52 protein-coding genes and 4 pseudogenes (2 of these 56 running past the window's edge) are annotated in these 55,729 nt (G+C 70.1%); 28 read left to right on the top strand and 28 right to left on the bottom strand.

Annotated features, from left to right (window positions below):
- From dnaN to ACN28I_RS28000, 3 genes are all read left to right on the top strand, one after another.
- Positions 1-1,060, top strand: the 3' portion of a protein-coding gene (gene dnaN, locus ACN28I_RS28010) for a DNA polymerase III subunit beta (protein WP_420944990.1). 47 nt of this gene lie to the left of the window's left edge; only the last 1,060 of its 1,107 coding nucleotides appear in the window; its start codon lies beyond the left edge, outside the window; it ends in the stop codon at positions 1,058-1,060.
- A 35-nt stretch (positions 1,061-1,095) separates the two neighbouring features.
- Positions 1,096-2,226, top strand: a complete 1,131-nt coding sequence (locus tag ACN28I_RS28005; RefSeq protein ID WP_420944989.1) for an acyltransferase family protein — start codon at positions 1,096-1,098, stop codon at positions 2,224-2,226.
- A 99-nt stretch (positions 2,227-2,325) separates the two neighbouring features.
- Entirely contained in the window at positions 2,326-5,466 is a 3,141-nt protein-coding gene (locus ACN28I_RS28000) for an ATP-binding protein (RefSeq protein ID WP_420944988.1), read from the top strand.
- Between the two features lie 19 nt (positions 5,467-5,485).
- Here ACN28I_RS28000 and ACN28I_RS27995 read toward each other — a convergent pair whose 3' ends face one another.
- The 4 genes and pseudogenes from ACN28I_RS27995 to ACN28I_RS27980 form a co-directional block, all read right to left on the bottom strand.
- Positions 5,486-6,472 carry an ADYC domain-containing protein gene (locus ACN28I_RS27995; protein ID WP_420944987.1) on the bottom strand — a complete coding sequence of 329 codons (987 nt, stop codon included), beginning with the start codon at positions 6,470-6,472 and terminating at the stop codon, positions 5,486-5,488.
- 143 nt (positions 6,473-6,615) lie between these two features.
- Positions 6,616-9,798, bottom strand: a complete 3,183-nt coding sequence (locus tag ACN28I_RS27990; RefSeq protein ID WP_420944986.1) for an SUMF1/EgtB/PvdO family nonheme iron enzyme — start codon at positions 9,796-9,798, stop codon at positions 6,616-6,618.
- 187 nt (positions 9,799-9,985) lie between these two features.
- Positions 9,986-10,435: pseudogene (locus tag ACN28I_RS27985) on the bottom strand (serine/threonine-protein kinase); the annotation flags it as partial.
- On the bottom strand, positions 10,432-10,812 hold the full coding sequence (locus tag ACN28I_RS27980) for a response regulator (RefSeq protein WP_420944985.1): 381 nt from the start codon (positions 10,810-10,812) through the stop codon (positions 10,432-10,434). The gene ACN28I_RS27980 and the pseudogene ACN28I_RS27985, both read right to left, overlap by 4 nt.
- A 292-nt stretch (positions 10,813-11,104) precedes the next feature.
- Between ACN28I_RS27980 and ACN28I_RS27975 the strand changes: the two genes are divergently transcribed.
- Positions 11,105-11,989, top strand: coding sequence for a hypothetical protein (locus ACN28I_RS27975; RefSeq protein WP_420944984.1), 885 nt, complete (start codon positions 11,105-11,107; stop codon positions 11,987-11,989).
- Here ACN28I_RS27975 and ACN28I_RS27970 read toward each other — a convergent pair.
- From ACN28I_RS27970 to ACN28I_RS27920, 11 genes and pseudogenes are all read right to left on the bottom strand, one after another.
- Positions 11,977-12,696, bottom strand: a complete 720-nt coding sequence (locus tag ACN28I_RS27970) for a TetR/AcrR family transcriptional regulator (protein WP_420944983.1) — start codon at positions 12,694-12,696, stop codon at positions 11,977-11,979. The genes ACN28I_RS27975 and ACN28I_RS27970 overlap by 13 nt on opposite strands.
- Before the next feature lie 181 nt (positions 12,697-12,877).
- Positions 12,878-13,561: a pyridoxal-phosphate dependent enzyme gene (locus ACN28I_RS27965; protein WP_420944982.1), complete on the bottom strand. Its 684-nt coding sequence runs from the start codon at positions 13,559-13,561 to the stop codon at positions 12,878-12,880.
- Positions 13,562-13,664: 103 nt separating this feature from the next.
- Positions 13,665-13,991, bottom strand: a pseudogene (locus tag ACN28I_RS27960) (pyridoxal-phosphate dependent enzyme); the annotation flags it as partial.
- A gap of 21 nt (positions 13,992-14,012) precedes the next feature.
- Positions 14,013-16,010 (bottom strand): hypothetical protein, encoded by a 1,998-nt coding sequence (locus ACN28I_RS27955; RefSeq protein WP_420944981.1) that lies wholly within the window; start codon positions 16,008-16,010, stop codon positions 14,013-14,015.
- A gap of 5 nt (positions 16,011-16,015) precedes the next feature.
- Positions 16,016-17,410, bottom strand: coding sequence for a hypothetical protein (locus ACN28I_RS27950; protein ID WP_420944980.1), 1,395 nt, complete (start codon positions 17,408-17,410; stop codon positions 16,016-16,018).
- Between the two features lie 113 nt (positions 17,411-17,523).
- Positions 17,524-18,834, bottom strand: a complete 1,311-nt coding sequence (yjjJ, locus tag ACN28I_RS27945) for a type II toxin-antitoxin system HipA family toxin YjjJ (protein WP_420944979.1) — start codon at positions 18,832-18,834, stop codon at positions 17,524-17,526.
- A gap of 168 nt (positions 18,835-19,002) precedes the next feature.
- On the bottom strand, positions 19,003-20,577 hold the full coding sequence (locus ACN28I_RS27940) for an aromatic amino acid hydroxylase (RefSeq protein WP_420944978.1): 1,575 nt from the start codon (positions 20,575-20,577) through the stop codon (positions 19,003-19,005).
- 124 nt (positions 20,578-20,701) lie between these two features.
- Complete coding sequence (locus ACN28I_RS27935; protein ID WP_420944977.1) at positions 20,702-21,142, bottom strand: hypothetical protein; 441 nt, start codon at positions 21,140-21,142, stop codon at positions 20,702-20,704.
- Positions 21,143-21,175: 33 nt separating this feature from the next.
- Complete coding sequence (locus ACN28I_RS27930) at positions 21,176-22,123, bottom strand: LysR substrate-binding domain-containing protein (RefSeq protein WP_420944976.1); 948 nt, start codon at positions 22,121-22,123, stop codon at positions 21,176-21,178.
- 32 nt (positions 22,124-22,155) lie between these two features.
- Complete coding sequence (locus tag ACN28I_RS27925) at positions 22,156-22,281, bottom strand: hypothetical protein (RefSeq protein WP_420948899.1); 126 nt, start codon at positions 22,279-22,281, stop codon at positions 22,156-22,158.
- 46 nt (positions 22,282-22,327) lie between these two features.
- Positions 22,328-22,606, bottom strand: a pseudogene (locus ACN28I_RS27920) (Uma2 family endonuclease); the annotation flags it as partial.
- 286 nt (positions 22,607-22,892) lie between these two features.
- Here ACN28I_RS27920 and ACN28I_RS27915 point away from each other — a divergent pair.
- Positions 22,893-24,110 (top strand): hypothetical protein, encoded by a 1,218-nt coding sequence (locus ACN28I_RS27915; protein WP_420944975.1) that lies wholly within the window; start codon positions 22,893-22,895, stop codon positions 24,108-24,110.
- A 47-nt stretch (positions 24,111-24,157) separates the two neighbouring features.
- Entirely contained in the window at positions 24,158-25,324 is a 1,167-nt protein-coding gene (gene recF / locus ACN28I_RS27910) for a DNA replication/repair protein RecF (protein WP_420944974.1), read from the top strand.
- 11 nt (positions 25,325-25,335) lie between these two features.
- Here the strand turns inward: recF and ACN28I_RS27905 are convergent, their stop codons facing one another.
- The 3 genes from ACN28I_RS27905 to ACN28I_RS27895 all read right to left on the bottom strand — a co-directional run bounded on the left by ACN28I_RS27905 (position 25,336) and on the right by ACN28I_RS27895 (position 28,039).
- Positions 25,336-26,064, bottom strand: coding sequence for a hypothetical protein (locus ACN28I_RS27905; protein ID WP_420944973.1), 729 nt, complete (start codon positions 26,062-26,064; stop codon positions 25,336-25,338).
- Between the two features lie 3 nt (positions 26,065-26,067).
- Positions 26,068-27,507, bottom strand: a complete 1,440-nt coding sequence (locus ACN28I_RS27900) for an AAA family ATPase (RefSeq protein ID WP_420944972.1) — start codon at positions 27,505-27,507, stop codon at positions 26,068-26,070.
- Positions 27,508-27,739: 232 nt separating this feature from the next.
- Positions 27,740-28,039, bottom strand: a complete 300-nt coding sequence (locus tag ACN28I_RS27895; protein ID WP_420944971.1) for a YiaA/YiaB family inner membrane protein — start codon at positions 28,037-28,039, stop codon at positions 27,740-27,742.
- Between the two features lie 117 nt (positions 28,040-28,156).
- Here ACN28I_RS27895 and ACN28I_RS27890 point away from each other — a divergent pair, with 117 nt between their 5' ends.
- Positions 28,157-29,035 carry a LysR family transcriptional regulator gene (locus tag ACN28I_RS27890; protein ID WP_420944970.1) on the top strand — a complete coding sequence of 293 codons (879 nt, stop codon included), beginning with the start codon at positions 28,157-28,159 and terminating at the stop codon, positions 29,033-29,035.
- Here ACN28I_RS27890 and ACN28I_RS27885 read toward each other — a convergent pair.
- Complete coding sequence (locus tag ACN28I_RS27885) at positions 28,998-29,225, bottom strand: hypothetical protein (protein WP_420944969.1); 228 nt, start codon at positions 29,223-29,225, stop codon at positions 28,998-29,000. The two genes, ACN28I_RS27890 and ACN28I_RS27885, sit on opposite strands and share 38 nt — an antisense overlap.
- A gap of 271 nt (positions 29,226-29,496) precedes the next feature.
- Between ACN28I_RS27885 and ACN28I_RS27880 the strand changes: the two genes are divergently transcribed.
- Positions 29,497-29,982: a hypothetical protein gene (locus ACN28I_RS27880; protein ID WP_420944968.1), complete on the top strand. Its 486-nt coding sequence runs from the start codon at positions 29,497-29,499 to the stop codon at positions 29,980-29,982.
- Here the strand turns inward: ACN28I_RS27880 and ACN28I_RS27875 are convergent.
- On the bottom strand, positions 29,901-30,275 hold the full coding sequence (locus tag ACN28I_RS27875; RefSeq protein WP_420944967.1) for a hypothetical protein: 375 nt from the start codon (positions 30,273-30,275) through the stop codon (positions 29,901-29,903). The genes ACN28I_RS27880 and ACN28I_RS27875 overlap by 82 nt on opposite strands.
- 191 nt (positions 30,276-30,466) lie before the next feature.
- Here ACN28I_RS27875 and ACN28I_RS27870 point away from each other — a divergent pair, with 191 nt between their 5' ends.
- The 5 genes from ACN28I_RS27870 to ACN28I_RS27850 all read left to right on the top strand — a co-directional run bounded on the left by ACN28I_RS27870 (position 30,467) and on the right by ACN28I_RS27850 (position 34,287).
- A complete protein-coding gene (locus tag ACN28I_RS27870) occupies positions 30,467-30,985 on the top strand; it encodes a hypothetical protein (protein ID WP_420944966.1) in 519 nt (172 codons plus the stop codon).
- Positions 30,986-31,116: 131 nt separating this feature from the next.
- Complete coding sequence (locus ACN28I_RS27865; protein ID WP_420948728.1) at positions 31,117-31,827, top strand: MlaE family ABC transporter permease; 711 nt, start codon at positions 31,117-31,119, stop codon at positions 31,825-31,827.
- Between the two features lies 1 nt (position 31,828).
- Positions 31,829-32,650: an ABC transporter ATP-binding protein gene (locus ACN28I_RS27860; RefSeq protein WP_420944965.1), complete on the top strand. Its 822-nt coding sequence runs from the start codon at positions 31,829-31,831 to the stop codon at positions 32,648-32,650.
- On the top strand, positions 32,647-33,873 hold the full coding sequence (locus ACN28I_RS27855) for an MlaD family protein (protein WP_420944964.1): 1,227 nt from the start codon (positions 32,647-32,649) through the stop codon (positions 33,871-33,873). The genes ACN28I_RS27860 and ACN28I_RS27855 overlap by 4 nt, the downstream gene beginning before the upstream one ends.
- An 81-nt stretch (positions 33,874-33,954) precedes the next feature.
- Entirely contained in the window at positions 33,955-34,287 is a 333-nt protein-coding gene (locus ACN28I_RS27850) for a MazG nucleotide pyrophosphohydrolase domain-containing protein (RefSeq protein ID WP_420944963.1), read from the top strand.
- A gap of 5 nt (positions 34,288-34,292) precedes the next feature.
- On the opposite strand, the gene ACN28I_RS27845 is transcribed toward ACN28I_RS27850, so the two are convergent.
- Complete coding sequence (locus ACN28I_RS27845) at positions 34,293-35,063, bottom strand: hypothetical protein (RefSeq protein ID WP_420944962.1); 771 nt, start codon at positions 35,061-35,063, stop codon at positions 34,293-34,295.
- A 543-nt stretch (positions 35,064-35,606) separates the two neighbouring features.
- Between ACN28I_RS27845 and ACN28I_RS27840 the strand changes: the two genes are divergently transcribed.
- Positions 35,607-35,780: a short-chain dehydrogenase gene (locus ACN28I_RS27840; RefSeq protein ID WP_420944961.1), complete on the top strand. Its 174-nt coding sequence runs from the start codon at positions 35,607-35,609 to the stop codon at positions 35,778-35,780.
- Between the two features lie 21 nt (positions 35,781-35,801).
- Here ACN28I_RS27840 and ACN28I_RS27835 read toward each other — a convergent pair whose 3' ends face one another.
- The 3 genes from ACN28I_RS27835 to ACN28I_RS27825 all read right to left on the bottom strand — a co-directional run bounded on the left by ACN28I_RS27835 (position 35,802) and on the right by ACN28I_RS27825 (position 38,107).
- Complete coding sequence (locus ACN28I_RS27835; protein ID WP_420944960.1) at positions 35,802-36,056, bottom strand: hypothetical protein; 255 nt, start codon at positions 36,054-36,056, stop codon at positions 35,802-35,804.
- 82 nt (positions 36,057-36,138) lie between these two features.
- On the bottom strand, positions 36,139-36,462 hold the full coding sequence (locus ACN28I_RS27830; RefSeq protein ID WP_420944959.1) for a hypothetical protein: 324 nt from the start codon (positions 36,460-36,462) through the stop codon (positions 36,139-36,141).
- 172 nt (positions 36,463-36,634) lie between these two features.
- A complete protein-coding gene (locus ACN28I_RS27825; RefSeq protein WP_420944958.1) occupies positions 36,635-38,107 on the bottom strand; it encodes an ELWxxDGT repeat protein in 1,473 nt (490 codons plus the stop codon).
- A 264-nt stretch (positions 38,108-38,371) separates the two neighbouring features.
- Between ACN28I_RS27825 and ACN28I_RS27820 the strand changes: the two genes are divergently transcribed.
- Complete coding sequence (locus tag ACN28I_RS27820; RefSeq protein ID WP_420944957.1) at positions 38,372-39,025, top strand: hypothetical protein; 654 nt, start codon at positions 38,372-38,374, stop codon at positions 39,023-39,025.
- Positions 39,026-39,232: 207 nt separating this feature from the next.
- A complete protein-coding gene (locus tag ACN28I_RS27815; RefSeq protein WP_420944956.1) occupies positions 39,233-39,868 on the top strand; it encodes a hypothetical protein in 636 nt (211 codons plus the stop codon).
- A 100-nt stretch (positions 39,869-39,968) separates the two neighbouring features.
- On the opposite strand, the gene ACN28I_RS27810 is transcribed toward ACN28I_RS27815, so the two are convergent.
- Positions 39,969-40,742, bottom strand: a complete 774-nt coding sequence (locus ACN28I_RS27810) for a Kelch repeat-containing protein (protein WP_420944955.1) — start codon at positions 40,740-40,742, stop codon at positions 39,969-39,971.
- Between the two features lie 486 nt (positions 40,743-41,228).
- Between ACN28I_RS27810 and ACN28I_RS27805 the strand changes: the two genes are divergently transcribed.
- From ACN28I_RS27805 to ACN28I_RS27775, 7 genes and pseudogenes are all read left to right on the top strand, one after another.
- Positions 41,229-41,999 carry an SDR family NAD(P)-dependent oxidoreductase gene (locus ACN28I_RS27805; RefSeq protein ID WP_420944954.1) on the top strand — a complete coding sequence of 257 codons (771 nt, stop codon included), beginning with the start codon at positions 41,229-41,231 and terminating at the stop codon, positions 41,997-41,999.
- Positions 42,000-42,035: 36 nt separating this feature from the next.
- A complete protein-coding gene (locus ACN28I_RS27800; protein ID WP_420944953.1) occupies positions 42,036-42,566 on the top strand; it encodes a hypothetical protein in 531 nt (176 codons plus the stop codon).
- Positions 42,567-42,621: 55 nt separating this feature from the next.
- The gene (locus ACN28I_RS27795) at positions 42,622-43,305 is read left to right on the top strand and encodes a hypothetical protein (protein WP_420944952.1); all 684 of its coding nucleotides are present in this window, start codon (positions 42,622-42,624) and stop codon (positions 43,303-43,305) included.
- Positions 43,302-44,042, top strand: a complete 741-nt coding sequence (locus ACN28I_RS27790) for a hypothetical protein (RefSeq protein ID WP_420944951.1) — start codon at positions 43,302-43,304, stop codon at positions 44,040-44,042. Before ACN28I_RS27795 ends, ACN28I_RS27790 begins: the two co-directional genes overlap by 4 nt.
- 61 nt (positions 44,043-44,103) lie before the next feature.
- Complete coding sequence (locus ACN28I_RS27785; protein ID WP_420944950.1) at positions 44,104-44,298, top strand: hypothetical protein; 195 nt, start codon at positions 44,104-44,106, stop codon at positions 44,296-44,298.
- Positions 44,299-44,313: 15 nt separating this feature from the next.
- Positions 44,314-45,075 (top strand): class I SAM-dependent methyltransferase, encoded by a 762-nt coding sequence (locus ACN28I_RS27780; protein ID WP_420944949.1) that lies wholly within the window; start codon positions 44,314-44,316, stop codon positions 45,073-45,075.
- Between the two features lie 271 nt (positions 45,076-45,346).
- Positions 45,347-45,997: pseudogene (locus ACN28I_RS27775) on the top strand (adenylate/guanylate cyclase domain-containing protein); the annotation flags it as partial.
- Here ACN28I_RS27775 and ACN28I_RS27770 read toward each other — a convergent pair.
- Complete coding sequence (locus ACN28I_RS27770; protein ID WP_420944948.1) at positions 45,898-46,284, bottom strand: hypothetical protein; 387 nt, start codon at positions 46,282-46,284, stop codon at positions 45,898-45,900. The pseudogene ACN28I_RS27775 and the gene ACN28I_RS27770 overlap by 100 nt on opposite strands.
- Before the next feature lie 80 nt (positions 46,285-46,364).
- On the opposite strand from ACN28I_RS27770, the gene ACN28I_RS27765 reads away from it, so the two are divergent.
- Positions 46,365-48,569, top strand: coding sequence for an ATP-binding protein (locus ACN28I_RS27765; protein WP_420944947.1), 2,205 nt, complete (start codon positions 46,365-46,367; stop codon positions 48,567-48,569).
- A gap of 70 nt (positions 48,570-48,639) precedes the next feature.
- Here the strand turns inward: ACN28I_RS27765 and ACN28I_RS27760 are convergent, their stop codons facing one another.
- Together ACN28I_RS27760 and ACN28I_RS27755 are read right to left on the bottom strand one after the other, a co-directional pair.
- The gene (locus ACN28I_RS27760; RefSeq protein WP_420944946.1) at positions 48,640-51,369 is read right to left on the bottom strand and encodes an ERAP1-like C-terminal domain-containing protein; all 2,730 of its coding nucleotides are present in this window, start codon (positions 51,367-51,369) and stop codon (positions 48,640-48,642) included.
- A 451-nt stretch (positions 51,370-51,820) separates the two neighbouring features.
- Positions 51,821-52,696 carry a ChaN family lipoprotein gene (locus ACN28I_RS27755; RefSeq protein WP_420944945.1) on the bottom strand — a complete coding sequence of 292 codons (876 nt, stop codon included), beginning with the start codon at positions 52,694-52,696 and terminating at the stop codon, positions 51,821-51,823.
- 238 nt (positions 52,697-52,934) lie between these two features.
- Here ACN28I_RS27755 and ACN28I_RS27750 point away from each other — a divergent pair, with 238 nt between their 5' ends.
- The 4 genes from ACN28I_RS27750 to ACN28I_RS27735 form a co-directional block, all read left to right on the top strand.
- Positions 52,935-53,372: a GNAT family N-acetyltransferase gene (locus ACN28I_RS27750; RefSeq protein ID WP_420944944.1), complete on the top strand. Its 438-nt coding sequence runs from the start codon at positions 52,935-52,937 to the stop codon at positions 53,370-53,372.
- Positions 53,373-53,489: 117 nt separating this feature from the next.
- Entirely contained in the window at positions 53,490-54,638 is a 1,149-nt protein-coding gene (locus ACN28I_RS27745) for a pyridoxal-phosphate-dependent aminotransferase family protein (RefSeq protein ID WP_420948727.1), read from the top strand.
- 36 nt (positions 54,639-54,674) lie between these two features.
- Entirely contained in the window at positions 54,675-55,358 is a 684-nt protein-coding gene (locus tag ACN28I_RS27740) for a TIGR02269 family lipoprotein (RefSeq protein ID WP_420944943.1), read from the top strand.
- Positions 55,359-55,379: 21 nt separating this feature from the next.
- A protein-coding gene (locus ACN28I_RS27735; RefSeq protein WP_420944942.1) for a double-CXXCG motif protein crosses the window boundary here: on the top strand, positions 55,380-55,729 show its beginning. The gene runs 367 nt beyond the window's last position; the window shows 350 of its 717 coding nt (coding positions 1-350); its start codon is at positions 55,380-55,382; its stop codon lies off the right edge, out of view.

Raw genomic sequence — 55,729 nt, 5'->3', positions numbered from 1 at the left:
CGCCCAGGGCATCGTGGAGCGCAAGACGACGATGCCCATCCTGGCCAACGTGCTCGTCACGGCGCACAAGACGGGGGTGACGGTCACCGCGTTCGACCTGGAGATCGGCATCGTGTCCGAGCACCCGGCCGAGGTGGTGAAGCCCGGCGCGGTGACGCTCAGCGCCAAGTACGTCTTCGACATCGTCCAGAACCTGCCGGACGCCCACGTCACGCTCAAGAAGCTGGCGAACAACTACGTGGAGATCTCCTCCGGCTCGGCGCACTTCAAGATCGTCGGCACGGCGCCCGAGGAGTACCCGAAGCTGCCGCGCGAGGAGAGCGCGCCGCTGGTGCAGGTGACGGGCAACACGCTGCTGGAGATGATCAAGAAGACGCAGTTCGCCATCTCCACGGACGAGACGCGCTACATCCTCAACGGCGTGTATTTCGAGCCGCAGCAGGGTGGCAAGGTGCGGATGGTGGCCACGGACGGGCACCGGCTGTCGCTCATCGAGCGCGAGCTGCCCGGCGACTTCAAGCTGAAGACGGGCGTCATCATCCCGCGCAAGGGCCTGTTGGAGCTCAAGCGGCTGTTGGACGAGGCGCCGGACGCGGAGTGCCAGCTGGGGTTCGCGGAGAACTCGGCGCTCTTCAAGAAGACGGGCCTGACGATGGTGATGCGGCTCATCGACGGGCAGTTCCCCGAGTACCAGCGCGTCATCCCCAAGGAAGGGGAGAAGGCGGTGCTGGTGCCCAAGACGCGGCTGCTCGAGGGCCTCAAGCGCATCGCGCTGCTGAGCGCGGACAAGAGCTACGCGGTGCGGGTGGGCCTGTCGGAGAACCAGCTCCTCATCACGGCGAACAACCCGGACCTGGGCGAGGCCAAGGACGCGCTGGACATCGCCTATCGGGGCACGGCCATCACCATCGGCTTCAACGCGCGCTACCTGATCGACGTGTTGACGGTGACGGACACGGACGAGGTGGCCTTCGAGCTGGGTGACGAGCACAGCCCGGGCGTGCTGCACGCGCCGGGGGACCGGAGCTTCACCGCGGTGGTGATGCCGATGCGCGTCTGAGTGTGAGCGGCACCTTTCGCGGCACTTTTCCTTAGATGAGCAGCCTCCAGGCTCCCAGCGCCCCTGTGCCGGTGCCGGGCTCGCGCAACACGGGCCTGGACCGTGCGCGAGCGGTGGCCACCATCGCCATGGTGATGGGCCACACGCTGGACGCGGTGCTGTCGGACGCGGCCCGCGACGGCGTGGGCATGGTGGCCTACTGGTCCCTCCGGGCCGTGACGGCGCCGTTGTTCCTCTTCGTGGCCGGGTGGGCCTTCGCGACGACGGTGCAGCGCACGGGCGCGTACGGCACGAGCGTGCTGCGCCGGTACCTGCCGCGCGTGGCCCTGCTGCTCGGCTGGGGCTACCTGTTGCGTTGGCCCGGCTGGGGCCTGCCCCTGTTGTTCGCCGGGGACGTGACGGTGTGGCGGCACTTCCTCGCCTTCGATGCGTTGCACGGGGTGGCGGGGGCGCTGTTGATGGGCGCGGGCGTGCTGGCACTGCTGAAGGAACGGACGGCGCGGATGGGAGCGCTGGCGGTGCTGGCGGTGCTGCTGCCGCTGGTGAGCCCGTGGGTGCGCGCGACGGTGGAGGCGGGCGGGTGGCCGCTGGCGCTGGAGCAGGCGCTGGTGAGCCGGACGTCCAACTTCCCGCTCTTCCCCTGGTCGGCGTACTTCTTCGTGGGAGGCCTCGCGGGGCTGGGGCTCGCGGAGGTGAAGCGGGCGCCGCACTGGCTGTGCCTGATGGGCGTGGGCACGGTCATCCTGGCGCTGATGGCGCTGTGGGGCGGAGACCCGCGGGTGAGCGACCCGGCGCTGGTGACATGGCGGGTGGGGCTGCTGTCGGTGGCGGCGGGGCTGGCGATGCTGCTGCCCGCGCGGCTGGACAAGTGGATGGCGCCGGTGGGACGCGCCTCGCTCTGGGTGTACGTGGTGCACCTGCCCCTGGCGTACGGCTGGTCCAACTTCGCGGGCCTGGCGAGCAGGCTCGGCCGCTCGCAGGACGTGCTGCCGGCCCTGGGCCTGGCCCTGTCGGTGCTGGCGGTGTCGCTGACGATCGCCCTGCCGGCGAAGAAGCTGTACGGACGTCTGCGAGGGCGCCACCGTCAGCCCGCTCGCCCACCCACCCCTCTCCCCTCGGGAGAGGGACGGGGTGAGGGTGCCACGCGTCCCAGGTTGAGCCCCTGAGGCCCGGGCGGGCGGACGCGGGGCTCCGTGCCGCTGTGCTAGGCTGAACCTCCCGGGTCAATCGGTGTGACCCCCCTTCTCCAAGAGGCCACGGGAGCCATGTCGTCGTACCGGAACGCCACGCTCCTGGCCGTGGGCCTCGCCGCCCTGTTGTGGGGAAGTGAGGCGAGGAGTGGAGAGCCGCCGGGGCGCATCGGCTTCCGCAGCTACGGCACGGATTCGGGCATCGAGAACCACGACATGTCCTGCGTGCTGCAGGACGCGGATGGGTTCGTCTGGGTGTGCGCCGCGGATGCGGTGTACCGCTTCGATGGCGAGCGCTTCGAGCGCTTCGGACTGGATGCGGGCCTGCCGTCGTCGATCGTCCGGGACGTGACGCTCGACACGGGAGGCCGGCTGCTGCTGGCCACGCAGAAGGGCGTGGTGCGCTGGGACGGGAGCCGCTTCGCCGCGGTGCCGGTGAACGGTGTGCCCGGGCAGGTGTGGAGTGTCCGCCTGGATGCCGGGGGCCGGTTGCTGGCGGGCACCGAGCAGGGGCTGTACGTGGAGGAGGAGCCGGGGCGTTTCGTCCCGATGCCGGGCTGGCCGGGCGGCCCGGCGATGGTGCTCTGGACGGACGCGTCGGGGGACATCCAGGTGGGCTCGGGCGAGCGCCTGCTGAGCCGTGACGGCCGGGGACGCTGGCTCATCCACGAGGTGGTGGGGCGGCGCGGTTCCATCGCCGAGCTGGTGCGCGACGGGCAGGGCCGCCTGTGGGCGAGCGGCGAGGGCTGGCTGTCGGTGCAGCCGCGCGAGGGCGCGCCGTTCGAGGACCGCTCCTCCCTCATCCACGGGATGATGGGCGCGGGGCGGAGCCTGCGCGTGGGCCTGCGCGGACAGTTGCTGGTGCCCAACTACCGCGGCCTGCTCGCGGTGGAGGGCGAGCGCGTGGAGCTGTTGCGGCTGGGCCTGGCGGAGCGCTCGGCGCGGATGAGGGACGTGCTGCATGACCGGGATGGCACCCTCTGGGTCGTCAGCCTGGGGGTGCACCGCTCCCTGGGCCGGGGCCTGTGGTCCGTCCACGACCTCTCCACCGGGTTGCCCTCGAGCATGATCTGGGGCCTGGAGCGCGATGCCGGCGGGGCGCTCTGGGTGGGGACGGATGATGGGCTCGCGCGCGCCACGGCCGAGGGCTGGGTGTCCGTGCCCGGGCTGCGGGGGTACTCCCTCAAGAGCGTGAAGCTGGGACCGGACGGCGCGCTGTGGGTCGCGGGCAATCCGACGGGAATCCACCGCTACGAGCCCGCGAGTGGAGCGCTGCGGACGTACGGCGAGGCGGCGGGCCTGCCGGGGCGCTACACGTTCGACATGCTGTGGGAGCCGGATGGCACGCTGTGGGCGGCCACCACCTCGGGCCTGTTCCGGGGCGTGCGCGAGGGGGGGGACTGGGCCTTCGAGCAGGTGCTGCCGCACAGCCGGCGGACGTTCTTCGGCGGCGTGGAGCGGGACCCGGCCGGACGGCTGTGGGTGTCGGGAGATGGGCTCTACGTGCGCGAGGCGGGCGTGTTCCGGCGCCTGGGCACGGCCGAGGGACTGCGGGACGAGCGCGTGCGCTACCTGGTGGCGCGGCGCGATGGCCGCATCTGCGTGTCCTATGTGGAGCCGCTGGGCCTGAGCTGTTTCACCTACCAGGAGGGGCGGCTCACGGAGGTGTTCCGCCTGGACCGGAGCTCGGGGCTGCTCAACGGCGTCACCTACTTCCTGGGCGAGGACGCGGCGGGGCGGCTGTGGGTGGGGACGGGGGCCGGGGTGCACATCGTGGGGGAGGACGGGGTGCTCGAGCACTTCGGTGCGAGCAGCGGTGCCCCGGGGGACGATTGCAGCGGCAACTCCTTCCTGGTGGAGGAGGACGGCACGGTGTGGGTGGGCACCTCGAATGGCCTGGGCCGCTTCGATGGGGGGCGCTACGCGGGCCCGGCCGCGCCACCGCGCGTGGTGCTGTTGAACACCCGGTTGGGGCCGCACGAGGTGTCGGGCGCCAGGGTGGAGGGGCTCGAGGCCGCTCACGGAGACACGACGCTCTCGGTGCGCTTCGCGGACCTGGGCGCGCTGGACGAGGGGCACGTGCGGCACGAGGTGCGGCTGGTGGGGATGGAGGAGGAGTGGCACTCGGTGTCGGGCCGCTCGGTGCGCTACGGCACGTTGCAGCCGGGCAGCTACCGCTTCGAGATTCGCGCGCGCAACGACTGGGGCCCGTGGGGGCCGGTGGCGGGGTTCAATCTGGTGGTGCATCCGCCGTGGTGGGCGTCCTGGTGGGCGCGGGGCCTGGGCGTGTTGCTGCTGGGGGCGGTGGTGGTGGGCGTGGTGCGCTGGCGCGGCATCGCCCTGCGGCGCAAGAACGCCGAGCTGGAGCGCCTGGTGGAGGCGCGCACCGCCGAGCTGGATCAGGCACGCCAGAAGGTGATGCAGGCCGAGAAGCTCTCCGCCATGGGGCAGTTGCTGGCGAGGCTCTCGCATGAAATCAACAACCCGCTCACGGCCATCCACACCAACCTGCCGGCGGTGCGCGAGTACTTCGAGCAGTTGTCCGAGGTGCTGCGGCGTTGCCGTGAGCGGCTGGAGGCCCACCCGGAGGATGCGGGCGAGGTGGAGCGGCTGTGGCGGGAGCAGGACGTGGACTTCCTGCTGCTGGACACGCCGGACGCGCTGGAGGCGATGCAACATGCCACGGAGCGCATCCGCGGCATCCAGGCGGACCTGAGGGCGTTCCTGCGCGGCGAGAGCCCGAGGCTGGAGCCGGGGGACCTCAACCAGGTGGTGCGGGAGACGGTGGAGATGGTGCGGCGCTCGCTGCCCGAGGGGATGCGGGTGGAGGTGAAGTGTGGCGAGCTGCCGGTGTTCTCGTTCCACCGGGGGCAGTTGGGGCAGGTGACGCTGAACCTGCTGCGCAACGCGCTGGATGCGCTGGGAGAGAAGGGCGAGGTGCGGGTGAGCACGGCCCTGCGGGACGGCATGGCCGAGCTGGTGGTGGCGGATGACGGCCCGGGCATTCCGCGGGAGCTGAGGGCCCGCATCTTCGAACCGTTCTTCACCACGAAGGACGTGGGGAAGGGCTCGGGGCTGGGGCTGCCCATCTGCCGCCAGCTCATCATGGAGAACCACGGGGGGACGCTCGAGCTGGACACGTCCGTGGAGCGCGGCGCCTGCTTCCGGGTGCGGCTGCCGCTGGCACAGGCCACCGTGCACCAGGCGGCGGCCTGACGGGGCGCGAGGGCCCGCTCTACAGGCCCAGGTCGATGCCCAGCGAGCCGGGCGTCTCGTTGCGCATCAGCACGCCGCGGTTGGTGCTCAGGTCCTGGCCGCAGAACAACTGCACCCGCGAGTCGAAGCAGGGCAGCTGCGAGTGCGTGCGGTTGAGGCCGTAGAAGCAGCGCGCGCCGTTCTGGTCCCACTCCGCCTCGAACACCCAGCGCTCGGTGTCCTGCTGGATGCCGAACTCGTCGTAGAAATTGATGCGGTTGCCCGTCGTCGTGTAGCTCTTGCCGGTGCCGCAGTAGTCGGCGCGCACCATGCGCGTGCACGCCTGGTGGTAGTGCGCGAGCGGCACGCCGTTGTACGTGGCCCACGGCCGGTAGCCCCACAGCGCGCACTTGGCGATGGCGCCTCCCAGGCACGCGAAGGTGAAGCGCTGCGGATCATCCGTCTTCGAGCCGCCTCCCGCCACGTTCTGCCGGTAGTTCCACACGCCCTCCACCGGCAGGGCCTGCACCGGCGTACCCGCGACATCGCGGCAGGCCGGGCGCCACGTGCCGTCCGCGGCGCGGTACTCGAGGCTGTAGAGGTTCACATCCGCGTTGGGCGCCGGAGCCGGGTTCATGCCGGTGATGCGCACGGGCACCGTGCTGCCATCGCCGAGGTTGCCCTGGAACTGCACGCCGACGAACTCCGCGTCCTTGTAAATGGTGCTTCCCTTGTAGCCATAGAACGAGGTGCCGCGCAGCCACGCCTCGTCCAGCAGCGCCCCGCCCTTGAAGGCCGGGTTGAAGTTCACGCTCACCAGGAAGTGGTTCAACTCGGAGCCGTTGAGGTCCGAGCCATTCAAGTCGGAGCCGTTGAGGTCCGAGCCATTCAGGTCCGAGCCGTTGTCGGCCGCCAGCGGGGCCTTGATGAAGGAGCGGGGGGCCAGCTCCTCCTCGGGAAGGGGGGCGGCGCAGGCGGACAGGAACAGGGCTCCGGCGAGCCAGGAACGGGGCGAGTACGAGCGCATGGGACTCCTCAGGGGGACGGCCGCGGGGGGGAACGGCGACGGCCACAGTGCACTCGTACCGTAAGGCTGAATGCCCATGGAACCGGAGGGCAGGTAGGTGTTGATCGCCGAACGCCGCCGCTGTCCGCTGCCGGGCACTCGCCTCAGGGCGAGGAGGGCGCATCCGCGCACAGCCGCAGGCCGACGCTGAGGTCGCGGAAGTTCGGCTCGGGCGTCTCGCGGTTGGGCGAGCGCGCGGTGCTGGCGCCGAAGTAGTAGCTGCCGCCGCGAGCCACCGGGCGGCCGGGCTGCAGGATGGAGTCGGCCCACTCGAAGACGTTGCCCACCATGTCGTCCAGGCCGAAGGGGCTGCGCGAATCGGGGTGGCTGCCCACCGCGTCCGGGCCGAAGCTCGCGCCCACCTTGCCGTAGGTCTCGTCGTAGTTGGCCTGGTGCGCCAGCAGCGCGTCGCCGTGGGGGTACTCGCGCTCGTCGGCGCCCCGGGCGGCGCGCTCCCACTCCAGCTCGTTGCACAGCCGCGCGCCGGGCACGCGGCCGGTCTGGGCCAGCCACGCCGCGTAGGCCTTGGCGTCCGCGTAGTCGATGGCGCCCACCGGCAAGCGCCGCCAGTCGTGCTCCACCAGCCGAGGCCGCGAGGCGTAGCGCAGGGGCTCGCCCTCGGGTGCCGCGTACGTCACCCCGTTGGGGTGGATGCTCAGGTGCCAGCGCCCATCCGCCAGTTGCTTCAACTCCACCTCGGCCTTCAGCGACGCCACCTTGGCCCCATGCGGCGTGCGGCGGGCCCGCTCCTCGGGCGGCAGCGTCTCCAGCCAGCGCACGTACTCGCCATACGTCACCTCGGTGCGCGAGATGAGGTACGGCCCCGTCTCCACCTCGTGCAGCGGCGCCGTGTCGAAGAACTGGCGGATGTTCTCGTCGGCCGCGGTGCCGAAGAGGAAGGTGCCTCGCGGCACGTAGACGAAGCCCTCGGGGACGCGGGCCGCCTCGGGCAGGGGCACGTCCAGGGTGCGCTCGGGGCCGGGCTCGGCTCGCAGCACGTGGCGCACCGGCGCATGTCCGGGGGCGCTCAGCTCCAGCACCCAGGTGCCGCGCTCCAGCGACAGCCCCTCCAGCGGAGTGGTGCCCACGTGGCGTGCCGCGGTGAGCACCCGCCGCCCATCGCTCGCGGACTCATAGCGCGCCAGGGACACCGTGGCTCCGGCGGGCCGCGTCCGCAGGTTCACGCGCAGGGGCGCTTCGAAACGGGTCAGGCGCTCGCCCGTGGTGTCGTAGAGACGCAGGCGCTGCAGCAGCTCGTCGCGCTCGCCGGGGCGGAAGGTGCGCTCGGCGAGCCCGGCCCTATCCGACAGGACGTCGGCGAAGGCACCGCGCACCTCGTCGCGGCCCGGGTCGAGCACCAACGCCTTCTCCATCGCCTCGCTGGCCTGGGCATAGGCCTGCTGGGTCCCCGCTTGAATCCGCAGCGCCTCGGCCCAGCGGGGCCGGGCCTCGTCCAGCTTGCCCGCGTCGAAGAGGGCGAAGGCCTCCGCCCGGGCCGCCTCCAGGGCGCGGTCTCGCTCCCGGGCGTGCACCAGGCGTGTCCGTGCCTCGGCGAGCTGCGCGCTCACCTGCTGCCCCAGGCTGTACCAGGCGTGGAGGCGCAGCCCGGCGTACACCAGCACCAGCGACGCGAGGAAGCCCACGGCGAGCACCCGCGTGAGCAGCCTGCCCCGGCGCACGCCTCCGCGCGAGGCGTCGAGGAAGGCGGCCTCGCGCTGGGTGAGACTCTCCGGAGACAGGCCGCGGACCTCGGCGAGGTGGCGGGTGCCCCACAGCGCCTCGCGCGGGCGTCCCATCCGCTCCCACTCGGCGGCGGCCTGCTCCAGCCGGACGTGGAGCTGCCGGGCCTCGTTGGCCTCGGCCAGCCACTGGGCGAGCGTGGGCCAGCCGGAGAGGAGCGCCTCGTGGGCGATGTCGAAGGTGGTGCCTTCCTCGGAGCGGCGGGCCATCACCAGGCGCGCGCGGATGAGCGCCTCCAGCGCGGCGCGGGAGGCCGGCTCCTGGCCCAGCAACTCCCCCTCGGAGCGGCGGGCGCGCGTGCCGTCCACCGTGACGAGCCGCATGAGCAACTGCCGCGCGGCCCCCTGCTGGTCCGGCAGCAACTGGGCGATGACACCGTCCGCGTACCGGGCGAGCGAGCCATTGACGCCGCCGAGGGCCTCCAGCGCGGCGGCGGGGATGATGCCGTGCTCCTTGTCCCGCGCCTCCCACAGCTCGGCGAGGGTGAACTGGAGCAGGGGCAGGCTGCCCTCGGCGCGCAGGGTGGACTCCACCAGCGTGTCGATGAGGGCCTCGGACTCGAAACGCGCGCCCTTGGCCCGTGCGGGGCCCGTCACCACCTCGCGCACCTCGGCGCGGCCCAGGGGGCGCAGCAGGTAGAGGGCGCGCGAGAGGGCCTCGCCCAGGCCGGGCAGCGCGCCCAGCCGGGTGAGGAAGTCACTGCGGGAGGTGGCGAGCAGGCGCACGCCCGTCACCCCCGAGGCGAGCTGTCCCAGCAGCTCCGCCATCAGCTCGGCCTCGGCCGGCTCGCTCAGGGTGACGAGCTCCTCGAGCTGATCCACGTGGAGCACCACGCCGCGGCGGGCGCCCTCGCCGAGCGCGGCGCGCAGGGCCCGCACGAGGGTGGTGGGCTCGGCGCGGGCGAGCTGCTCGAGGCGGGCCTCCTCCAGCGCGACATGGGGCGCGAGCACGGCGGCGAGGGTGGCCACGGGCCGGCGGCCGGGCACCATGCGCGCCACGCTCCAGGACAGGCCGTCCTCCAGGGCGCCCTCGCGCACGCGGGGCAGCACACCCGCCAGACACAGCGAGGACTTGCCCACGCCCGAGTCGCCGGTGACGAGCACGAAGGCATTGGCGCGCAGCCGCTCCAGCACGGCGCGCACCTCCTGCCGGCGGCCGAAGAAGAGGGCGCGGTGCTCCTCCTGGAAGGCATTGAGGCCGCGGTAGGGGTTGCCCTCGGGGAGGGGCGGGGCGGTGTCGCTGACGCGCAGCTCCTCCAGCGCCTCGAGCACCGCGTCGGCGGAGGCGAAGCGCTCGGTGGGCTCGCGGCGCAGGCAGCGGTCCACCACCCCGGCGAAGCGGGGCTCCACCCCCGGAGCGGCCGCGAGCAGGGGACGCGCGTCCTGCTTCTGTAGGGTCCAGGGCAGCTCCCGGAGGGGGACATGGCGGAAGGGGCCAAGGCCGGCGGCGAGCTCGTAGAGCAGGGCCCCCAGGGAGAAGAGATCCGAGCGGACCGAGGCCGGCTCGCCCCGCCAGACCTCGGGGGCCATGAAGTAGGGGGTGCCCACGAGGCTGCTGTGGGAGTGGGAGGCCAGGCCGAGCTTCCCCGGAGGAGGTACCCGCGCCGGGGGGCGCCTCGGGCCCGGCGTCCGGCGTGTCACCGGAGGGCTCTGAAGACGGCTCCGGAGACGGCTCCGGAGGCGCATCGAGCAGCTTGGCCAGCCCGAAGTCGAGCAGCTTCACCTGGCCGGCCTCATCGAGGATGGCGTTGGCGGGCTTGATGTCGCGGTGGAGGACGTTGCGGCGGTGGGCGGCGGCGAGCCCTCGGGCCAGGCCGATGCCGATGTCCAGGACGCGCTGCCAGGGTTGGGGCCTGGGGAGCTGGTCCAGACTGGTGCCGCGGATGTACTCGGAGACGAGGTAGGGCAGGTCCTCGAATTGTCCGGCGCGGTAGAGGGTGGCGACGTTGGGGTGCTGGAGGCGGGCGGCGGCGCGCGCCTCGATGAGGAAGCGCGAGAGGGCCTCGTCATCGAGCGTGGGGATGAACTTCACCGCCACGGTGCGCTCGAGGAGGGTGTCGTGGGCGAGGTAGACGCGCCCGGTGCGCCCGCGCCCCAGGGGACGCAGGAGGCGGTACTCGTCGAACTCCCCAGGCGGCTGCCAGTCGGCGCTGGGGCCCGGGTCCTGGGGAGAGGGAGGGCTCACCGCGAGCGAGGCTTGCTGCCCGTCTTCTGCAGGAGTGCGCGAATCTTGTTCGCCACGGCGTCGGGGAGGGCGGGCTTGGAGACGAACTCGTCACAGCCGACCTCCTTCGCCTTCTCCGAGTGCGCGGGGAGGACGTGGCCGGTGAGCGCCATCACGGGGATGTGGCGGGTGCTCGCATCCAGCTTGAGCTGGCGGGTGGCCTCCCAGCCGCTGACCACGGGCAGGGACAGGTCCATCAGGATGACGTCCGGATGGGACTGCTGCGCCATCTGGAGCGCTTCCTGTCCGTCACGGGCTGTCTGGACCTGGTAGCCGAGGAACTCGAGGTACTCGGCGTACATCTCCCGGGCATCGTCGTAGTCATCCACGACGAGCACCTTGCAATCACCGGGGGCGGTCTCCGAGGGGGGTTCGGACGCTTCGGGCGGGGGCAGCTTTCGAGCGGAGTCCATGGTGCCTGGGGGGGGAGTTGGCCCATTCTGGACCTGATGTCGGGGAGGGGCAATGCGCGGGGGGTCGTGAAATACCGTCCATGCCACACACCTTGAGTGTTGGATGACAGTTGCTGACGTCCCGGGGTCTGGACGAATCGCTTGCCGGACGGGAAAGTGGCACTTACCAACTGGTAAGTCCCTGCCCCCGCAGGCGGCAACCCCACCGAGGTTCGTCATGGCCGACGCACTTGCTCCCACGTCGCTGCGCCCCAGCTTCTATTCCCCCATTCCCGAGTCCGCGCGGGAGGATCTCCTCCAGGACTACCGGCGGTTCCTCGAGCGCCGCAACGGCGACATGGACTTCACCCGGGGCTTCTCGCTGCGGGAGGATTGGCTGAAGCAGGCGGCGAGCTGGGGGAGCGAGTACCAGGGGCGGGTGGACGGCGAGGCCTTCAACCGGGCCTACGCGAGCTTCGACGAGGTGAAGCACCTGTCGCTGCCGGAGGTGGCGCTGTTGACGTTCGTGAAGGCGAACGCGGGCGAGGCGTACGGGGTGGAGGTGGTGGGCCGGGTGCGCCAGAAGCGCCAGGACGGGACGAAGCTCTTCCACCAGGTGGAGCGTCTGCTCGGCTACGAGGAGACGTACCACACGCGCATCCTCATCGGCGCCACGCAGCACTTCGGGGTGAAGGTGGAGGGAGCGTGGAAGCCGAACCTGCAACTGCGGCTGCTCATCGGCTCGCTGGCCTACGCGCCGGGCCTCTTCTTCCATCCCATCCTGCTGGCCTCGGAGATCTCCGGCGTCTTCATGTTCCAGTGGATGCTCAAGCGGGTGGGGGAGATCTTCCGGGAGCAGCCCGCGGTGCGCGAGTCCATGGAGCAGCGGCTGATTGAAATCCTGGTGGACGAGGTGGGCCACGTGGCCTTCAACCGCATGGCCGTGGGGCCGCTGGGCCTGTCGGTGGCGCGCAAGATGGCGGCGGGCGTGCTGCGCGGTGTGGCGGGCACCACCCCGGAGTACAAGGCGCTCGGGATGACGGAGAGCGAGATGAGCAAGCTGGAGGGCTTCGACCTGGACCAGCTCCCCGAGGAAGTGCGGCGCCGCTCCTACTTCGTCTGACGGCGGGAGGAGGCGGGACGCGGAGCCTCGCCGGGCGCGGGGCTGGCGTGGGTGAAGAGGTAGCGCTCGATGATGCGCACCACTTCGCCCAGCCAGCGCTCGCGCCACTCCGCGTCGCTCACCCCGGGCCAGCCCTCCAGGGGGAGCAGGGCGAAGGTGGTGAGCAGCAACGTGCCGACGTGCGCCACCGCGGCCTCGGGGTCCAACTCCAGGCGGATGCGCCCCTCCTGCTGGCCCTGGCGGAGGGTGTCGGCCATGAGGCGCAGCCACGGGGCCACGCCCTGGCTGAGGCGCGCGACCTGCGCACGGTCCCCATCGAGCAACTCGCGGAGGATGACGCGGGCGGCGTGGGGATCCGTGTCGAAGAACTGGCGGATTTGAGCCATGACGCGCTCGAGCCGCTCCTCGCCCTTGCCGGTGAAGGCGCCGAGCAGCAGCAGGAGGTGGCGGTTGGCGTGCTCGACGAGGGAGGCGATGACGGCCTCGTGGAGGGCCTCGCGCGAGGGGTAGTGGTAGAGGAGGGCCTGCTTGCTGATGCCCACGGCCTGGGCCACGTCGTTGACGGAGATGGCGCCGAAGCCGCGTTGGGCGATGAGGCGGGTGGCCTCCTGGAGGATGCGCTCGCGCGGCTCCACGGCGGCGGCCTTGCCCGAGCGAGGCCCGCGCGTCTTCACGTCTCCGGCACCGGGGGAGTCTTTGCGCCGCATGGAGCGAGGGGAACTATCCCATGGCGCCGGAGGAGTGAAAGTCCGCCTCGGGCAGGACAGAGAAGAAGGAGTGCCCGTGGGCCCATGGACTGCCCCGTGACCCTCTCCCCTCGCCCTCCGGGAGAGGGTCGGGGTGAGGGTGCCACGGGCCCCGGGTTGAACCCCGGCGCTCTGAAGCTGCTCAGGAGGCCTTGGCGAGGAGCACGCCGGGCAGGATCGCGCTGGCCGAGGGCGCATCGGGGCCGCGCTCGAGCCAGCGGGGGACGGGGAGGCCCTTGGCGCGGAGGAAGGTGGGGTTGAAGAGCTTGCTGGCGTAGCGGTTGCCGGAATCGCAGAGCACGGTGACGATGGTGTGCCCGGGCCCGAGCTTGCGGGCGAGGCGGATGGCGCCGGCGACGTTGATGGCGCTGGAGGCGCCGAGACAGAGACCCTCGTGCTCGAGGAGGTCGAAGAGGAGGGGGAGGGCCTCGGCGTCGGGAATCTGGAAGGGCTCGTCGACGGGAGCGCCCTTGAGGTTTGCGGTGATGCGGCCCTGGCCGATGCCCTCGGAGATGGAGGAGCCCTCGGACTTGAGCTCGCCGTGGGCGTACCAGTGGTAGAGGGCGGCGCCCATGGGGTCGGCGAGGCCGATGACGATGTTGGGGTCGCGCTCCTTGAGGGCCATGCCGACGCCGGCGAGGGTGCCGCCGGAGCCGACGGCGCAGATGAAACCATCGAGGCGGCCGCCGGTCTGGCGCCAGATTTCGGGGCCGGTGGTGTCGAAGTGGGCGCGGCGGTTGGCGGTGTTGTCGAACTGGTTGGCCCAGACGGCGCCGTTGGGCTCGCGGGCGTCGAGGGCCTCGGCGATACGGCCGGAGACCTTCACGTAGTTGTTGGGGTCCTTGTAGGGGACGGCGGGGACCTCGAGGCAGCTCGGCGCCGGCGAGGCGGAGCATGTCCTTCTTTTCCTGGCTCTGGGTGTCGGGGATGACGATGACGGTGCGGTAGCCGAGGGCATTGCCGACGAGGGCGAGGCCGATGCCGGTATTGCCGGCGGTGCCCTCGACGATGACGCCGCCGGGGCGGAGGCGGCCGCGGGCGATGGCGTCACGGATGATGAAGAGGGCGGCGCGGTCCTTGACGGACTGGCCGGGGTTGAGGAACTCGGCCTTGCCGAGGATGGTGCAGCCCGTGCAGCTCGGAGGCGCGCCGGAGCTTGATGAGGGGCGTGTTGCCGATGGCCGAGATGACGTCTTGATGGAAGAGCATGGGGGGGGTGGGGCTCGCACCCGGAACGGTACCGCCCGGGCCCCCATGGGCTCAAGGCACCCCCGGTGTCAGTTGTCCTGGCTACGAAGGGCCTCGGCCTCATCCCTGGCCGCTTGGGCGCCCTTCTCGTCTCCAAGTGCCTGTCGAATCGTGGCCACCTTCATGAGGACATACCTGAGGTCTATGTACTCCTGGCGAGTATCCCCAAGCCGTTCGCGTATCCGGCGGACGAGTGAAAGGCACTCCTCGAAGGACGCAGAGGCTGTTTGCAGCTCGCCCCGGGCGTGTTGGACATCGCCCACAAGATTGAGCGAAATGGAGAGGTCGCCCAGGGTCTCAGGAGTGTCGCCCAGCAATTGCCGTAGTTGCCGCGTGAGCACAAGGGACTCCTCGAAGGACGCAGCGGCCGCTTGCAATTCGCCCCGGGCCCGTTTGATGTCGCCTACATAGTTGAGCGAGATGGAGAGGTCGCGCAGGGCCCCCGGAGTGTCACCCAGCAACTGCCGTAACTGCCGCGTGAGCGCGAGGGACTCCTCGAAGGTCGCAGAGGCCGCTTGCAACTCGCCCCGGGCCCGTTGGACATCGCCCACACGGATGAGCGAAACGCAGAGATCGCGCAGGGCCCCCGGAGTGTCACCCAGCAACTGCCGTAACTGCCGCGTGAGTGCGAGAGACTCCTCGAAGGACGCAGAGGCCGCTTGTAGCTCGCCCCGGGCCCGTTGGACATCGCCCACACGAATGAGCGAGAGATAGAGGTCTCGCAAGGCTCCCGGAGTGTCGCCCAAAAACTGTCGCAGCTGCCGTGTGAGTGCGAGGGACTCCTCGAAGGTCGCAGAGGCCGCTTGCAACTCGCCCCGGGCCCGTTGGACATCGCCTACACGGATGAGCGAAACGGAGAGATCGCGCAGGGAGTCCGGGGTGTCGCCCAGCAACTGCCGCAGCTGCCTTGTGAGCACGAGAGACTCCTCGAAGGACGCAGAGGCCGCTTGCAACTCGCCCCGGGCCCGTTGGACATCGCCTACACGGATGAGCGAAACGGAGAGATCGCGCAGGGAATCCGGGGTGTCGTCCAGCAACTGCCGCAACTGCCTTGTGAGCGCGAGGGCCTCCTCAGAAGCGCGGCTTGCCTCAGGCCAATCCTTCCGCACATGCGCCAGTTGCACCATGTCTTCCAACAAGAAGAGGCGTTGGCGATCTGTCCATCCATGTGTGAGTGATGTGGCGTGTTCCAAGTGATCGGATGCGGCTGCGAGATCCCCGTTGGCCTCTTCTGATTTGGCGAGCGCGTGCAGAATCAATGCACTGTTCTGCGGATCCTCTTGTGCGCGGGAATGTATGAGTTCCCAGGTTTGATTTGCTGCCTCAAGCGCCTCACCCTCTCTTTTGGACGCAAGCAGTCCGTCGACGGCGCGCATCAGCACCGATGCGAGAGCACTCGCACTTCCTGTGTACCTGGCTTGGAGCCGTTGCAACTCAGCGAGTGCGAAGTCCGCATCAGGTATGGAGTCACTCCGCTCCATGCTCGATGCTCGTGGGCTGGAGTGCTCCAGATCCGGCGAGCCCCTGTTTGCTACAGGGGCTAGTTCGAGTACGAGCGCACGGACCGACCAGAGATCCGAAGCCATGTCGCGGAAGTGCTGCTTCAGCCTCGCGGGCGCGACCAGCACGAGTCCTCCCCGCAGGTGGCGGCGCAGCGCATCGCGCCGTTCATTCATCAGGACGGCAAGTTCGACCCAGGCCTTGTGCCAGTGGCCTTCTGTTTGTTCGCCAGAGTCGAGATGCAGAGATTCAATCCAATGGCAACCGGCGTCTCTTGCTTCCGGAGAGAGGAGCGAGGAAAGCACCGCCGACAGTCCGTCGGGCTGGGAAGGCTCATGAAGGCTCAGCAGCCGCGTCTGCGCACGCAGCAGGCGTTCCGTGCGGCGGCGGAGCACTCCAGTCGAGCGCGGTGAGGGAGCGAAGATGAAGCAGAGCCAGAAACCCTCCGCCAGTTCCACCTGGCGGCGCAGGCGTTGCCATTCCGCCTCTCCCTGTGGGCCGAGTCCTGCGTCATCGGGAGGGCGCATGACTCCTACTCCTTCTTGTCACTCCACCGCTCCCGGGCGGCGGTGGCCTGCTGCTGTACCACCTCACGCACCAGCGGATGGACATCGTACCAGTCCTCGCCATTGCGGTAACTCAGCGCGAGGTGTGAGTCGAAATAGCGGGCCAGATCGTGCAGCCGGTCGTTGTTCTTCAACGCGGTCGTGTGGCTGCTGGCGATCCGTTCGAGCCAGATGGCATCGTCATCCGGGATGGGCAGGAACTCGGAGCGGATCTGCTGGATGGCGGCCTCCACGACGCGCCTGGGAACGGGCAGGCGGTCCGCCCGGCGGATGATCTCCGCGAACAGCCGCAGGAAGTCGCGCAGGTGTCCCCCGGACAGCAGGCTCAACTCGTCCACAATTCCTCGTGCATCCGGGCCCAGGAGCCGCTTCCAATCACCGCGCTCCGAGATCAACTTCTCCAGCAGGTCGAGCGCTGGCTGGAAGGGCGTCCTCGCGACTTCCTTGTGCCGCACCTTCAGCGTGGGAATCATTTGCACCCCGCCAGGCTGGTAGAAGGAGCCAAGGTTCTGTTGCAGCACCTTGAGGTACGGGGGGACTGTGTAGACGACGTGCAGGAAGTTGAAGTGAAGCTTGTCGCTGTGCTTGGCGAAGAGGTTGACCACCGAGTCCTGCACTGCGGTCGCGTTGGTCAGGGCGCCTCGGAAGTGTTCCATGGAGTCGACCAGCAGCACCACCTCGGTGTCCGGCCCGTACTTCGCCTTGACCTTCTTGACGCATTCCTCGACGTAGGTGCCCACATCCCTGACCAGGGCTCCGAGGTGCCCGGCCATGCGCTCCTGGAGCTTCTGCCGGAACGATGGATCGCTCTTGAGCGAGGCCTTGAAGTTCGCGGAAGCGCCAGCGGAGGCCAACTTGTCAGGAGTGGAGGCTCCGGCGGTCATTCCAGCGGATACTTCTGTGAGCTGGATGTTGGTGCGTACCAGGAAGTTGACCAGCCGCGTCCAGTAGCCTTCCTCGGCCGGGTCACCATTCAGATGCCCTGCTTCCAGCAAGGCATCTCCAAGGCCACCCGCCACGGCCACGAGGAAGTCGCTCACATCAATGGGCTGCGAGGGGCTGAGGTAATCCTCGATGTCGAGCAGGGCGACCTTGTACACCCCGCGCCCATCCAGTTTCCGCCGCAGCCGGCGTAGCTCGGTGCTCTTGCCGCTTCCCCGGTAGCCGGACAGAAGCTGCACGCTCTGGCCAGGCAGCAGGGTGATGGAGCTCGCGAGCAGCTTGACCGGATCGTGATCCTCGAACGCTGGTTCCTCGTAGATCTTCACGTAGCGCTGGTCGTCCAGCCCATTGAACTCGATGGGCCGGTCCGAGACCGCGCGGAAGAACCTACGAATGAACTCCTGCTCCTCTGAGGTCATGGGCCGTATCTACTCCTTCACGGGGATGCTCACCACTTCGCTTACACGGGCTGGCTCGGACTGTCCGCCTGGACGGCTGCCCGGGTCGGACGTCTCACAGATTCCTTGGTGGCTCAGAGGGGGACCCGCTCCCGGAGCGCCTCCAGCGCGTTCCGGCACTGTGTGGCCAGGGCCCGGAAGTCATCGCTGAGCGCCGCATGGCCGATGACGCGGGTCCAGAAGACCTGCGCGTGGCGGGCCGCGTTGGCCCAGACGTCGAGTGTGTCCGCGTTCGGCGGCGCGGGCTCGAACGGCCGGTCCACGACCGTCGTGCCCGAGGGGGCGAACAACATCGGGAGCATGTCGTAGGCGGGCGCGAGGCGTCGCGTACCGTCCTCCGACTCCAGGAAGCTCACGTTGCCGAAGTGGCGATCCGTGTTGGCGATGAGCTGCCCGAAGACATCCAGCCAGCGGATGCGCCGCGCGTCCTCGGGGCCGATGAGCTTCTTCTCCAGCAGCTTCGGCGTGACACGCGTCCAGGAGGCGCCGCGGCCGGACTCGCCGATGTACTCGTGGTCCAGGGCTTCCAGTGACAGCACTCCGCGTCTGCCTCTTTCTCCGAGCCTGTCGAAGCGTTCGACCTCCAGGAACCGGTAGCCGCGCTCGTCGAACCACCGTGTCCTGGCCGCGTCGAGTCCGGCCTCGTGGACGACTTCGAGCGCGAGGCTCTCGCAGACGAGCAGTTCCCTCCACCTGCGAGCGACCGCGCCCTCATCATCGCTCACGAACTTGATCAGGACGTGCCGGCCTTCCGAGTACGTCAGGAACTTGGGGTGTTCCCCTCCGGCGGAGGAGCCTGGCTGCTCCCGTGCCGAGAGGCGGGCGAGGTCCGGGTAGACCGTGCGTTCCGTGGGCGCGAGTCCGCTCGCGAGCCATCGGTTCAGGGATTCATCACCGAGGATGAGGTTGCCAACACAATCCTCGCCGCGGCGTGCCAGCACGATGAGCCGGTGGTCATCGGTCCAATCGCTCAATCGGGAGGGCAGCTCCAACTCGGGGTAGCGCGCGCTGAACGTCCGTCCGACGTACCCCTGAGGGCTCATGTCGGAGGCGAAAGGCGGCAGGCCCTCGAACAGGGTCCCCGTACCATCGGGAGCGCTGAGCCAGTGTCGTCCCCCTTCGAGGAGGTGCAGGGAGCCGAACGGCTCGACCATCCCTGTCTCACGAACCCGGTAGAGGGGGATCCGCGTTCCGAGCCCTGGAAGCGTGCGTGTCCGCGCGTAGCGGGTCGCGCGCGTCTGCCCCATCCGGCACACGCGGTCGCCCGCGGCGCCGATCAGCCGGGACACGGTCGGCTGGGACACGCCCAGCTCCCGAGCCAGGTCCTTCGCTTGTGCCTCGCCCAGCCGAGCGAGCACCCCAAGCATCCGTTCGAGGGCGTCCATGAATAGAAACCTGAATGGAAATCGGGGGAGGGCACCAGCGCCAGGGCCTTGAAAAATAAGGGCTATTCCAGGCCGCTGCAATGAAACGTGAATAGAAAAAGGGCCTGAATCACCCCGAAGGGGACCCAGGCCCTCTGTGCCTCCCGGGGAGGCGGCTCCTGGCGGGAGCTACGCCCGCGCGGACTGCTTCAGCTCCTCGACCTCGGCCTTGAGGAGCCAGTCGTCGCGGAAGTCGGTGGCGGCGTTGGAGATCTGCTCCAGGCGCGCGAGGTTGAGGGACTTCGACTCGCGCATGGTGCGCACCTCGCGGTAGAGCGCCGCGAGCGACGGGTGCAGGGCCGAGGCCTTCTTCTCACGGGCCTTGGCCTCGCCCTCGCCCTCGGCGAAGGCGTTGAGCTCGCCGAACCAGCGGTCCCACGCGCCCGGGTCCGCCGGTCCTCCGGCCACCGAGGGCAGGCCCGTGCTCAGGAAGAGCTTCGCCACGTTGGGCAGCTCCACCGGGCGGCCGTCCAGCTCGCCGCGCAGGTTGAGCACCTCGCCCCCGCCCACCGCGAAGCCCTGGAGCTTCAGGCCGCTGGCCAGCTCCACCTTGAAAGGCCCCTTGTCCGGCAGCGTCCCCTCGCCGAACGCCACCAGCGCCAGCCCAGGCCACGGCTTGCCCTCGGCCTTGCTGTCGCGCGACACCATCACCGGGCCTTCCAGGCGCACCAGCGCGGTGTTGAGCCCCTCGGCCACCGGACGCACCCCGGGCACGGCCTCCACCACGCGGGCGGTGATCTCCCGGCCATCGGCCAGCACCAGGTGGTTCACCGTGCGCGCCTGGATGGCCTCGTTCAGCCCGTAGTCCCCGCCGCGCTTCCACGCGAGCGTGGCCTCGAACTCGTTCAGCACCTCGAAGAGGTGCTCGAAGTCCCGCGCCACGAAGAGCTGCGGCTGCATGCGGGTGATGTCGTACTCGGTGTCCGCGCACACCAGGCTCAGCGGCACCTTCTTCACCGCGTCGGTGAGGCAGTGCTTCGCCTCGCCGATGCTCGAGAGCAGGCCGGCGCCGTAGATGCGCGGGCGCTCCAGGGCGCCGATCATCCCGTACTCGGCCGTCCACCAGTAGAGCCGCGAGGCGCGGGTGCTCTCGCTGACGTAGCGGCGGCTCTGGTTGGCGGCCTCCAGCCGGTCCTGGGCGTGCTGGATCTCCTCCTGCGTCGCGGTGGGGTCCTCCTTCACCACGCTCAGGTTGCGGATGGCCTGGAAGACGGCCTCGTCCTCCACCGTGGCGATCGCCTTGAAGCCCACCAGCCCGCAGCGCTTGAGGTACTCGGCATACCGCGCGTTGGCGATGATGGGCGCGTGGCCGGCGCTCTCGTGGACGATGTCCGGAGCCGGCGTGTACTCGATGTGCTCGTGGGTGCGGATGTCCGCGGCGATGGCCAGCACGCCGAGGGCCTGCAGCTCGGTGAACACCGCGGGCGGGATGAAGCCGCGCACGCCCACCGCCGCCCAGCCCAGCTTGGACAGCTTCTCGTTCATCTCATCCAGGCTGGGGATGCGCTCCAGGCCGATACCGGTGGCCTCCAGGCCCTCCAGGTAGACGGAGTGCGCCTTGTCCGCCAGGTGGCTGCGGAGCTGGCCGAGGATGTGGCGCCACACCGCCTGGTCCCTCGGCGTGTAGGCGTCGTAGTCCTGACTCACCACATAGCGCCGCAGATGCGCGGGCAGTCGGGCAATGGTCCGTTCGGTGGGCGTCATGGGAGCTTCTCCGTTGCATGAAATCTACGCACCGGGGCCCCTGACGGAAATCCGATAAAAACCGACGTCTTCTTCGATTTTCCGCCGTTTGGCCCACCGCGTTGGTGCGGTGCGCCAAAGGGGCTCAATCGCCGATGCGCTCGATGCGCGAGACGTTCATCAGCGGCCACTGGCTGGCGAAGGAGCCGCGGACCCGGTAGCGCTTGCCGGGCTCCAGGCCGTTGCAGAACACGTCACAGCCGACGGTATGGCAGGAGACGCCCGGCACCTCGAGCGAGATGCCGGAGCCCGGCTCGTCGGCGCGGAGCAGCGGCGTCCCGGTGCACTCGTTGCAGCACGGATCGGACGCGGGGCACGCCATCTTCGTACAGCCGAGGCTCGCGCCCAGTGTGCCGATCAGCTCCACCTCCCCCTTGGGCGGCGTGCACAGGACGCTTCCGGCGCCGGGGGGCCGCTCGCAGTAGCGCTGCTGGAACTCCTCGACGGAGAGCGAGCGCGTGCAACCCGCGCCGGCGATGAGCACGGCCAGGACGAGCGGGGTGAGGGCGGGGGAGCGCACCAGCATGCCGCTCATGCTACGCGGCCCGCGTCACCCACGTCAGCCCGGGGCCGGGTCGCTCCTGCGGCGCTTCGACGCGAGGCGCTGACGCAGTCCGCCAAGGACGAGCTGGGCCGCCTCGGAGCCGGCGCCGCCCGAGGGACGCAGGGTCACCACCTCGACGAACTGGGGTTGCTCCTCGCGCAGGGGCCAGACGCAGAGGTCCTCGGGGAAGGAGCGCAACAGCCGCAGGTCGGGGGCGATGGCGCAGGCGTTGTAGGCGCGCAGCAGGTCGAAGAGGTGGAGGAAGCTCTGCACGCGTGACACCTCGCGCACGGTGACTTCATGGGCGGCGAAGCGGGCGCTGTTGGCGCTGCCGTAGGGGTCCTCGCGCTGCCAGTCCACGAAGGGCTGGCCCTCCAGGTCGCGCACGTGGAGCGTGCGGCGGGGGCCATGGCGTTGGGACAGCTCGCTGCCGGGACCGGCGAGGATGACGAAGGGCAGGTTCAGCAGGGACTCGGCCTCGACGCCGCGGTGGGGTGGCAGCGGGGTGAAGTCCACGGCCAAGTCCAACTGGCGCGTCTGCACCTGGCGCACGAGCTCGAAGGTGCCGCCGAAGCTGACCTCCAGCTTGATGCCGGCGCGGGCCACGTCTCCGGCGATGCCGGCGAGCAGGAAGTTGGAGAGGGTGGGGTTGAGGCCCAGGCGCAGGCTGGCCTCGGCGCTGGCGAGGTCTCTCAGCCGCTTGAGGTCCAACTGATGGAGGGGCGTCTGGGTGCCCTCGTAGAGCTTCTCGCCGCGAGCGGTGAGGTGGAGGCGGCGGCCGGGGCCGCGCTCCAGGAGGGGCTGACCATCGGCGAGGGTGTCCTCAAGGGCGCGGATGTGCTCGCTGACGACGGAGCGGGCCACGCCGAGGTGCTCGGAGGCGCCTTCGATGCTGCCGGACTCGACGGCGGCGGCGAAGGATTCGAGCCAGACGAGGTGCCGGGGGAGCTTGCGTGGGGGCATCGGGGCCCATCCTTACACCGGGGAGGTGGGTGTTACTCCCCCCAGAGGGCCATCAGGTCCAGCTCGATGGCCTCGAAGGGCTCGACACGAACCCGGGCCTCGCCCGCGTGCGTCGCGAGCAGGATGTAGTGTGCGCCGTCCAGTCGGAAAACCTCCAACGTGCGGAGCTTCCGGGTCGAGCAGCCACACGTGGGGTACACCTTCTCGCGCATAGATGGGCAGCTTGCTCGCGCGATCGCGTGCTTCCGTGGAAGGAGAGAGGATTTCGCAGACCCAGTCGGGAGCAAGCGTCAGGGCCGCGCCTTTCGGCGCTGTCGGAAGCCGTTCGCGGCGCCAGCCCGCGAAATCCGGGACCAGCACGTCACCCTGAAGGTGCAGCTCGGGTTCGATGAGGATGCGCCATCCTCCGGGGCCGCCTTGTCCCCGATGAAAAGGGCCCAACAACTCGAAGGCAAGCTCCGTCGTGAGCAGCGTGTGGGGCATGGCCGGCCGTGGGCTCGTGTACAGCTCGCCAGCGATGATTTCCCCCACCATGTTGGGGGAGCTCCTCCAGGTCCGTGTAGGTAGCGGGTCGCTTTCCCATCCCCATCCCATCCACATCCATCCGAGCGACAGGTTTCATGTCTGGAGCCTGCCGCCCGGGTCCGACACTTCTTCCCATGCACCTCGCCCGGCGTCGAGTAGCGCGGGGCGCCACCGTTCACTCGTCACCCCAGAGGCCTCCGGGGGCCTGCCGTCCCGCCCGGGTGTCCCTATAGTGGACGGTACCGTGGCAACCCATCCGGACAATCTGCGAGCGCGGCTGGAAGAGCGCGGGGAGCTGCTCGAAGCCACCCGCCTGCGCTACCGCGCGCTGGTGAAGTTACTGCGGGCCTTCTTCTGGCAGGGCCGGGTGCGGGACAACCTGGAGCTGCTGCGCGAGGTGGCGCTGGCCCAGCCGCAGGTGGACATCACACTGGAGGCGGTGGCCCGGCGCGCGGCGGCCGAGGGCTGGCCGAGGAGCTCGGCGCCCATGGTGCTGCTGGCCGAGGTGGCCCGGTTGCGCGAGGACGTCGCGTGGGCGGTGGAGCGGCGGCTCATCGCGAAGCAGAAACCGGCGCAGCTCGGCGAGGCCCTGCTGAAGCTGGAGGAGGAGGTGCTGGACGCGGGGCCCCTGCTGGGGCGGCGTCTGTGGGCCCAGGCGGTGGAGCTGCTGCCGCGCAACCTCCCGGAGCTGCGGGCCGCCTGCGCGGCGGGTGAGATTTTCGAGCGCGTCTTCAAGCGTCCGGCCGCGGAGGGCGCGTTGCCCTTCGACGCGGCGGAGGCGGACGAGGTCCGGCGGGCGCTGCTCGTGGCGGACAAGGCACTGGGGGCGCTGTGGGCCCGGCTGGACCGTTTCGACGGGACGGGCCGGGTGAGGAGCTTCCTGGAGAAGCGGATGAGACGGGCGCCGGTGCGGCCTCCGCGCAGTGGGCCGGAGCTGCTGCTGCACGCGGCCTTCTGGCACGACCTGACGCGAGCGCGGTTGAAGGCGCTGCTGGAGTCCCGGCTGTCGCCCGTGGTGCCGCGCGAGGAGGAGTGGCCGGAGCTGCTCGGCTGGCTGGTGGCGCGCGAGGGCGCGGCGCAGGCGCGGCTGGAGGCCTCGGAGGTGCTGAGCGAGGGGCGTGCGGGGCTGCTGGAGGTGGCGGCGGAGCTGGCGGCGCTGTCGCGGGCGCGTCCGGTGGGGCCGTGGAACGAGGAGGCCGCGTGGGTGCGGCTGTGGACGGCGGCGCAGCGGGCGAGGTCCGAGGCGGGCCCGGACGCGGAACAGCTGCGCGATTCACTGCGCCTCTTCATCCGGCTGAGGGGGCAGGGACAGACACCGGCGCGGCTCTTCTCTCCGGAACGCGACGTACTCGCCCGGACGCCGGGCGGACAGGCGGGAGGAGAACCGGACGACCTGCCGGGGCTGGTGCAGCGGGCACGGGAAGCAGCCGGGCGGCCTCGGCCGGGGCGGGTGTCAGGGTAGGGCTTTAACCTGGACGCACACGTGTACGGATGGGAGAAAGGCCTCCCGTGCGGCTGCTGGCACTCCACGTTCAGGACTTCCGAAACCTTGGCCAGGTGACCCTGGCGCCGAGTCCGCACGCGTCCATCGCGGTGGGGCAGAACGGGCAGGGGAAGACGAACCTGCTGGAGGCGCTCTACTTCCTGGCGACGCTCAAGCCCTTGCGAGCCGGGCGCCTGTCGGAGCTGGTGCGGTGGGGAACGGCCTCGGCGCGGGTGACGGGCCGCTTCCTGCTCAAGGGAGCGGAGCGGGAGATTTCCGTCGAGGTGGCCGGAGGGGTGCGGCAGGCCTTCGTGGACGGGAAGAAGGCGTCGAGCCTGGAGGAGTACTTCGGGGGCGTGTCGGTGGTGGCCTTCACCCCGGACGATCTGGAGGTGGTGAAGGGAGGGCCGGATGCACGGAGGGCCTTCCTGGACCGGGCGGTGTTCAACCGTTTCCCGGCGTTCCTACGGGAGAGCCGCGAGTACGGGCGGGCGCTGAAGAACCGCAACCGGCTGTTGAAAGCGGGCCCGGTGGACGCGGCGTACCTGGAAGCCTACGACGAGACGCTGGCGAAGACGGGGGCGCGGGTCTACGTGCGGCGGCGGGCGCTGATGGCGGAGCTGGGGCCGAGGGCCCAGGCGACCTTCGCTTCCATCGGGCGGACGCCGGATCCGGCGGCCTACGGCTACCACCCGGCGCACCTGGGAGACGTGGACTTCGCGGAAGCGGACGAGGCGGCGCTGGCGGTGGCGTTGAAGGAGGCGCTGGCGGCGCGGTCGCGGAGGGACCTGGACCGGGGCTTCACGTCGGTGGGCCCGCACGTGGACGACGTGACGGTGACGCTGGGGAAGCGGAGCGCGCGGGCGTACGCGAGCCAGGGCCAGCAGCGGGCGTTGGTGCTGGGGTGGAAGATCGCGGAGATCGAAAACCTGGAAGCGGCGATGGGCTTCCTGCCGTTGCTGCTGCTGGACGACGTGTCGAGCGAGCTGGATCCGGAGCGCAACACGTACCTGATGAACTACCTGGCGGCGAGCGGGGCGCAGGTCTTCCTGACGACGACGGACGCGGGGCTGGTGCGGGGAGCGGCGGCGCAGGACACGCTGTGGCTGGGAGTGCGGACGGGAGAAGTCACGAGTGTGACCTCGGTGCAGGAGCCATCAGCACTGGAGCACCCGGCGGACGAGCCCGCGTAGCCATCTCCCGCTCAATCCCAGCGCCCGCCGCGCCTGGCGGTGAGGAGCGAGGTGGGGATGAAGCTCACGAAGACGAGCACGCCCAGATACAAGCCGAGTATCTTGAGGAGCCCGTCGCCGAACTTCACGAGCAGCACGGGCAGGCCGATGGCCCAGGTCACGGCCATCCAGCGCGCGCCGGGGTGGGGGATGTGGCGCAGCAATCCCAGGGCGAGGCACGGGTCGAAGAGGGGCTGAAGCCGGCTGAGGAACGAGCGATCCTTCACGAGCGCCCGATGCAGCTCCTCCACGAAGCGTTGCCGCTCGGCGAGCTGGGCGGCCTCTTCCTGCTGGCGGGCCTGTTGGTAGGCCTGCATCTGCTCGCGAGTCTGGGCCTCGGCCTGCTCCCGGGCGCGTGAGCGCTCCGCGTCATACGCGAGCTGCTCGGGGGACTGGAGGTCCGCGCCGCACGTGGTGCACTCCCGGGCGAAGCGGCCGTTCTCGGCCTCGCACCGGACGCAGCGCGGAAAAGACTGTCCCCCGGCGGGCGCGTCATCGAGCGCCAGCGGGGTCTGCCCGTGGAGCTTGAAGCGCTCGACGTGGGCCTCGGGGACGGAGACGGAGTCAGGGGCGCCGGAGCCGGGCCCCGCGACGGACTCGAAGCGGCCGCCGTCCTGCAGGCGCACCTGTCCGTCGGCGTGGGGCTTCTCGCCGCGCGAGCGCTCGAGGTGGAGGAATCGGGAGAACTTGTTGGAAGCCATCGCCTACTCCTTCCTCGCGCCGCTGCCGGAAGACGATGCCGGACGGGTGCGCCCGCGGGCCCAGTCGCGCAGCCGGAGGATGTCGTCGCGCATGGTGACGGCGAGCGGGACGGTCTCCTGGATGGCCCCGGCGATGTGGCGCTGCTCCAGCTCCACGCCCTGGCCGAAGGCCTCGTAGAGCGCGGCGATGATGGCCTGCTCTATCTCCGCGCCGCTGAAGTTCTCGGCCAGGCCGGCCAGCGCGTTCAAATCGAAGGCGGCCGGGTCGCGCTTCCTCCGCTGCAGGTGGATGCGGAAGATGTCGCGGCGCTCGGCGGCCTCGGGCAGATCGATGAAGAAGATCTCATCGAAGCGGCCCTTGCGCAGCAGCTCGGGGGGCAGACCTTCGATGCGGTTGGCGGTGGCGACCACGAAGACGGGGGCCGTCTTCTCCTGGAGCCAGGTGAGCAGGGTGCCGAAGACGCGCGCGGTGACGCCGCCGTCCGTGGTGCCCGAGGAGGCGACACCCGACAGACCCTTCTCAATCTCATCCACCCAGAGCACCACGGGGGCGATGCTCTCGGCGACGCGGATGGCCTTGCGGAGGTTCTCCTCGGAGGAGCCCACCAGCCCGCTGAAGATGCGGCCCATATCGAGCCGCAACAGGGGCAGGTTCCAGTGCGCGGCGATGGCCTTGGAGGTGAGGCTCTTGCCGCAGCCCTGCACGCCGAGCAGCAGCAGGCCGCGCGGCTCGGGGAGGCCGAACTGGCGGGCGCGCTCGCCGAAGGCGGCGGTGCGCTGGGTGAGCCACTGCTTGAGGTTCTGCAGGCCGCCCACGGTGCCCAGGTCCTGCTCCGGCGGGTAGTACTCGAGCAGCCCGCTCTTGCGGATGACCTGGCGCTTCTCGTCCTGGACGCGGCGGATGTCCTCGGCGTTCAGCTTGCCGTCGTGGGCAATCGCCTTGGCGAAGGCATTCTCCGCCTCCGACAGCGTGAGGCCCTGGGCCGCCTGGATGAGCTGCGCGGCCTGCTCGCGCGACAGCTCGATGGTGGCCTTGTTGCTGCGGCGCACCACCGCGACGATCTCCTTGAGCAGGTTCATCAGCTCCTGGAAGCCGGGCAGGGGGACGTCGAGGACGGAGACCTCCTTCTCCAGCTCGGGGGGGATGACGAGGGTGGGGGACAGGAGGATGACGGTGGTGAAGGTGCTCTTGAGGGAGTGGGCGAGCTCGCGCAGGGCGCGCACCACGGACTTCTCCTCGAGGTAGGGGTGGAAGTCCTTGAGCACGACGAGCGAGGGCTCGGAGAGCTTCTCGATGGCGGCGATGGCGTCGATGGGGCTGCGGGTGTCCTCGGGGAGGGCGGGGCCCCGGGAGCTACCGAGGTAGCGCAGGCCGCGGCTGATGGACCAGGAGAGGAGCACCTTGCCGTGGGCGCGGGCGATGTCCGCGAGGAGGGTGTCCACGCGGTGCTCCTCCCACGAGACGAGGTAGAGGAGCGGGTAGCGGGCGCGGATGAGGATGTCGAGCCTCCTCGAGCCAGGGAGCGGAGGAGGACCCGGGACGGGGGAGCGCGGGGCTGGACACCATGCCCCGGGTATAGCAGGCCGGACGAGCAGGGGGACACGGGGCCGGGCGGCAAGCCCGCCTGCCCGCTCACACCGTGGCACACACCCGGTGTCGAGTCTTGTCACCTCGTTACTTGAGGCTGCCCACGGGGTCCACCTCGGCGAGCAGCTTGGTGACGCGGGCCTCGTCGATGCGGGCGGTGAGGCGCTCCTGCTCGTGCTGGTCGCGCACCGTCTTGGACAGGCTGAAGGTGGAGCCGATGGTGAAGAGCATGCCCATGCCCAGGAAGGCCTTCTGCCAGCCGTCGATGGGCAGGTGGTAGATGCCGATGGCCATCACGCCCACGGCCAGGGCGAAGGAGAGCCAGGTCTGGATGACCCAGGCACCACTGTGGGTCGGCTGCACGGCGGCGGTATTGGGGCGGGACATGGTGAACCTCTTTCGGGAGAGCGCTTCCGGTGGAAGCGCGTTGACGAGACACAAGATGCACCCGTTCCTCGCAAACCGCATGGAACTAATGGCTCGTGCTTCGATAAGCTCCAGTCAATGATTCAGCTCCAGCGTCTCGAGGGCTTCTACTGGGTGGCACGGTGCGAGGGGTACGCCCGGGCGGCGCGTGCCTTCCCGTACCCCATCACCCAGCCGGGCGTGCACCAGCAGGTGAAGCGGCTGGAGTCCGAGCTGGGCGTGCGCCTCTTCGAGCGGGTGGGCAAGGACCGCGTGGTGCTCACGCCGCAGGGCCGCGCGCTCTACGAGTACCTGGCGCCGTTCTACGAGGGCCTGTCCGTGCTGGAGCGCTCGTTGCGCTCGGGGACGATGGGAGGGCGGCTGCGCATCCACGCCTCGGGGCACACGCTGCGCCACCTGCTGCCTCCGTGGTTGCGGCGGTTGCAGGGCCAGCGGCCCGACATCGAGGTGGCCCTCTTCGAGGCGAAGGTGCCCGCGGTGTCCCTGGTGCGCTCGGGTGAAGCCGATCTGCTGGTGGATCACCTGCCCGAGGTGCCCGCGGACCTGGAAGCCCAACAGGTGGGCAGGACGCGCGCCTTCCTCGTGTTCCCGTCCAACCACCGGCTCGCGCGCAAGGGCCCGCTGAGCCCCGAGCAGTTCCGGGACGAGCCCTTCATCACCTACAGCTCGGATCCCCAGTTGAGGGACCTGCAGCTCGCGGCGCTCTCGCACTTCGGCGTGGTGCCGCAACGCATGTACGCGGCGGACTCGTCGGAGACGATCCTCGGCTTCGTCGCGGCGGGACTCGGCTACTCGCTGCTGGCGTCGCTGCTGCCCCGCGGACCGAAGGTGCCCGGCGTGGTGGCGCAGCCGCTCACCGAGCCGGCCCGCGAGTTCCCCATCTACGCCGCCTGGCGCAAGAGCCCGCAGCGCAACCCGCTCATTGACGCGCTGCTGGGGCTCGCTCCGAAGCCGTGACGCCGCTTGCCGCCTCTCCGGCCTGAACGGGAGTGGCCTGCTTGCCCGCCTCGGGGGCCTTGGCCTCCGGGCCCTTCGGCTGCTCCTTGATCGTGCCCAGGCTGTTGCTCCACCACTCCGGGCACAGGAACAGGAAGAGGCCCCCGAACAACAGCATGCCCACCAGCGAGACGATGACGACTTCTCCCATGCGCTCCTCCAGTCCGCCCTGATTCAAGGACGGCCACAGCCCTCTTCAACAACCGAAAATCGCCGGTTCGCGGCTCCGGACCCAGAACCGGAACAGCCGGTCTGATGATGCAGAACAGCCCGGCTGGTGGGGAGCCCTTCGCCGCCTCAATCGTCGCCTTCGACCTGCTCGGCCGGCGCCTCCTCTGCGTTGACGCGGCATGTCAGGCCCCGGTGGTACTCCGGGTCCATGGGCATGCGGGACCGCGCGTCCCATTCCTCGGAGGAGTTTCGTGAAGAAGCTGTCGATGCTGCTCGCCACGCTGACGCTGGCCTCGGCGCCCGCCTGGGCCGCCGACTACAAGTGCAATGGCAACCGGGTGGAGAAGGGCGGCAGCACCCGATACACCGTGCGCACCTCGGGCCCGGACATTACCATCGAGAAGGGGGGCGGCACCCGGGGCAAGGCCGTCAAGCGCGGCAATGACTACGCCGTCGAGGTGGGCGGCAGCACCCAGGCCACCATCGAGAAGGGCCGCATCTACAAGGGGGGCTCCACCTGGAAGCTCGGTGAGCGAGGCCCAGCGCGTCTACGACTGCCCGGACATCGTCGCCGCCACCCTCTGGGTGCTCGAGCAGAAGGGGCAGCTCTAGTCCGTCACCGGCCCGCCGTGGGCGTCACGGCGGGCCACTGCTTTCACGCCCTGCGGCGCAGGCGGAAGCGCCGCAAGGGGTTGTGGAGCGGCCCCGCGGCCTCCTGCGGCACGTGCTGGAAGTAGGCGAAGCGGAACTCCGCCCACAGCACGATGTAGGCCACCCCGAAGATCGCCGTGGCCACCACGGACCACCACGACACCCCGAAGGCCAGACTCACCAGCGCCGACAACACGCACACCACCCCGATGCCCAGGGCCACGTCCCGGCGCCGCGCCGACTCCGACATGGCCAGGCCCATGGAGACGAGCGACATGGCCAGCAGCAGCCACGCCAGCCCGAATGCCTCCCGGGCATACAGGAGGGCGATCGACAGCAGGAACAATCCCAATCCGAACAGCCCCAACCCACCGTCCATGAGGTGCCTCCTCCTCCGGATTTCCCAGAAGCAAGGGTTCAGGCCCTAACATCCGCATCTGTCCACCACTGGAGGAACGCTCGGCGCGGCATGCGCCCGGCGTGTCCGGCAGCCCTCCGCGTGGCGGGGATTCAACCTTTCATTCCCGCGGCAACTCACCGCCTCTTGCAGGGGTGCCTACCCTCGCGGCGATGAGCAGGGGAGTCTTCCGTCACGTCCTTCCGCTGTTGTTGCTGCTCGCGCCAGCCGTGGGTTGCCACCGAGGGGTCCGCTTCGAGAACCAGGTGTTCTCCAAGCCCGGGGTGCGCTACCGGCTCGGCGCGCTGCCGCCCGTCTGGGAGCGGGTGAAGCTCTCCAACAATGACCTGGCCTGGTACACCGAGGAGACGGGCCACGCCCTGTCGGTGAACTCCATCTGCCGCGAGCACGAGGACGCGCCGCTGGACGTCCTCACCCGCCACCTCGTCATGGGCTTCACCGAGCGGCTGGAGGTGGAGCAGCAGAAGGTGGTGGTGGACGAGCGCGAGGCGTTGCGCTCGCGCTACCGGGCCAAGCTGGATGGGGTGCCGGTGGAGCTGCTCTTCGTGGTCCTCAAGAAGGACCAGTGTGTCTACGACTTCACCTACGTGGCGCCGCTGGGGCGCTACGAGGAGCGGCTGGAAGGTTTCGAGTCGCTGGTGCGCGGCTTCCACGCGGAGGAGGCGTCATGACGACGGAAGCCGGGATGCATCACCCCCGCCCCCACCGGCCGGTGGAGGCCTCGCAGGCCGGGGCCATCAACCCGCTGGGCGGCTCCTTCGTGCAGCGCCAGGTGGAGCGGCTGGAGCGCTTGGGCGCGCTCATGGTGATGACGGGGCAGGTGGCGGTGCGCGCGGTGAGCCCGCCGTATTCGCCCTCCGCGCTCGTCTACCAGATGGAGGCGCTGGGGGTGCGCTCGCTGCCCATCGCCCTGCTGACGGCCACCTTCGCGGGGCTCGTCATCTCGCTGCAGTTCGGCTTCTTCCTGGCGCGCTTCGGCGTGCAGTACACGGTGGGCCGGGTGGTGGTGCTCACGCTCTTCCGCGAGCTGGCCCCGGTGCTCATCGCGCTCACGGTGGGCGCGCGCGTGGGCTCGGGCATCGCCGCGGAGCTGGGCTCCATGACGGTCACCGAGCAGGTGGACGCCATCCGCGCGCTGGGGGCGGACCCGCTGCGCAAGCTGGTGGTGCCCCGGGTATTGGCCTGCCTGCTGCTCATGCCGGCGCTCACCATCCTGGCGGACGTCATCGGCATGCTGGCCGGGGCCCTCGTGGTGAATGTGCAGTACGGCATCAGCTTCCATCTGTTCTTCCAGGGGGCGCTCGACATCGTGTTGATGAGCGACTTCCTCTCCGGCGTCTTCAAGGGTTTCGTCTTCGGCGGAATCATCGGCGTGGTGGGCTGCTTCAAGGGCCTCACCGTCGAGGGCGGCACCGAGGGCGTGGGCCGCGCCACCACGCAGACGGTGGCCATCACCTCCGTGGCCGTGTGTCTGGCCGACTTCTTCATCACCAAAGTCACCCTGTCCTTCTGAGATGCTCTTCCGCCACCACACGCCCCGCCTGAAGTTCCGCCCGCCCCAGCGGGGCGAGGAACTCATCCGTTTCGAGCACCTGCGGAAGTCCTTCGGGCCCAAGCGCGTCTACGACGACCTGCAGCTCTCCGTGTACGCGGGCGAGACACTGACAGTGATTGGCGGCTCGGGCACGGGCAAGAGCGTGTTGCTCAAGTGCCTCATCGGGTTGCTGCGCCCGGATGGCGGACGCATCCTCTTCGAGGGGCAGGAGCTCAATGACTTCCGGGAAGAGGACTTCATCGACGTGCGCCGGCACGTGGCGATGGTGTTCCAGGGCGCGGCGCTCTTCGACTCGCTGACGGTGGGGGAGAACATCGCCTATCCGCTGCGCGAGCACTTCCCGCGCATGTCTCCCGAGGAGCTGCGCGAGCGGGTGGCCCGGAAGCTGGAGCAGGTGGACCTGCCGGGTATCGAGGACATGAGGCCGGCGGACCTGTCCGGCGGCATGAAGAAGCGGGTGGGGCTGGCGAGGGCCATCGCCACGGACCCCGAGGTCATCCTCTGGGACGAGCCCACCACGGGGTTGGACCCCGTCACCACCGAGAACATCAACCAGATGATTCGTTCCATGCAGAAGCAGCTCGGGTGCACGTCCATCGTGGTGACGCACGACATGATGAGTGCCTTCACGGTGTCCGACCGCATCGCGATGCTGGCCAACCGGCGCATCGTGCAGGTGGGGACGCCGGAGGAGATGAAGGTTTCCACGGTGCCGGAGGTGAGGGCCTTCCTGGACGCGCGGCGGCAGGAGCTGATGCCTCGGGAGGAGGTGGCGCGATGAGCCTGTTTGGCAACACGTCGAACGAGCGGCGCCTGGCGCTGCGGGTGGGGGCCTTCGTGGCGATGGCGTTCGCGCTGGCGGGCGTCGTCGTCTTCCTCATCGGGCAGGAGACGCGCCTGTTCGAGAAGAACATCGAGTTCTACACCTACTTCGAGAACGTGGAGGGCCTGACGGAGGGGTCGCCGGTGTGGCTGGGCGGCCTGGAGGTGGGACGGGTGGCGCAGGTGCGCTTGCCGTCCAAGCCCGGCGAGACGCGGCTGGAGGTGCTGCTGCGGATGGGCACGGAGCACGCGCCGCGGGTGCGGCAGGACTCGGTGGCGCGGCTGTCGAGCCTGGGCGTGCTGGGAGACAAGGCGGTGGACATCACCATCGGCTCGCCGGCTTTGCCGCCGGTGCCCGGGGACGGGGTGATCACGAGCGCGGGCGGGGCGGACATGTCCTCGCTGATGCGCAGCGCGGCGCAGGTGATGGAGGACACCGTGGCGGTGAGCCGCACGGTGCGCAAGTCGGTGGAGGAGCTCGCCAGTCCCCAGGTGACCGAGGATCTCGCCGCCAGCATGAGCAGCCTGCGCAAGCTGCTCGAGGAAGTGGAGAAGGGGGACGGAGCCCTGCACGCGCTCATCTACGACAAGCAGACGGGCGACGAAGTGCGGCGGCTGATGGCCAACGCCTCGCGCACGGCGCTGCGGATGGAGAAGGCGCTGGGGCACGTGGAGGGGCTGCTCGACGAGGTCCGGAATGGCGACGGCACGGCGCACGCGCTCATCTACGGCAAGGAGGGCGCCAAGGCGTTCAGCGAGCTGGGGGCGGCGGCGGGGCAGCTCGCGGTGCTGATGGAGGACGCGAGGAAGAACCCGGACGGCGCGGTGCACCAGCTCGTCTACGGGAACGCGGGCAACATGCTGTCGGACCTGGGGAGCGCGGCGGCGGACATCAAGCAGATTACGGCCATGGTGGCGCGCGGCGAGGGCTCGCTGGGAGGAATCCTGAAGGATCCGACGGTGTACGAGGATCTGCGGGAAGTGGTGGGCAACGTGCGGCGCAACCGGGTGCTGCGCTCGCTGGTGCGCTTCGCCATCAGCAACAACGAGAACGTGCAGTACGTGGGCAAGCCCATCGAGGCGCCGAAGGACGACGAGTCGCGGACGGGAATCGGAGGAGCGGGAGAGGCCACGCCGGAGCCACCGAAGCTCATCCTGCCGCTGCCGCCGCCGGTGCCCTGAGCTTCCCTCTCTCCCCGGGAGAGGGCTGGGGTGAGGGTATCTGGTTGACAGCGGCGAGTCCCGCCAGCGAGGAAGAGACCCATGATTACGCTCCCCGAAGGCGCGGCGATGAAGGAGTACCAGCGGTACATCCATGAGCTCGAGACGATGCATGGATGGCTGAAGGTGGACCTGGTGCACAACTGCTTCCTGATGGGCGAGGAGATGGGGGAGCTGTTCAAGGCGGTGCGCCGCTACAACAAGCTCTTCGACGAGGGGCAGGCGACGCCGTCGGAGCAGGCCCGGGCGAACCTCGCGGAGGAGCTGGTGGACGTCTTCAACTACCTGCTGGCCATCTCCAACCGGGTGGGCGTGGACCTGGAGCAGGCGTTCCGGGAGAAGAACGAGAAGAACCAGCAGCGCACGTGGAGCTGAGGCGGCTACCGGCGGACCACGAGCACCTGACGGGCGCGCCCCGGGACCGAGCAATACAGCCGTAACACGTCCGGAGTCTCCAGGGGCTCCGCGAGGGATTGGCACCAGCGCAGCAGCTCGCGCAGGGAATCATCGTCCTCGAGCCGCCACCGCTCCTCGGTGGCGACGCCGTGGCGGATGCGGGCGAGCGCCGAGCCGGAGAGTCCGGAGAGGGTGCCCTCGCGGGTGATGAAGTACAGGCGGCGCAGGAAGGGGCCGGTGCCGGGCTCACGCCGGAAGTGCCGGAACGAGCCGCGCGAGAAGACGAACCGCTCGCCGTCCTGCTCGTGCACGGCCTCGCGGTCGAAGTGCCCGGAGCGGAAGAAGCGGGTCCGGTACTCCTGGGGGTCGTAATGCCTTTCATCCCCCGTGAACCAGGCCAGATTCTCCTGGCGGCGGCGGAAGCCATGGGCCAGGTCATTGGGGTTGCGCTTCACCTCGACCAGGGCGAGCACCTCCACGGGTTGCCCGGGGCGGAGCGGCTGACGGATGAGCAGTTGATCGAGCTCGGTCCGAGCGGCCCCGAGCCCGACGCCCGTGAGCACCCGGAGGCGCGCGGTGGCCCCGGTCTTCACCAGCTCGGGCACGATGTGGCGCCACGTCAGCGCGAGCGCCTGTTGTTCGAAGCTCACACCCGTGCTGCCGGAGCGGCGCCCCTGGTTCAGCAGGAGCCCGGCGAGGCTCGGCGTCCGCGCGCTCCAGCCCGAGGCGGGAGCGGAGCTGCTGCAACTCCTCACGTAACCGGAGCAGCTCCTGGCGCGGAGGGCTCGCCTGGGTGAGCTGGGTCTGCTCGTGCTGAAGTGCCCGCTGTCTGTCCTGGAAGTCCGTGAGCTTCCTTCGCAGGCCCGGTTGCGCTTCCGGCTCGGCCCGGGCCAGCGCGGCACTCAGCCCGGCGATGGCTTTTCCGGTCCTGGAGAGCTCCTCTTCCACCTGGAGGAGGCGAGCCGCATGGGGCGAGGCCTCGTCCGCGGCGGCGGTGCGACGGCAGGCCCGCTCCAGTGCACGGAGCTCGGGATGGGCCCGCCGCAGGTCGCGAATCCTGGCGCGCTGGACGAAAGCCGGGTCCAACGCCCAGAAGGGCAATTGGTGGGTGAGCCAGTGGCGGAAGCCCTCCAGGTCGAGGCCGCGCAGGTCGACGGCCTGCCGCAGCAGGCGGCGCAGCTCGCGCGTTCCTCGGGCAACAGGGAGGGGGAGAGGGGAGGTGGGTGTCATGCGCGAGCCGCGGTGCCGACACTCAGGATACGAGATGTGATCATCAACAACGCGGGCGTCATGCCGAGTTGGAGCTCGCCGACAGCATCTCGGATCCAGCGGCGCGGGAGCGGATGAAGGATTTCCGCCGGATCGCGATTCCCACCGACGCTGTCGCCAGGGCCATTCAATATGCCATCGAGCAGCCTGACGACGTCGACGTCAGCGAGGTCATCGTACGGCCGACCGCCAACAAGAACTGACTCGTGGCGGTGGTCAGGGGGTCAGGCGGCCAGGCGTTGGCCACCGGAAGTCACGCCCACGGGGGCAGTCTGGAGACGGACCGCCGTCGGGCTGAAGGCCATCGCGCGAGCCGCCCGGTACAGGATGTGGGTGGTGATCACGATGGAGCCCGCGAAACCGATGAGCGTGAAGAGTACCCCGCCGTTGCGGATGTCGAGCAGCAGCGAGGCGATGGTGAGGGCGTAGCCCAGGGCGTACACCGCGACGAGCTTGAGGGTATTGGGTGGGGTCGTCATGAGAAGTGCTCCATGCTGTGTGTGGGGGTTTTGCTGCACACACCACAGATGGAGCAGTTCCCGGTTTGTGACGGGCGCTTCCCTACCAATGCGCGAATAGCGAAACGAGCAGGGAGGCCAACGCCATGATGCCGATGACGGTAAGGGCGGCGGGCGTGCCCTGGAAGATGGAGCCGAAGTTCTCCGTGGCCTCGTGATGTCCGTGGGGCGTCCGCTCGACGATGGCCCGGTCGATGAGCAGCACCGAGAGACTGGCCGCGAGCCAGATGCCGACGGCGAGCCAGGGCACCGAGCGTAGCAGGTAGCCCAGCACGGCGGCCCCGGCGGCGATGGCATACGCGATGGCGTACGCCACGAGTGTCCGGGTGGTGAAGTACTGACTGGGGCGGCTGGTTCCTCGGACCACGGCGCACTCCTCTCCCCCTCGTCGCCGCAAACGTGGGGAGTCACCGGCAGGCGGGCAATCCCAGACGTGACGGAAGCACGGACACCGGGTCACGCCCGGCTGCCTCCTGGGCGGGCGGCGGTGCATCCACACGCCGGCCGCCCGGAGGCCATCCAAGCTCTCGCGTCCGGCGCTACCGGCCGCAGCGATCCTCGGGACGGAAGGGCAGGGCCCACAACTCCCGGCCGTGCGTGCCGTCATCCGCGGTGAAGAAGACGTCCCAGCCGGAGCGGATGAAGCCGCTCGGGCCCGAGCCCGCGGGCCCCGGCGCCACCTCCGTCAGCGGGCGTGTACGGCCGGGCGAGCCGTGGCTCACCCACGGCTCGCGGCCCCTCCCCGCCGTCTCCGCGCTGAAGAAGAGCGTGTCGTGGATGGACGCCAGCTCCGTGGGAGAGGAGCCCGCCGCCCCCGGCTCCAGGTCCTTGAAGAGACGCGTGCCGCCCGACGTGCCATCGCTCACCCACAGCTCGCGCCCGCGCACCCCGTCGTCCGCGGCGAAGTAGAGCCTGCGGCCCAGCACCTTCAGCGAGCCCGGCCTGGAGTCTCCCGGGCCCCGGTGGATGTCCTCGAGCAGCCGGGTGCCCCGCACCGTGCCATCGCTCACCCACAGCTCCTCGCCCGCGGGGTCTCCCTCCAGCCCGCTCCGGGCCCGCCCGGCGCTGAAGTAGAGCTTCCCGTTGAGCGCCGTCAGGTCATGCGGGTAGGCCCCCGGGAAGAAGCGCAGCTCGCGTGTGCTCGCCAGCGTCCCTCGTGTCACCCACAGGCTCGCCTCGCCCTCGTCATTGTCCACGAGGAAGAAGAGCAGCTCACCGCCCACCGGCGTCATGCTGAAGACGACGTTGTCCTCGGGAGCCTCGAAGACGGGCCTGGCGCCCGGTACGCCCACGCTGCGCCACAGCCTCACGTCGCTGCCCACGTTGGCGACGAAATAGAAGGCATTCGGGGTGCGCACCATGCGGCGCGGGCTGGACGAGCCGGGTCTGTCCGGGTCCCATTCATCCGCGCCCGGGTACAGGTCCTCCAGCATGAAGGTGCCCGCGGCCGTGCCATCGCTCACCCACAGCTCGCGCCCGTTCACCCCATCGTTCGCGGCGAAGTAGACCCGCCCGTTGAACTCCACCAGTCCGCTCGGGCCGAGGTCCAACCCGGACGGGTGGATGTCCTTCACCAGGGTGGTGCCGGCGGTGGTGCCATCGCTCACCCACAGCTCGCGGCCGTGCACGCCGTCGTCCGCGGTGAAGAAGACCTTGCCGCCCGCCACGGTGAGCTCGTTGGGCTCGGCGCTGTCGAGCCCCGGGCGGAGGTCCTTCACGAGGAAGGTGCCCGTGCCTCCCGTGCCGCTGCTCACCCACAGCTCGCGGCCGTGCACGCCGTCATCCGCGGTGAAGAAGAGCCCGTCCGCTCCCCGCACCAGGCCCTCCGGCTCCGAGCCCGGCGCTCCCGGGTGGATGTCCCGCAGCAGGCTGGCCGTGTCCGTGCAGGGCTCCCAGGTGACGGCTGACTCCAGCGTGGAAGGCTGTTCACCGTCGGTGGGCTCTTCCTCGAGGGGACCCGCGCAGCCCGTGGCGAAGGCGAGCAGGGCCGGAAGCGCTCTCCAGTATCTCATCGTGTGCAGCTCCTGAGTGCGTGCGCGGCTGGCGCCGCGTGGGGCTGCAATGTGCGCACGAGGAGTGGGCTGCCCACCCGTGCACGAGGGCGAGCGGAGGTAGTGCATCGACAGTCATGCAGTTGGGCGCGCGACTCCTCTCGCTGGTGAGCACATGCGGACGCCAGACACCGAGCGGGCGGGTGAGCGCTCTCCCGGTGGCTCGTGGTATGGACACCCATCTCCACCCACTGAAGGTGGATTCCACCGTGGAATGGAGCCCACATGAGACCAGCCTCTGTCACGCAGCGGGCCATGGCCGTAAGCCTCGCCCTCATCCTCATTTCCTGCGGGACGACCCGCTACTCGACCGCCGGGCCTACAGGCCCCGAGAACCTGGCCAGGTACGCGCTCATTATCAAGCCACGAGCGGGTGGGCAGGTGACCCACGAGTGGGTCACCCTCAAGGACTTCGACATGGCGACGCTCCAGCTCGCGATGCACCCAGTCACAATCAACCGGGATATCGTGCGCGTTTCCACCTCGGACTCGGAGTTGGAGGAGTACTGCGAGGGCCGGCGCCTTCAATGTGAGCAGGATTGTCTCACGAGCAGCAGGCCGTTCCTGGTGGATTGGCGCAAATACATCGACACCCAGGTTCAACCCTGGCGCGTGGCCAGATACGCGTGGTGTCCGAAGAACTGCCTGGACGCCAAAGTGGACTGCACGAAGAGGCGCGGCAAGTGGTACGAAGAGTATTCCCCCAGCTTCCAGGCGATAGCGCCTGCCATTGACTGGCTCGAGGAACACCATACGGAACTCCTCGTGGGTACCGTCGTTGTCATCGCCGGTGTTGCCTTCACGGTCGTGGTCGCTGCCTCGGGAGGAGGGGTGCTTGCCCTGGCACCCCTGGTGTTGTTCGCGGAGGCATCCAGGTGAAAATCTTCGAAACACTTGCGGACGCCGCGAGGTTCGCCGGTTCGCGCTGGCAGGCCGCGCTGGCGCAAGGCCGTGAGGACGAGAAGCGACTCTGGAGGTACGTGGGCGAAAGCAGGAACTTCGTTCACGTGACCGGGCAGATCTACCGCTTCGAGGATTATCTCCAGGGGCTTGCGCCTGGAAGCTCCCTCCAGGAGAAGTCCGGCCTTGAATGCTGGCAAGGGTGCATTCTCGCGGCCAGCGGCCGAGATGCTCCTCGAGGCCCTCGATGAAGTGCCCGATCCCGAGCAGAAGCAGCATGTCCGCGTTCTCATCGCCCTGCTCGATTTCATCGCTGACACTGGCCAGCTCGATGAGGTCGAAGACTTCTTCATCCATCATCATCAGTATGCGCCCATCGCCGTGGCGCGGTTCTCCAGCCGCGAGGAAGCGGAGAAATGGCTGAAGGACACCGCGGAACCACCGAGCCCAGCCCACATCCTCATTGGCGATGACTATTATCAGCTCTGGTACATGCGCGAGGACAACACCCGCGGCATGTCTCGTGAGTACGTCATTGAAGCGGCCATCGCGGCGCTCACCGCGAAGGGAATCCCACCGGGAGCCCCCTCGTTTCCCTCGCGAACGGAAGCGGAGGACTGGTTGAAGAGCCACCCGGCCAACCCCGAGGCCTTCGTGGTCATCGACGGGGAGCACTACCTGGCGGTGCACCACAAGAGGCTGCAGCTCCACACGCTCCACCATGTGGCGTCCGCCTTGAGCGAGTGGGAAGAGCACAAGAAGAAGGTTGCGCTCGAAGAATCCGAGGAAGCAGGAGCCCCGCCAATGGAGGAAGGCGAGTAGCTCGGTAACCGTCCAGGGAGATGGAAAGAGGCGGGAGACGGCGGAGCGGACGTGCGGCCCGCTCTGCCGGGAGTGCGGCGAGGTGCAGCCGGGAACTGCTTCAGCGCGTGAAGCGCTCGACGGAGCGGGGGCCGCTGCTGTTGCCGCCCACGAACAGCACCTCGCCCGTGTGGAGCAGCGTGGCCGTCGGAGACGAGCGGCCCTGCTTCATGTTCGCCGTGGGAATCCAGGTGTTCGTCGAGGGGTCGTACAGCGCCGCCTGGCCGATGGCGTCCGTCACCAGCACCTCACCCGAGTAGAGCATCGTCGCGGAGAAGAGGGGCGTCATGTCGTAGGGGAAGGGAGGGGCCAGGGACCACTGCTCGCTGTACGGGTCGTACAGCTCCACCGTGTTGCCGCCGCCAATGCCGCCGACGACGAGGACGTTGCCCGAGTAGAGGCGGATGGCGAAGTGGCCGTGGCGGGCCTTGGACAGGTTGCCGGCGGGCGAGAAGCTGTTCGTGGCCGGGTCATAGAGGTTGACCTCGGAGGAGGTGTCCCCGGCGGTCGAGGTCCACCACAGGTAGCCGCCGGTCACCAGCACCTTGCCCGAGTAGAGCACCGTCAGCGCGGTGCGGCTGCGCGGGGTGAAGGGGCCCGGGACGCCGCTCCACGTGTCCGTCCGCGGGTCATACACCTCCGCTTGAGGCCCATTCCAGCGGGCGGGGACGTTGCCGCCCACCACCAGCACCTTGCCCGAGTCGAGCAGCGTGGCGGTGTGGTTGCCGCGGGGCGTGTGCATGAGGGCCGCGCCGCTCCACGTCCCCGTGACGGGATCGTACAGCTCCGAGTACATGGTCCAGTTGCCCCAGGTGCCGCCATGGCCGCCCGTCACCAGCACCTTGCCCGAGGGGGAGCTCCGTCGCGGTGTGGAGCGTGTGGGGGGTGAGCGGGGAGCCCGTGCGCCGCCACGTGTTCGTGTACGGGTTGTACACCTCCGCCGAGCTGCCCTCCGCCACCAGCACGTCGCCCGGGCCGTTGAGCAGGGTGGCGGTGTGGCCTCCCGGGTGCGCGAGCAGTGAGGAGGCATTGCTCGTCCAGGTGCCGACGGGCGTGCTCAGTGCCGCCTTCTTCGATTGCAGCGCGGCGCCAGGCTCCTGCACGGGCGCTTCGGGTTGGCATCCACCGGCCATGGATGCGAGGCCCGCGAGCAGCAACGACCAACGCGTCGTCTTCATGTGTACCCCTCCCTGTGGACAACTCGCGGCCAGAGGCTGGCCGCGGTGCCAGTCTACCGGAGACGCCGTGTGGGCTCGTGGCGCTCCGGGTGTGTAGTGGATTGCCCTGATGCGCGGGGATATGCCGGGGTAGAAGGTGTTGCATGGACCTGGAATTGAAGGGCAGGGCGGCACTCGTGACGGGCAGCAGCCGGGGCATCGGCCGGGCCATCGTCACGGCGCTGGCCCGCGAGGGCGCGCGGGTGTGTCTGAGCGCACGCGGCGCGGAGGGACTGGAGCAGGCGGCGGCGGAACTGCGCGCGTCGGGCGCCGAGGTGGTCACCGTGGTGGGCGACGTGGCCACGCCCGAGGGCGCGGCGGCGGCGGTGGACGCGGCGGTGCGGGCCTTCGGGACGTTGGACATCCTCGTCAACAACGTGGGCGGCAGCGGCGGCGCGGGAGCCTTCGACGTGGCCACCGCCGCGCAGTGGAAGGACGTGGTGGACCGCAACCTCATGGCCTCCGTGTGGTGCAGCCAGCACGCGGTGGAGGTGATGAAGGCCCGGGGCGGCGGCTGCATCGTGCACATCAACTCCATCTACGGCCGCGAGTACGGCACCAGCGCGCCCTACACGGCGGCCAAGGCGGGGCTGATGGCGCTCACCAAGGAGATGGCGCTGGACCTGGCGCGCCACCGCATCCGCGTCAACGGGGTGGCGCCGGGCTCCATCCTCTTTCCCGGGGGAAGCTGGGACCGGCGGCGGCAGGCGCAGCCGGAGAAGGTGGAGAAGCTGGTGCGCGAGGAGCTGCCCTGGGGCCGCTTCGGCACGCCCGAGGAGGTGGCCGACGTGGCCGTCTTCCTGTGCTCCGAGCGGGCGCGCTGGGTGACGGGCGCCACCGTGCCGGTGGATGGTGGACAGGGCCGTGCCTTCTGACTCGGGCGGGGCGCTCGTGGCGTGTAGAGTGCGCGCGTGCTGAGGCTCTACAAGAAGGAAGGCGACACGCTCCGCTACTGGGAGGCGTGGGTGTACGAGGCCACGCTCACCGTGCACCAGGGCGTCGTGGGTGAGATGGGCGAGCAGAAGGACACCCCCGTCCCGGCGGACGAGGATCCGGACATGGTCATCGCCCAGGCGGCCGAGCCGCTGGTGGACCAGGGCTATGACGAGCCGGACCCGGAGGCCATGGTGCCGCTCGTCGTCCAGTACGCGCTGCAGGGCAAGGGCTCGGGGCAGGACTTCCAGAAGCGCCACTCGGTGGAGGAGGTGCTCACGGATGCGCTGGGCTGGACGGGCAACGGCGAGGTGGAGGGCGGCGAGACGCAGCCCGGGCGCATGAATGTCTTCTGCCGGGTGATGGACCTGGACATCGCCCTGCGCACCTTCCTCGAGGTGCTCGACGACGAGGAGCTGCTGGAAGGGGCGTTCATCGCCCTGGTGCGCGAGGGCGAGGAGCCCCGGGTGCTCTGGCCCCAGGACCACACGGGCCCCTTCCGCGTCTGACGTCGGACGGGGGGTGGATGGTCTCCGGAGGCCTGGGCGAGGCAGACTTCCGGCCGTGTCCTCGCGTCTCTCCTGCGTCCTGCTCCTGCTCACCCCGGCCGTGGCCCTGGCCGGGATGCCGAGCTTCCTGCTGACGGAAGTCGCCTCGCGGCGCTTCCAGGCCATCTCCTTCTTCCTGGCGCTCTTCCTGCTGGTGACGCTCGCGGTGCGGGCGCTGTGGAACCGGCTGGGACGCGACGTGCCCCGGCTGCCGAAGCTCTCCTTCGGGTCGGCACTGGCGCTGGTGTTCCTCTGGGGGCTCGGCTTCCAGCTCGTCCTCTCGATGATCGCCGGCGGGCGCGAGCTGATGACGCCCGGGGCGTGGGAGAAGAAGGGCGCCACCTACGAGCTCAAGGAGTCGGAGCTGCCCTCGGAGAAGGAGCTGGTGCTCCAGGCGCGGCGCCAACGGCTGGAGGAGTTGCGCGTGGCGCTGTGGGCCTACGCGGCCGCGCACGGGAACGAGTTCCCCCCGAGTGACCTGGCCCCGGGCATCCCCGAGGAGCGCTGGCGGGTGGTGGGCGGCTCGGGCCTGCACTACATCTACGTGAGCGGGTACAAGGCGGACGCCCCCGCGGCGCCCCTGGCCTACGAGCCGGGCCTCTTCGGCCGCGAGCGGTGGGTGCTCTTCACGGATGGGGACATCCGCCAGCTCCCCGTCCAGTCCATCCACGCGGCGCTCGCGGGCGGAGGGACACCGTGAAGGCGATGAAGGTCGTCGGGTGGGTGCTTGGCACGTTGTTCGTGATGTCGTTCTTCATCTGCATGGGCCGGGAGTGGCTGATCCAGGTGCCCTTGACGCTCGCATTGGGGTGGGTGGCCTTCCTGCTGCGGGTGGTGCCGGAGATGACGTGGCGGTGGGGCGCCATCGCCGAGACGGTGGCGGTGGGCGCGGTGCTGGGCGTGGGCACGCACCTGTTCCTGCGCCGGCTGTGGCGGCAGCTCCGCCCTGAGGAAGCGTGGCCCGTGTGCTGGAGCGCGTCGCTGGTGGCGCTCATCGTGCTGCTCTTCGGCGCGACGATGGCCACGGTGGGAATCGGCCACCACGTGGGCTGGCTGGTGTCGAGCCGGGAGCCGCTGGCACAGAGCTCGTGGCGCTTCCTGCCCAGCAGGGTGCGGTGGGAGAACGAGGAGCTGTGCGCGAAGGCCCAGGAGCTGTCGAAGTCCGGCGTGTCCGACGCCCGGATGGTGCAGGTGCTGCTGGGGGACGAGGACGAGAAGACGCGCGACCGGGCCGAGCGGCTGTACGTGGTGCCCTGGAAGGGGCCCGGTGGCGAGGCGGGCTTCCTCGTCTTCCCGCGCGACCCCATCTCGCGTGGGTGGGCGGACGCGGTGCGCTGCGGAGGGGGCCTGGCCCAGGACGAGGTCATCAAGGCGGCGGAGCTGCCACGGCTGCTGTCGGAGAGTCAGGGGCAGGTGGCCGCGGACACGGCGCCGTGAGGAAGGATTTGGTCACTTGCCCGAGGAGGCGCGCTTTTTGGGGCGGGAGATGGGGACGGGGTTGAAGACAACGCCATCCAACTTCAGCCGCTTGCAGGCCTTGGCGAAGCGCTCGGCCGAGCAGGGACACCGGAGGGCACGGAGTCTGGAAGCGGTCCTCGCGGTGGATGCCCGACAGCCCTGCGTGGTTGCCGCCGGTGGTCTGTCCATCGGTGGCACCCCGGGCCACTTCGACGAAGACGCGGAGCGGACCTGACATTACGCTCTGAGCATGCTCGGTGACGCCTTCCTGCTGCTGCACACGGATCTGCCTCGCGAGGGACCTGGGAGTGATGAATGCACCCGCGAGGCGCTCCGCCGCTTGCGCCCGCTCCTTCCTCCTTCCCCCAGGGTGCTCGACCTCGGGTGCGGCCCCGGCCGGCAGACGCTCGTGCTGGCCCGGGAACTCGGCACCCCCATCACCGCCGTGGACTCGCACCAGCCCTTCCTCGAGCGCCTGGCGGCCGAGGCGGCGGCCCAGGGACTCGGGCACCTCGTGCGCACCCGGCGCTCGGACTTCGCGGCGCTCGAGGATGCGCCGGGCAGCGTGGACCTCATCTGGTCCGAGGGCGCCATCTACATCCTGGGCTGGGGCGCGGGACTGCGGCGCTGGCGGCCGGTGCTGAAGGAGGGGGGCCTGCTGGCCGCCAGCGAGGCCACGTGGCTCACCGACTCGCCGCCCGCCGAGGCCGCCGACTTCTGGCGCGAGGCCTACCCGCGCATGGGCACCATCGCCTCCAACAGCGCCACGGCGCGCGAGGCCGGTTTCGAGGTGTTGGACACCTTCGTGCTGCCGGCCCCGGCGTGGTGGGACGAGTACTACCATCCCCTGGAGGCGCGCATGGCCTCGCTGCGCGAGCGGGCCCGGGGGGACGCGGACCTCTCCACCGCCATCGCCGAGACGGAGCGGGAGATCGATCTCTACACCCGTTACGGCACCTCCTACGGCTACGTCTTCTACCTGCTGCGGACCCGGGGCCAGGGCGGGCGCTGAGCGGCGCCGGGCCCCGGCCGGTGGGTGCCTCCGGGCTCAGCGGCAGGGGCCGCACAGGACTCGTGAAGGGGTGGACAGTCCGGCGCGCCGGGCCGGGCGGCACTGTCGGCTCCGCGCCAACCCGCCGCCTGGGGAGGGTTGCCACCCGGAAGGCGCCGCCCCTAGCGATGAAGCCTTCCTCTGGCCAGTGCGCTGGGTGTGGCCAGATGGGAGTGCGAGTGGGAGCCGGGCTCGCGGGAGGGGTCGGAGCGCTCCGTATGATGGTGCACGGATGGGGCGCATGGGGGGCGCGAGATTACGGCCTCACGGTCATCATGATCGCAGGCGAGGGAGAGTGGTGATGGGGAGCGTCCTGCGCATGTTTTCATCTCTCAGCACCACCGAGGGTCCGGCTGTCGGAGGGGCCTCGCGGCGACGTTCCCCCTCCACCGCGGCTCCGACCGGAACGGTGGCGCTCGTCTTCACGGAGGTGCAGGGCTCCACGCGGCTGTGGGAGCGCTGCAGCGGTGGCATGCGGGCGGCGCTGGACGTGCACGACCGGGTGCTGCGCGCGCTGCTGGCCGCGTACGGCGGCTACGAGGTGAAGACGCAGGGAGACTCCTTCATGGTGGCCTTCACCTCGGTGGTGGAGGCGGTGCGCTGGTGCCTGCAGGCGCAGCAGGAGCTGGTGCACGCGCCCTGGCCGGAGGAGCTGCTCGCCGAGCCGGACGCGGCCGGGGAGAAGGGGCCGGACGGGTGGCTGTACCGGGGCCTGCGGGTGCGCATGGGCGTGCACCTGGGAGAGCCCGAGTGCCGTCTGGACGAGCAGACGGGGCAGGCGGACTACTTCGGGCGGGTGGTGAACGAGACGGCGCGCGTGGCGTCGGCGGGCCAGGGCGGACAGGTGCTGGTGAGTGGGACGGCCTGGGCCCGGGTGGAGGACGCACTGGAGTCGCTGGGCCGCCCCGTGGTGCACGCGCTGGGCGAGTACCACCTCCAGGGAATCGACGAGGCCGTCACGCTGATGGAGGTGCTGCCCCCGGCGTTGGCAGAGCGGCGCTTCGAGGCGCTCCGGGTGCAGCGGGTGCTGCGGGGCCATGTGCCGGGCGAGACGGGGGAGCTGATCGGCCGGCAGGAGGAGCTGGCGGCGCTGCGGCGCGGCTTCGACACGGAGGCGCGGCTCGTCACGTTGCTGGGCCCCGGCGGCATGGGGAAGAGCCGGCTGGCCACGCGCTTCGGCAACCAGGAGCTGGGGGCGCGCACGTGGGAGGGCGGGGTGTGGATGTGCGAGCTGCACGGACGCGGCGACCGTGGGCGACATCTGCCACGCCGTGGGCCAGGCGCTGGGCGTCGCGCTCACCCGCAGCGGAGAGGACAGCGAGCCGGCGGAGCGCCTGGGACGGGCCCTGGCCGGGCGCGGGGACGTGCTGGTCATCCTCGACAACGTGGAGCACGTCATCCAGCACATGCCCGCCACGTTGGGCCGCTGGCGGACCCTGGCGCCCCGGGCGCGTTTCCTCGTCACCTCGCGCGAGTCGCTCCTGTTGCCCGAGGAGCGCGTCATCGACCTGGAGCCGCTGCGGGTGCCCGAGGAGGGCGAGACGCGCCCGGAGGTGATGGCCCGCTGCGATGCCATGCGCCTGTTCGTCCAGAGGGCCCGCTCGGTGCGCGGCAACTTCGAGCTGACGGACGCCGAGGCCCCGCTGGTGGCCGACATCGTCCGCAAGCTGGACGGCATTCCCCTGGCCCTCGAGCTGGCGGCGGCGCGCACCAACCTGCTGGGCGTGTCACAGATTCAGGAGCGGCTGTCGCGCCGCTTCGAGCTGCTGCGGGGCGCGCGGCGCGATGGCTCGGCGCGGCAGAGCACGCTGTGGGGCGCCATCGACTGGTCCTGGAACCTGCTGGAGCCCGCGGAGCGGGCGGCGCTGGCGCAGTGCTCGGTGTTCCGGGGCGGCTTCACCCTGGAGGCGGCCGAGGCCGTGCTCATGTTCCCCCCGGGCGGGCCGGATGTGATGGAGATCATCCACTCGCTGCGCTCCAAGTCGCTGCTGCGCGCGTACGCGCCGGACGGGCTGCCGGGGGAGCTGCGCCTGGGCCTGTACGAGAGCATCCGCCAGTACGCGTCCTCGCGGCTGGCGGAGCGGGGCGAGGGAACGATATTGGCGGCGCGCCACGCGGGCTGCTACCTGGCGATGGCCCGGCGGCTGAGCGCGCGGATGCGGGGCGAGGGCGGAGAGCTGGCCTTCCGCCGGTTGTCGCTGGAGCGCGAGAACCTGCTGGCGGCGTGTGACAACGCGCTGGCGGTGGTGCCCGCGACGGAGGGCTCCCTGGAGCGGGCGCTGGGCGCGTTGGTGGCGCTGGAGCCGGACGTGACGGCCCGCGGTCCGGTGGGCATCACCCTGTCGCGGTTGGATCGGGCGCTGGAGCTGTCCTCCACGGTGCGGGTGGAGCCGCTGCTGCGGACCGAGGCGCTCGCGGTGCGGGGCCGGACGCACCACGGGGCGGGCCAGCTCGCCGCCGCCTGGAGGGACCTGGAGGCGGCGCGTTCCGCCTTCCACGCGCTCGACGCGGTGGACCGGGCCAAGCGCGTGCTGGTGGACCTGAGCATCGTGGCCCGCGACGAGGGCGACATGGGCACGGCCTGGGAGCTGGTGCAGGAGGCGCAGGAGCTGCCCTCGCTGGGAGACCGGTGGCTGGACGCGTACGCGGTGGGCAACCTGGGCATTCTGGAGCTGGGGCGGCGCGGGGCCGGAGCGGCGCTGCCCCACCTGCGCAGCGCGCTGGAGCTGTTCCGCGACGTGGGCGACGTGGCCTTCGAGGTGGGCTTCCTCACCAACCAGGCCATGGCGATTGGCGAGGGCGGCGGCACGGCGGAGGCGGTGTCCCTGCTGGAGGAGGCCATGGAGAAGGCCTCGCGCGTGGGAGACCGGGCGGGCAATGCGCTGGCGCGGGTGAACCTGGGCTGCTTCCTGCTCGACGCGGGCCGGGCGGCGGAGGCCCGCGAGCACCTGGAGGGCGCCGTGCGCATGGGCCGGCAGCTCGGCGTGCGGATTCTCGAGGGCGCCGCGCTGGGCGAGCTGGGCCGCGCCCTGGTGGCGCTCGGGGCGCTGGAGTCCGCGCGGGCCCGCCTGTCGGAGTCCATCTCCATCCTGGACCGGGTGTCGCGCTGGCACGCGCTGCGCTTCACCGCGCACCTGGCCTCGGTGCAGGCGGCCCTCGGAGAGCTCGCCGCCGCCCGGGACGGCTTCGCGTCCCTGGAGGTGACGCCCGAGCTGAGGGACGACACCGTGCTGCGTGAGCTCTCCTCGCTGCTGAGGGCCTCGCTGGACCTGGCCGAGGCCGCGAGGAGTGCTCCGGGCAGCGAGGCGGGGATGAAGTGCCTCGCGGAGGCGCGGCGGCGCGTGGAACGGGCACGGGGTGCTCCGGCGGAGGCGGCCTCGTCGGATTTGCGCGAGGCCCTGCGGTTGCTTGGCCGGAGCGTACTGAGCGCCTACGGGGACACCGTCCAGGCGTGAGCTGTCCCCTTTCCCTCTGGGAGAGGGCCAGGGTGAGGGTCTTCCCCCGCCTCGGGGTCTGTCTGTCCGCTCAGCGCTGTACCGCCGTGTTCACGCCCTTGCCCCGGGTGCGGAGGAACTCGCTCACCCCCGGCTGGTTGCGGCGCTCCGACTCGATGCAGAGCTGGATGGACTCGAGCGCGCGGGCGAGTGAGCGCGGCCCGCCCTCGAGCTTCTCCACGCGGGGCTTCAAGAAGGCCTCGGCCTCGGCGCGCCCCTGCTCGTCGCAGAGGTCTCCCACCATCTCCACGAGCCCGTTCAGCTCATCCGAGCGCAGCCGGCTGGAGAGCGCGTCGAACTGGCTCCGGTAGAAGTCCCAGGTCTGCGCGCGCGAGCCGGGGGTGTAGAAGGCCGAGTAGAGGATGGTCCGTGTCTCGCGCACGTCGAACTCGCTGCCGGACACCTGGGCGAGCGCCTCCTTCACGAGCGCCGGGTCGCGGAAGGAGCCCAGCGTGGAGAGCAGCCGGGTGCGCTCGTTGCGGTCCTTCGCCGCGCGGGCCTGGGCGAGCACCGTGTCGAAGAGGGCCTTGTCGCCATGGCGCGCCGCCACGCGCAGGGCCGGCCAGGCCACCTCCGGGTGCACGGCCTTGCGGTCCGCCAGCCACGCCCGGGCGAGCCGGCTCCCCTCCTGGACGAGGGCGGGATCCTCTCCGCCGATGGCCGCCATCCCGAGCAGCATCATGCGCAGCTGCTTCACGTCATCGCCCTCGCCCGGCTTGGGCGTCCAGCCCACGGCGCGGGCACGAGGGCCATACACCTCGCGCAGCCAGGCCCGGTAGCGCGGGCGATCGGCCTCGGGGAGCCGGTCGGCCTTGATGTCGGAGAGGAGCTGCACGCCGCGCTGGAGGATGAGGCGGTGGGGGTCCGCGGCGGTGGAGGGGACGAGCTTCATGGCCTCGCCGAGCGGCACGTCACCCCGATCCACGGCGGCCTTCACGTCGGCCAGGAGGGCGAGCCGCTCCGAGGTGCTCAGCGTCCCCGGAGGCGCGGAGAGCAGTTGCGCGAGCTGCTCGCGCGAGTAGCTCACGCGGTAGTAGCCGGTGCCCGCGGCGTTGAGGAGGAGCCACGAGGGGCAGCCCTGGACGGGCAGCTCCAGCTCTCCGGTGGTGCTGGAGAGGAGCGTGCAGGTGCGGGTGGCGTCCTTGCCCTTGCCGGCGCGCACGCACACGGGGATGTCCCACGTCTGGGCGGTGGAGCCGGTGGAGCCCGCGGGGAGGAAACGCTCCTGGGAGAGCTTCAGCCGGGGCGCCGCGCCCGGCTTGCACTGCAGGGAGGCGGAGACGCGGGGCACGCCCGGCTGGTCGACGTAGCCACGGAAGACGCGGGCCGCGTCGGGCCCGAGCGACTCACCGAGGGTGGCGAGGAAACCCTCCGAGTCGGTGACGCCCCAGGCGTGCTTGTTCACGTGGGTGCGCAGCGCGTCGCGCAGCCGCTCCTCGCCGAGCCAGCCCTCGAGCATGGAGAGCAGCGAGGAGCCCTTGGAGTAGGTGGTGCCGTTGTCGAAGGCGCCGATGATGTCGTCGTTGGTGGTGATGGGCTTGCGCACGGCGGGCGAGGTGATGAGCGAGTCCGTCTCGAGCGCGTGCGAGGCCGAGTTGGCCTGGCCCTCAAGGGCGAACTCCCAGGCGGGGTCGAACTGGCCGGTGATCTTGTGGTCGAGCCAGGTGGTGAGGGACTCGTTGAGCCAGGTGTCGTCCCACCAGCGGCAGGTGACGACGTTGCCGAACCAGTAGTGGGCCAGCTCGTGGATGGCGATGTTCACGTAGGACTTGCGGCGCTGCAGCGTCTCCTCGCCGGGGCGGATGAGGGTGAGGGGCTGGCCGAGCGCGACGATGCCGGAGTGCTCCATGGTGCCCCAGTAGTGGGGCACCACCGCCACATCGAGCTTCTCGTACGGGTACGTCTGGTCGAAGAAGTCCTCGAGCAGCGTGACGATGCGCGGGGTGACGCTGGCGGCGTAGGCCGTCTCGGGGCCGCGGCCCCGGGGGACGATGAAGCGCAGGGGGACGTGGGCGCGCCCGACGGTGCCGGCGTCCACCAGGTCGAAGGGGCCCACCACGAAGGCGACGAGGTAGCTGGGCATGGGGCGGCTCTCGGCGTAGGTGACGCGCTTGAGGCCCCCGGGCAGCGGCTCCTCGGAGACGATGGCGTGGTTGGCGAGCGCCACGTGCTCCTGCTTCACGGTGAAGCGCAGGCGCCAGGGCACCTTGAAGCCCGGCTCGTCGAAGCACGGGAAGGCGCGCCGCGCGTCGATGGGCTCGAAGAAGGTATAGAGGTAGGGCTCGCCGCCCTCTTCCACGGCGTAGAGGCCCTGGCTGCGCTCGCGGTCCGCGCGGCCGGTGAAGGAGAGGAGGAGCTGTGCGGGGCCGGTGCCGAGCGTCTCGGGCAGCAGCACGCCGAGGCGGCCTTCCGGGGCGGTGACGGCGCGGGCCGCCAGCGTCCGGCCGTTGGTGAGGACGCGCGCCTGCGTCACCTGGAGATCCTGCGCGTGCAGCCACACCTGGCGCACCGCTTCACGGACGTCGAGGTCGATGGTGACGGTGCCGGAGTAGGTGGGCTCGGCGGGGAGGAGCGTCAGGTCCAGCGCGTAGCGCACCGGCCGCACGGAGTCGGGCAGGCGCAGCGGCGGAGGCTGGGGCTCGGGCCATTCCGGAGCGGCGGCCACGGGCGTGGGGGCCGTGGGAGCCGCCGCTGGGACCTCGGGAGCGTGGGCACAGCGAAGCGAAGCGAGAGTGACGAGAGCGATGAGGAGCCAGCGCATGGAGCGCGAGGCTACCCGCCCGGGCCGGTGGAGAGAAACCCGCTGCCGGAAGCGGGGAGAAGGGGTCTGCGTCCGAGTGAGGAAGCCGTCTTTAATCTCATGCTCCACCAACTGAGCTATCTCCCCCATGAAGGAGGGAGGAGAGCCGGATTCGAACCGGCGACCCTGAGAGCCGTGGGCTTGTAGGGCCTCTTCGGCCGGACGCAAATGCTGTCAGAGAAGAATGAAACGCCCGAGTGGGAAAGCCGTTTGACTGCTCGATGAAGAGTCGAGTGCCTTTACCATTCGGCCATCCCCGCGCAGGGTGCGGGGAGTTGGATTCGAACCAACAGAGGTGCGTGTAGGGCCTCTCCTGCCGGGCGCTTCAAAGTCATCGCGGGGGCTCGGGCGAATCCGCCGTCGCTCCCGCCTACACCTGGAAGGACGCGGCCTCCTCGCCGGACCTGACACGCTATTTTCCGGGGGATTTCTCCGGCGCGGGGGCCTTGCGGAACACGGCGCAGGGGTCCTCCCGCTCGGAGGCCGGGGTAAACCAGACATAGTCATAGGGAAGCCCGCCGGGACTGTCGGGGGGCGCGTAGTCGCGAGGCTCTCGGGCCTCGGAGGAGACCTCGAGGAAGGCGAGGCTGCGCACCGGAAGGCCCGGGGCGAGCCGGGCGAGCTGCGCGGGGACACCGCGGTCGGTGCGCGCGTGGCCAGCGCCGGTGATGAGGACGGCCCCATCGTCCGAGGCGGTGGTCCGAAGGATGTCTGCCATCTGCGCATCCCGCGCGCGCTGGGCGAGCACCATGGGCTCGAGCATGGGCTCGGGCAGGTGGCCACAGTGGGACTCGTGCATCTCCGCGCGCATGGCGCGGGCGACGTCCTCGGGCAGTGGCGTTTCGAGCCCGAGCCGGGTGCGCGTCTCCGGAGGCAGGGCGTCGAGGCCGCGCATGACGAGCTCCTTCACCTGGGCGCGTGGGAGGTTGGCGCCGACGATGCGCAGGCCGCGCCCGGTGCCCACGGCGAAGATGGGGCGGTAGAGGGACCAGTCGGGCCAGCCGCTTTGCTCCCACGCGACGGCCTGGGCAATGGCATCCGGATTCCCAGGCTCGCGGGAGAGCGCCGCATCGACAGCGGACTGCTGCTCCACGTCGAGCATCTCGAAAGCGAGCGCGGGCTTGCGGCCGGAGCCGGTGAGCGCCTCCACGAGCCGGGCCTGGAGGCGGTGGTGGTCGGGGTTGTCATGCCGCTCGCCGAGGAGCACGAAGCGGGCCTGGGAGAGCTCCGCCAGCAGCGTTTGCTCATCGACCTGCCGGCCCTGGCGCACGTCCCAGATTGTTCCCACCAGCGGGTGCTCCCGGAGCAGCGGGCTCCGCCATGCCTCCGCCGGGGGCGCGGGGGAACCGGCGCGATTCGCGGGGGAGGAAGAGACACAGCCACAGGCCAACAGGAAGGCGAGACAGAGTCGGAGGGACATGGAGGCGCTCATCGGGAGGCAGTCCGCCACGGGCTTCCGGGGGGAGTCATGGGCTCGATGAACCGGGCGCTCAACGGCCAACACCTGGAGCCGCTACCATGGGGGAATGGACGCCACGAACGCGGTGAGGATGACGGTGGTGGAGGAGCCCTCCGAGGAGGAGCTCCGGGCCCTGATTCGCAGTCTGGTGCGGTACAACGAGAGCCGCGCGGCGCCGGAGAACGCGAGGGACCTGGCCGTCTTCGTGCGAGCGGAGGATGGCACGCTGCTCGGAGGCGCCATGGGCTACACCCACTGGGAGTGGCTCTTCGTGAGCCATCTCTGGGTGGACGAGCGCCTGCGCGGACACGGCTGGGGAGGGCGGCTGATGGCGAGCATCGAGGAAGCCGCGGTGCGGCGTGGGTGCCACTCGGCGCACCTGGACACGTTCAGCTTCCAGGCGCTGGGCTTCTACGAGAAGCAGGGCTACGCGCGCTTCGGAACGCTGCCGGACTATCCGCGGGGCGAGAGCCGCTACTTCCTGAGCAAGCGACTCACGAAGTAGACGCGTCCGTCTTTTTTGGACATCCCTCGAATCCGCCGTGGAGTCCCGGCCCGGGCTGCGCTAGTCCCCGGCCACCAACCACGAAGAGGGGTACCCGTGAGCGAGCGAGATCTGCTGATGATTCCCGGCCCGGTGGAGTTCGACCCGGAGGTGATGCGGGCACTGAGCACGAAGACGGCGAGCCACGTGGCGCCCGAGTTCATCTCCATCTTCGGGAGGGCGCTGAAGAAGGTGCGCGAGGTGTGCCTGGCGCCCTCGGCACAGCCCTTCGTGGTTGCGGGCAGCGGCACGCTGGCGATGGAGCTGGCGGTGGCCAACCTGGTGGAGCCGGGGGAGCGGGCGCTGGTGGTGAACACCGGGTATTTCAGCGACCGGATGGCGCTGCTGCTGGAGCGCTACGGGGCGGAGGTGGTGCAGGAGAAGTGCGCGCCGGGCGAGGTGCCGGATGTGACGGCGGTGGAGCGGGTGCTGGCCAGTGGGCGCTTCAAGGTGATGACGGTGACCCACGTGGACACGAGCACCGGAGTGCTGGCGCCGGTGGAGGCGCTGGTGAAGGCGGCGGGCCGGCACGGGGTGCTGTCGGTGGTGGACGGGGTGTGCGCCACGGCGGGGGAGACGTTCCACCAGGAGGCGTGGGGCGCGGACGTGTACCTGACGGCGAGCCAGAAGGCGATTGGCGTGCCGCCGGGACTGGCGCTGCTCAGCGTGAGCCCGAGGGCGCTGGATGCGTGGCGCTCGCGCCGGACGCCGGTGCGCTCGCTGTACGCGGACTTCGCGGAGTGGCTGCCCATCATGGAGGCGTACGAGGCCGGCCGGGCCGCCTACTTCGCCACGCCGCCCGTGAATTTGGTGTACGCGCTGGAGGTGAGCCTGGGGCAGATCCTCCGCGAAGGGATGGAGGCGCGCTTCGCCCGTCACCGCCGCATGGCACGGTCCTTCCGTGCGGGCTGGAAGGCGCTGGGGCTGAAGATGCTGCCGGTGACGGAGTCCGTGGCGGCGAACACGCTCAGCGCCCTCTACTACCCGGAGGGAGTGGACGTGGCGATGCTCGGACGGGCGCGGGAGCAGGGCGTGGTGCTTGCTGGCGGGCTGCATCCGCAGCTGAAGACGCGCTACTTCCGGGTGGGGCACATGAACGTGGTGGGCCCGGGCGATGTGCTGGCCACGGTGGGCGCGGTGGAGCGGGCGCTCCTGGCGGCGGGCCACCGGTCCGAGCCGGGTGCCGCCGTGGCCGCCGCGCAGGCGGATCTGCTCTCGGCGCGCTGAAATCGAGGCCGCTAGCGGTGGTGTAGCGTGGGCGGGATGAACGTCCCGCCCTGGAAGAGATGGCTGGCGCTGCTCGGCCTGGTGCTGAGCGCGTGCGCGAGCTCGGCGCCCGGAGTGGTGGGCGAGTCCGTCGAGGACGTGGACCCGGTGGCCTCGTGGGAGGAGGCGCGGGAGGACCCGAGCTGTGTGGTCCCGCTGTGTGACGAGGAGGAGCGCTGCGCCTTCTGGCGGTGCCAGGACGTGGTGGAGGTGGAAGACCGTCCGGTCCTCCTGGCCTTCGCGCATGGCAGTCTGCGTCCACCCCCCAATCCGACGCGCTGGTGGGGACGCCCGCTGGCGGTGCCTGGGGGCAGGGAAGCCGTCTTCGAGATTCCGTGGCACAACTGGAATATCCGAGGGCAGTACGCGCCCCGGGTGCTCAAGCCCCCGTGCGTCCGCTCGTGGGAGCCGCTCGAGAAGCACCACATCTTCCCGCAGGCGTTGGCCGCCTGGTTCAAGCTCAAGCCCATCGACATTCACGCTTTCACCATTCGATTGCCCAGGAGCTTCCACCAGTGGCTGCACAGTGGGGGTTCGAGAGGTGGCCAGTGGAATGAGGCCTGGTATCAGTTCCAGCGAGAGGACCCTGACGCGACCGTCGAGGAAATTTGGAAATTCGCAGGCGAACTGATGTCGCGTTTCCGGGTGAACGGGCCACTCGTATCCTATTACTGTGACTGAGGTAGAATGAGGTGCCTCTCTATGGAGTTTTTCAGCATCGAGGAAGACAAGTCGTCGGCTTATACAGGGTACATCGACGGCACACACAAATGGATGTTGCCTGGCATCCTCGGTTGTCCTGGCTGTAAGGCCAGCTGGGGCGCGGGTGCCAAGTCATACCCTTCGGTGGACCTCACCCCCGTTGCCGCCCTGGCCGACTTCGAGGAGCCCAGGGCCGAGCCTATCGAGGAATATGAGAGGATGCGTGAGCTGGTGCGGCCTCTGGTGCCTCCTGGGGCCTTGCTGGAACCGGGGACTGCGTTAGGCCCATTCGTGGGCAAGGCCCAGGGCCGCTTTGGACCGCTCGTGGCTCTCAACCCTTGGGTACTGCT

Origin of the sequence: Archangium gephyra (assembly GCF_049060025.1) — a bacterium.
GTDB classification, from domain to species: domain Bacteria; phylum Myxococcota; class Myxococcia; order Myxococcales; family Myxococcaceae; genus Archangium; species Archangium gephyra_A.
The sequence above is the reverse complement of the archived record's forward strand: the minus strand, read 5'-3'. Positions and strand labels throughout refer to the sequence as shown.

Coding starts and splice junctions, on each gene's coding strand:
- ACN28I_RS28005 (WP_420944989.1), top strand. CDS start 1,096: ATGAGCAGCCTCCAGGCTCCCAGCGCCCCTGTGCCGGTGCCGGGCTCG.
- ACN28I_RS28000 (WP_420944988.1), top strand. CDS start 2,326: ATGTCGTCGTACCGGAACGCCACGCTCCTGGCCGTGGGCCTCGCCGCC.
- ACN28I_RS27995 (WP_420944987.1), bottom strand. CDS start 6,472: ATGCGCTCGTACTCGCCCCGTTCCTGGCTCGCCGGAGCCCTGTTCCTG.
- ACN28I_RS27975 (WP_420944984.1), top strand. CDS start 11,105: ATGGCCGACGCACTTGCTCCCACGTCGCTGCGCCCCAGCTTCTATTCC.
- ACN28I_RS27970 (WP_420944983.1), bottom strand. CDS start 12,696: ATGCGGCGCAAAGACTCCCCCGGTGCCGGAGACGTGAAGACGCGCGGG.
- ACN28I_RS27955 (WP_420944981.1), bottom strand. CDS start 16,010: ATGCGCCCTCCCGATGACGCAGGACTCGGCCCACAGGGAGAGGCGGAA.
- ACN28I_RS27950 (WP_420944980.1), bottom strand. CDS start 17,410: ATGACCTCAGAGGAGCAGGAGTTCATTCGTAGGTTCTTCCGCGCGGTC.
- yjjJ (WP_420944979.1), bottom strand. CDS start 18,834: ATGGACGCCCTCGAACGGATGCTTGGGGTGCTCGCTCGGCTGGGCGAG.
- ACN28I_RS27940 (WP_420944978.1), bottom strand. CDS start 20,577: ATGACGCCCACCGAACGGACCATTGCCCGACTGCCCGCGCATCTGCGG.
- ACN28I_RS27935 (WP_420944977.1), bottom strand. CDS start 21,142: ATGCTGGTGCGCTCCCCCGCCCTCACCCCGCTCGTCCTGGCCGTGCTC.
- ACN28I_RS27930 (WP_420944976.1), bottom strand. CDS start 22,123: ATGCCCCCACGCAAGCTCCCCCGGCACCTCGTCTGGCTCGAATCCTTC.
- ACN28I_RS27905 (WP_420944973.1), bottom strand. CDS start 26,064: ATGGCTTCCAACAAGTTCTCCCGATTCCTCCACCTCGAGCGCTCGCGC.
- ACN28I_RS27895 (WP_420944971.1), bottom strand. CDS start 28,039: ATGTCCCGCCCCAATACCGCCGCCGTGCAGCCGACCCACAGTGGTGCC.
- ACN28I_RS27890 (WP_420944970.1), top strand. CDS start 28,157: ATGATTCAGCTCCAGCGTCTCGAGGGCTTCTACTGGGTGGCACGGTGC.
- ACN28I_RS27885 (WP_420944969.1), bottom strand. CDS start 29,225: ATGGGAGAAGTCGTCATCGTCTCGCTGGTGGGCATGCTGTTGTTCGGG.
- ACN28I_RS27875 (WP_420944967.1), bottom strand. CDS start 30,275: ATGGACGGTGGGTTGGGGCTGTTCGGATTGGGATTGTTCCTGCTGTCG.
- ACN28I_RS27870 (WP_420944966.1), top strand. CDS start 30,467: ATGAGCAGGGGAGTCTTCCGTCACGTCCTTCCGCTGTTGTTGCTGCTC.
- ACN28I_RS27865 (WP_420948728.1), top strand. CDS start 31,117: ATGGTGATGACGGGGCAGGTGGCGGTGCGCGCGGTGAGCCCGCCGTAT.
- ACN28I_RS27860 (WP_420944965.1), top strand. CDS start 31,829: ATGCTCTTCCGCCACCACACGCCCCGCCTGAAGTTCCGCCCGCCCCAG.
- ACN28I_RS27855 (WP_420944964.1), top strand. CDS start 32,647: ATGAGCCTGTTTGGCAACACGTCGAACGAGCGGCGCCTGGCGCTGCGG.
- ACN28I_RS27850 (WP_420944963.1), top strand. CDS start 33,955: ATGATTACGCTCCCCGAAGGCGCGGCGATGAAGGAGTACCAGCGGTAC.
- ACN28I_RS27835 (WP_420944960.1), bottom strand. CDS start 36,056: ATGACGACCCCACCCAATACCCTCAAGCTCGTCGCGGTGTACGCCCTG.
- ACN28I_RS27825 (WP_420944958.1), bottom strand. CDS start 38,107: ATGAGATACTGGAGAGCGCTTCCGGCCCTGCTCGCCTTCGCCACGGGC.
- ACN28I_RS27820 (WP_420944957.1), top strand. CDS start 38,372: ATGAGACCAGCCTCTGTCACGCAGCGGGCCATGGCCGTAAGCCTCGCC.
- ACN28I_RS27805 (WP_420944954.1), top strand. CDS start 41,229: ATGGACCTGGAATTGAAGGGCAGGGCGGCACTCGTGACGGGCAGCAGC.
- ACN28I_RS27780 (WP_420944949.1), top strand. CDS start 44,314: ATGCTCGGTGACGCCTTCCTGCTGCTGCACACGGATCTGCCTCGCGAG.
- ACN28I_RS27760 (WP_420944946.1), bottom strand. CDS start 51,369: ATGCGCTGGCTCCTCATCGCTCTCGTCACTCTCGCTTCGCTTCGCTGT.
- ACN28I_RS27750 (WP_420944944.1), top strand. CDS start 52,935: ATGGACGCCACGAACGCGGTGAGGATGACGGTGGTGGAGGAGCCCTCC.
- ACN28I_RS27745 (WP_420948727.1), top strand. CDS start 53,490: ATGATTCCCGGCCCGGTGGAGTTCGACCCGGAGGTGATGCGGGCACTG.
- ACN28I_RS27740 (WP_420944943.1), top strand. CDS start 54,675: ATGAACGTCCCGCCCTGGAAGAGATGGCTGGCGCTGCTCGGCCTGGTG.